Origin of the sequence: Asanoa sp. NPDC050611 (genome assembly GCF_040654855.1) — a bacterium.
Taxonomy (GTDB): domain Bacteria; phylum Actinomycetota; class Actinomycetes; order Mycobacteriales; family Micromonosporaceae; genus Asanoa.
Genome location: NZ_JBFAIU010000021.1, coordinates 1 through 40,752, shown reverse-complemented (window position 1 = coordinate 40,752; position 40,752 = coordinate 1). Strand labels below are relative to the sequence as shown.

The window sequence follows — 40,752 nt, the reverse complement described above, 5'->3', positions numbered from 1 at the left end:
GTCACCAACAAGGGCGGCAAGGTCACGGAGTTCTACGTGTACGCGGCCGGCGACCGGGTCATGGGCGAGGTCGAGAACATCACGCCGCCGCGCCGGGACGCGTTCGTCGCGCTCGTCCGCGACCTGCCCGGGCACTGGATCGCCGTCGAGACGGCGGACGTGCTCGACCTCGGCCCGCTGCCCGCGCCGCCGGACGCGGGGCTGCACAACGTGGTCAGCCTCGACGGCCGGCCGCTGGCGTACGCCCGCTCGCACGGCCAGGCGATGACCTGGTTCGCGCTCACACCCTGACCCGGACGCCGTTCGCGAACGCGCCGCTGTGCAGCTCCACGGTGTCCGGTGTGGCGCTCGCCGGGATCGCCCACGTGACCTGGGCGAGCCGTTGGTCGCCGGGCGCCACCGGCGCCGCGAACACGTCACGGCCGCCGTTGACCGCCCGCGTCGCCATCTCGTCGGTGTGCACCTCCTGGCCCCCGGCGGTGGCCAGGCGCTGCAGGTGCGGGTGCCAGTACTCCGCCGTCGCGCTGCGGTTGGTCAGGCCGACCACGGCGGTGCAGCGCTGGCCGCCACCCTCGGGCACGCAGGTGAACCGGTACGCCGTGAACTCGAACGCGTTCTCGCGCAGCGGCGTGCCGAGCGCGCCGGTCGACACCGGTCCGAGCCAGCCGGAACCGGGCCCACGCTGTGCCGTCGCCGTGGTGGCCGACGCCAGCCGGGGCAAGGCCAGCGCGACCGCCAGCACGCCGAGACCGGTCAGCAGGACCAGGGCCGTCACCACGGCGACGCCGGCGCGGCCACGGTCGGTCAGCGCCGTGACCCGGGCGGCGGCGCGGGGCCAGCCGTACCGGACGAGCACGACGGTCGTCGCCACCAGCAGCATGCCGAGCGCCGCCACCCACCAGTGCCGCCACCACGGCTCGGGTTCCGCGACGACCGCCGGACCGGCCGGTGTCCAGACCGTCGCCGCGCAGTCGACCGGCTCGCCGGCCCAGCCGACGTACGCGCACGCCCCGCCGGACAGCGGTGTGCCGCCATGGTCGGGCGTGAACGTCGCGGTCAGTGTCGTCGCCTCGTACGGGCCGAGCCGCACGGGCCAGACGATCTCGTTCGGCGACCCCGGGCCGGGCGAACCGCCCGGCCCGGGTGCCGGGCTCGTGGCCGTGACGCCGGCGCCGTCGGGCACACTCTGCCGCACCGACAGCTCCGTCGGCGCCGCCGTGAAGTTGCGGACGACGACGGAAAAGTCCGCGTCCCGGTTGTTTCCTGTGCTGGTCACCGCCACGTCCACCTGGCTGGCGTCGGGCTGTGCCGCCGCCGCGGGCGCTGCCGCCACGGGCAGTGCGGGTGCCAGGAGCGCGAGGGACAGGGCAGTACTAAGCATGGCCGATCTCCCCCCGTTTTCCACGGTAGGAAGACCGGCCGGCGGTCCGGCGCGAACCCCGGATCCGGGCCGCGATTGGCGGGCCCCGGTTACCCTCCGGCGAGCTGCTTGACGGCCGAGCGCTCGGCGCCGACAGCGCGGTAGCCGAGCCACTCGTTGATCGCCAGCATCGGCTTGTTGACCTCGTCGTTGCCGGTGTATCCCGTCGTGAACCCGGCGTCCCGCGCTGCCCGGAATGCGACCGATTTGGCGATCTTCGCCAGGCCGCGCCCGCGGTAGGCGCGCCGCGTGCCGGTGCCCGTCGACATGAACCGGCCGCCCTCGCGGTCGGCGGAGAGGAACGTCATGGTCGCCGGCTCGCCGTCGACCAGCACGACGAGGCTCAGGTCCTTGTCGAGGTTGGGGTCCTGCCAGACGTCGGCGAGCCACTCGTCGTATTCGATCTTGTCGAACGGGGTGTCGGACGGCTCGTCGACCATGGCCTCGGCGTCGACGCTGAACACGGCCTCGGGACCGACCTCGGCCATGCTCGCGGTGGTCACCCCGGCCGGCAGCTCGGGCGTCGGCGGGAGGTCGGCGAGCAGGAGCCGCTGGTAGCGCACCTCGAAGGTCAGCGTGAAACCCCGCTTCTCCAGGAACCGCAGGGTGTGCGGCTCGTCGACGGCGTGGACGACCAGCTTGCGGCCGCCCACCGAGCGCAGGTGGGCCTCGGCCGCGGCCAGCAGCGCGCTGCCGATCCCCCGCCCCCGGGCGTCGGGCCGCACGATCGTCGTCGCGCTGGCGGCGCCCGCCTCGGAGGTCCAGATGTTGAGGTCGGCGCGGGCGAAGCCGGCCAGCCCGTGCTCGTCGTCGACGGCGAACAGCGCGCCCTTGGCGTTGCGCGCGGCCAGCTCCCAGCCGTGCCGCAGACCCGCCACGGTGTTGACCTGCCACGGGAACACCTCGCGGCGGAGGTCGAGGAGCGGGGCCGCGTCGTCGAGGGTGCCCGGCCGTACGGTCGTCATGCGAAATGTCTAACAGGCGGCGCAACCGGATTTACGGATGGCACTATCGCCGGCATGGATGTCTCCGTCTCCCTCCGACCGGTCGACGCCGACAACTGGCGCGCGGTCGCCCGCCTCACGGTCACCGAGGCGCAACGCGACTGGGTCGCGGATCCGGCCTACTACCTGGCGCTCTGCCACTACAGCCGGGTCGGCTGGCGGCCCCTGGCCGTCACCGACGCCGACGGCACCGTGGTCGGCTTCCTGATGTGGGCGATCGACCCCGAGGACGGCGCCGCCTGGCTGGGCGGCATCACCATCGACACGGCGCGGCAGGGCAAGGGCTACGGCCGGGCGGCGGTGACCGCGGCCCTCGCCGAGATCGACGCGCCCAGCTTCGCCCTCTCCTACCAGCCGGACAACGCCGCGGCCCGCGCCCTCTACGCCAGCCTGGGCTTCGTCGAGACCGGCGAGCACGAGGACGACGAGGTGGTGGCGCGGCGCCGCTAGCTCTCGTCGGCGTCGTGGGCCAGCAGGGCGAGCTGGATGCGGTTGGTCAGGTCGAGCTTGGTCAGGGCGCTCGAGATGTGTGCCTTGACCGTGCCGACCGACATGAAGAGGCGCTCCGCGATGTCACCGTTCGACAGCCCTTGCGCGACCGCGCCGGCCACCGCCCGCTCGCGTTCGGAGAGGGCCGCCAGCCGCGCGCGGGCCCGCTCCCGGCGCGTGGTGTCGCCGCCGGTCGCCACGTGGTCGATCAGCTTGCGCGCGACGCTCGGCGAGAGCACCGGCTCCCCCGCCGCCGCCCGGCGGACCGCCTCGACGATCTGCTCGGGCGGGGTGTGCTTGAGCAGGAAGCCCGCCGCGCCGGCGCGCAACGCCTCGACCACGGTGGCGTCGGCGTCGAAGGTGGTCAGCACGATCACCGCGGACCGGGTCCCGGCGAGCGCCCGGGTCGCGGCGATCCCGTCGACGACCGGCATCCGCACGTCCATCAGCACCACGTCCGGCCGGGTCCGGGTCACCTGGTCGGGCACCGAGGCGCCGTCGACGGCCTCGCCGACCACCTCGATGTCGGGCGCGCCGCCGAGCATCAGCCGCAGCCCGGCCCGCACCAACGCGTCGTCGTCGACGAGCAGCACCCGCACCGGCTCCGTCATGCCGGCCACGGTAGCCGGGTGACCAGCCGGAAACATCCCAGCTCCGGTCCGTGCTCCAGCGTGCCGCCGTCGAGGGCCACCCGCTCCGCGAGCCCGGTCAGCCCGACGCCCGCGCCCGGCACCGCACTCGGCGCGGAGACGCCCGGCGCCAGCGGGTTGCTCACCACGGCCGTCACGCCTTCGCCCGGCGCACCGGTCACCCGCACCTCGACCCGGGCGCCGGGCGCGTGCTTGCGGGCGTTGGTCAGTCCTTCTTGGACGGTTCGGTAGACGGTGCGCTGTACGGCGGCGCGCAACGTGTCGGTGGGCTCGCACTCGACCGTGACGGCCACCCGCTGGCCCACCGCCTCCGCGTCGGCGACCAACCGGGTGATGTCGGCGATCCGCGGCTGCGGGCCGGCGGGCTCGCCGTCCTCGGCGTCGGTGCGCAGCACCTCGAGCACGTCGCCGAGTTCGACCAGCGCCCGCCGGGCGTTGCCGTGGATCACGTCGATGGCGGCGCCGACGTCGGCGGCGTCGAGCGGGCGACCCGCGCCCGCCTCGGCCTGCGCCGAGCGGTAGGCCAGCGCGCCGGCGTGCACCGAGATCAGCGAGATGCGGTGTGCGAGCGTGTCGTGCATCTCGCGGGCGATCCGCTCGCGCTCCGCCCGGCGCGCGTCGGCCAGCCGGTGCTCGTGGTCGCGGGCGGCCCACTCGGCGTCGCGGCGCAGGCCGACCACGACCTGCCGGCGCGACCGCACCGCCATCCCCCACACCAGCGGCACGACGAACATCAGGAACACGATCACCGCCATCGCCTGCCACGGCACGGTCGGCGGCGGGGTCGTGAAGCTGAACCACAGCGACGGCACGAGGAAGGCCAGCGCGACCGGCACGGAGACCTGCCAGCCGCGGTGCACGGCGACGGTCAGCACCGCCACCAGCGCCGCGCCGGTGGCGCTGTCGCCGATCATGTAGGCCACGAACACGAAGCCGGCGACCGCCAGCGGATGCCGCCGCCGCAGCCACAGCACGAGGCACGCCGCGAGGCTGATGAACGGGTCGACCGTGTGGAACCACCCCGGCACCTCGCCGACGTAGTAGGGCGTCTCCTCGCCGCTGAACACGATGAACCCGAGCGCCACCAGGAACAGCACCGCGTCGGCCGCCCAGTCCCGGGCGGTGCGCCGGCGTCGCGGCTCGTCGACCGACAGGCCGGCCAGCTGCCCGGGCAGCAGCCACGGCGGCGCGTGGAACGGGTGCGTGCGCAGGGCCATGCCGCGAGGGTACGGCGCCCGGCGATCGCCGCCCGACCAGGAATCCTGGCCGACCGGCCAACGGCGATAGCCCTTGGACAGTGGCGGGGCTTGCCCCCTGCCGTCACCCTGTGTCGATGGGGGAACTCGGACTGCACCCGCCCCGGCATCGCGTCGCACCCCGGGCGGTGGTCTGGTGGACGCTGCGCGGCGCGCTGGGCGGCGGGATACCCGTCCTCGCCGGCCTGATCGTCTTCCTGTTCGTCGACTCGTGGCGACCCTGGCTCGGCCCGGTGCTCATCGCGCTGGCCGTGCTGACCGTCGCGCACGCCGCCGTCGTGCCGTCGTGGCGCTACCGGGTGCACCGCTGGGAGGCGACGGACGACGCCGTCTACGCGCTGTCCGGCTGGTTCGTCCGCGAGTGGCGGGTCGCGCCGCTGTCCCGGGTGCAGACCGTCGACGCGACCCGTGGCCCGTTGCAGCGGGCGCTCGGCCTCGCCACCGTGACCGTGACGACCGCCTCCGCGAGCGGACCCGTGCAGCTTGTCGCGCTGCCCGACGCCGAGGCGACCGAGGTCGCGGCCCGGCTCACCGCGACCGTCGGCCGGACCGCGGGGGACGCGACGTGACGTGGCTGCGGCTCGACCGCAAGGTGATCGCGGTCGACCTGGTGCGGGCGGCGCTCTCGCTGGTGCCCACCGCGATCGCCGCCGGTGTCCTCGGCCTCGAACCCGGTGACGCCTGGCCGGCGCTCGTGGTGGCCGTGCTCGGCGTGACCCGAGCGGCGGCCGACGTGGCGCGCTGGGCCACCACCCGCTACCGGATCACCGACGAGCGGGTCGAGGTGCGCGGCGGCCTGTTCACCCGCAAGGAGCGGTGGATCGCCCGCGACCGGATCCGCAGCGTGGGCAGCGAGGCCCGGCTGACGCACCGGCTCTTCGGGCTGCGGGTGGTCACCGTCGGCGCCGGGTTGACCGGGGTCGCCGGCGCGACCGCGGCCCTGCGCATCGACGCGGTCTCGACGGCGACCGCCCGGCGGCTGCACGAGATCCTGGACCCGGCGACGGTGACCGCCGACGAGAACGGCGAGCTTCTCGCCCGTTTCCAGCCGAGCTGGGTCTTCTACAACATGTTCAGCGTCTGGGGCATCTTGAGCGGCGCCGGCCTGCTCTGGGGCGGCTACTGGCTCGGGCGGCTGTTCGGCTACGACGCGTACGACCACGCTCGCGAGCTGGCCGACGGCCGGCCGGTGGGGTGGATCGTCGCCCTCGCCGTGGCCGGCTTCACCGTGGTGGCCAGCGTCGGCATGGTCAGCGGCTTCGTGGCCACGCACTGGAACTTCCGGCTCATCCGCACCCCGGCCGGCAGCCTCCGCACGACACAGGGGCTGCTGCGCACGCACTCGGTCGACCGCGAGGAGCACCGCATCCGCGGCATGCAGATCAGCCAACCGCAGGCGTGGCGGTGGCTGGGCGTCGCCGACACCACCCTGATCACCACCGGCGTCAGCCTCTGGAGCGCGGCCGCCGGCGCCACGATCCTGCCCCGCGGGCCGCTCTCCCTCGCCCGGACGACCGCCTCGCGGATCCTGGGCAGCGACGTGCTGAGCGTGCCGCTGCGGCCCGCGCCGCCCGCCGCGCTGCGCCGCCGGCTGGTCAAGGCGGTCGTCTGGGCCGCGGTCACGACGGCGGCCGTCCTGCTCGTCGACGCCCGGTTCACCGACCGGCTCTCCGCCGCCTGGCTCTTCCCGAGCCTGCTGGTGGCCACGACGGCGGGCGCGGTCGTCGCGTACCGCAGCCTCGGCCACACCGTGCACGACGGCTATCTCGTGGTCCGGTCGGGCCTGCTGACCCGCTCGACCGCCGCACTGCGCCACGGTGCGGTGATCGGCTGGCGGGTGAAGCAGTCCTTCTTCCAGCGCCGGCTCGGGCTCGCCACCGTGACCGCCACGACCGCGGCCGGGCAGGGCGCGTACGTCGCGCACGACATCGCCGCGAGCGAGGTCGTCGCGCTAGTGCGCCCGGAGGCCGGCGGCGAGCAGGGCGAGCCCTTCGTCGATCGCCGGCGGGTCGAGGGTGGCGTAGCCGAAGATCAGTCCGGCAGGGCCGGGCGTGAGCCGGTAGGGGCCGACGCCGTTGACGTTGACGCCCCGGCCGAGCCCGGCGCGGATGACGGTGTCCTCCTGCAGGCCCGGCGGGAGCCAGGCGACGAGGTGCAGACCGGCGGCCACGCCGGCCGGGCGGAACTCCGGTAGGTGCCGGGCCAGGCCGGCCAGCACGGCGTCCCGCCGGCGCCGGTAGATCGGCCGCATCCGGCGCAGGTGCCGGTCGAACTCGCCGTGCGCGAGGAAGTCGGCGAACGCGAGCTGGTCGACCGCCGAGCCACCCCGGTCGGCGGCGACCTTCGCCGCCGCGAGGTCGTCGACCAGCGCCGCCGGCGCCACGAGCCAGCCGACCCGCAGGCCCGGGGCGAGGGTCTTGCTGGCCGTGCCCGCGTACACCACGTGATCCGGGTCGAGGCCCTGCAGCGCGCCGACCGGCGAGCGGTCGTAGCGGTACTCCGCGTCGTAGTCGTCCTCGACCACCACCGCGTCGTTGGCGCGGGCCCAGCGCAGCACGGCCGCCCGCGCCGGCGCCGGCAGCACGCCGCCGGTCGGCCACTGATGCGACGGCGTCAGCACCAGCGCGTCGGCCCGCACCTCGGCCAGCGCGGCCACGTCGATGCCGTCCGGGCCGACGGGCACGCCGACCACCTCGAGGCCGGCGGCGCGGGCGTGCAGCTGCGCGTCGTCGTCGGGCGACGGGTCCTCGACCGCCAGCCGCCGGGCACCGCGCGCGGCGAGCACCTGGACGAGCAGCGCGATGCCCTGTGCGAAGCCGTTGGTGACCACGGTCGTATCGGCGGTCGCCACGGTGCCGCGGACCCGGTTCAGGTATTCGGCGAGGGCGAGCCGCAGCTCCGGCACGCCGCGCCCGCTCGAGTACCCGAACCGGTCGTTGGGCGCCAGCGTCAGCACCCGGCGCAGCGAGCGCAGCCAGGCCGCGCGGGGGAAGTGCGCGACGTCGGCCCGGCCGTAGCCGAAGTCGATCCGGACGGGCGCCACGGGCTCGGCCGGCACGGTCGGAGCCGGCGCCGCCGGGCCGGCGGCGACCCGGGTGTAGCCACCGGGCCGGCTGCTCAGGTAGCCCTCGGCGACGAGCTGCTGGTACGCCTCGACGACGATGCCGCGGGAGACGCCGAGGTCGGTCGCGAGCGCGCGGGTCGGCGGCAGCGAGGCGCCGAGCGGCAGCCGACCGGAGCGAATGCCGTCCCGGATGGCGGTCTCGATCTGGCGGTGCAGGGCCTGGGGCGCGGCCCGGTCCAACCCGACCAGCAGGTCGGCGGCCGACGAGGAATTGGTCCAGGATTCCACCATGGAATCGGAGCTTATAGCTAGTACCGATTCTTGGCACCGTGTGTGCCATGACGACGACATCCCTCACCGGCCAGATCCTCACCCCCACCGACTTCGGCTACGACGACGCGCGCTCCGTCTGGAACGCGATGGTCGACCGCCGGCCCAGACTCATCGTCCGCTGCGGCACGGTCGCCGACGTGGTCAACGCCGTGCGCTACGCCCGCGAGCACGACCTCGAGATCGGCGTCCGCTGCGGTGGGCACAGCGTGCTCGGCCTCGCCGTGCCCGCCGACGGTCTGATGATCGACCTCACCCCGATGGGTGGCGTGACCGTCGACCCGCGCACCAGGCGGGCCCGGGTCCAGGGTGGCGCGCTGCTCGGCGCGCTCGACCGGGCCGCGCAGGCCCACGGCCTGGCCACCACGGCCGGCAACGTCTCGCACACCGGCGTCGGCGGGCTCACCCTCGGTGGCGGCATGGGCTGGCTGGCCCGGCAGTACGGGCTGAGCTGCGACAACGTGCTTTCGTACGAGGTGGTCACCGCGGCCGGCGAGGTGCTCACCGCGAGCCGGGCCGAGCACCCCGAGCTGTTCTGGGGCCTGCGCGGCGGCGGCGGCAACTTCGGCATCGTGACGTCCTTCGAGTTCCAACTCCACGAGACCGGCACCCGGGCACTGATCGCCGAGTACGCGTTCGACCCGGCCGACGCGGTGCCCGTGCTCGAGGGCTGGCGCGACCTGAGCGCGGCCGCACCCCGGCAGGCCACGTTCACCGCCACGGTCGGCACGGCGGGGACCGTGGACGTCGGTTTCGTCTGGATCGGCGACCCCGCGGCCGGCCGGCGGCTCACCACCGACTTCGCCGGGCTGGGCCGCGCCCGCCGCGGGTCGGTCCGCGAACTGTCCTATCTGGAGCTGCAGACGATGGAGGACACCACGGGCGGGCACCACTTCCGGCGTTACTGGAAGGGCCTCTACCTCGACCGCTTCCCGGCCGCGGCGGCAGCGGCGTTCGCGGCCCGGGGCGGCGGCGACGAGGCGCTGCGGCCGGGCGTTTCCCTGCAGGCGTACGGCGGCGCGATCCAGGACGTGCCGGACGACGAGGCGGCGTACGGGCAGCGGGGCACGCTCTTCGAGCTCGTCGCGGCGGCCCGGTGGAGCGACCCGGCCGAGGACGCCGACCGGATGGCCGCCGCCCGGGCCGCGGCCGAGCCGCTCACGGCGTACTCCTGCGGCCAGTACCTCAACGTGCTCAGCGACGAGGGTGCGGCCGGCGTCCGGCGCGCGTTCCCGGCCGCGAAGCTGGCGCGGCTGACCGAGCTGAAGCGGGCGTACGACCCGGCCAACGTCTTCCATCTGAACCAGAACATCGCCCCCAACTAGGGGACATCACACGCACCTACCTGTGTTTTCGGTATGACCGGCCAACGGATCGAAGGCGCTAAATTCCCCGAAACTCACGAGGTTTCTGGGGGAGGATGCTTTGTCCCGACTGAGACGGATGCTGCTGGGTGTGGTGACCGCGGCCGCGCTGGCGGCCGGCGGTGGCGCACTGGCCGGCCCGGCCAGCGCGTCGCCCGAGCCGGTCCCGAGCGGTCCCAACGAGGTGGTCGGCGGATCGCTGGCCACGCAGGGCGAGTTCCCGTGGATGGTGCGGCTGTCGATGGGCTGCGGCGGCGCGATGTACACGCCGAGCCTGGTGCTGACCGCCGCACACTGCGTCGGCGCCACCGGCACCAACACGTCGATCACGGCGACCTGGGGCGTCGTCGACCTGCAGGACCCCGCCCGGACCACCCGGACGTCCAACTACGTCTACCGGGCACCCGGCTACACCGGGGACGGGAAGGACTGGGCGCTGATCCGCCTGTCGAGCCCGATCAACAGCCCGCTGCTGAAGATCGCGACGGACACGTCGCTGCACAGCGGCTCGTTCACGGTGGCCGGTTGGGGCGCCACGGTGCAGGGCGGCGGCCAGTCGCGCTACCTGCGCAAGGCGACCGTGCCGTTCATCAGCGACAGCACCTGCGCGGCGCAGGGCGGCTCGTACTCCGGCCTGATCCCCAACGAGGAGATCTGCGCCGGCGTGCTGCCCGGCGGCGGCATCGACACCTGCCAGGGCGACTCCGGCGGCCCGATGTTCAAGCGGAACGCCAGCAACGAGTGGGTGCAGGTCGGCATCACCTCGTGGGGCATCGGCTGCGCGCAGCCGAACGCGCCCGGCGTCTACACCGAGGTGCGCTACTTCGCCGCCGACATCCTCGCGGCCGCGGTCTCCCTGGGCGGTGGCCCGCCGGGCGGCGGCGTCGCGGTGGCGAACCCCGGTGGGCGCTCCTCGACGGTCGGCACCGCGGTCTCGGCGACACACAGCGCCTCCGGCGGCACCGCGCCGTACACGTGGTCGGCGACCGGCCTCCCGCCGGGCCTGTCGATCTCGTCGTCGACCGGCACGGTCACCGGCACCCCGACGACCGCGGGCTCCTACGGCGTCACGGTCACCGCGACGGCGTCGGCCGGGGGCTCGGGCAGCACCTCGTACACCTGGACCGTCAGCGCGGTCGGTGGCTGCGGCGCCAACACCAACGGCACGGACCTGTCGATCCCGGATCTGTCCACGGTGGAGAGCACCATCACGGTGTCGGGCTGTGCCGGCAACGCGTCCAGCACGTCGACGGTCGAGGTGCACATCGTGCACACGTACCGCGGTGATCTGGTCGTCTCGCTCGTCGCACCGGACGGCTCCGTCTACACGCTGCTGAACCGCAGCGGTGGCAGCGCCGACAACGTCGACCAGACCTTCACGGTCAACCTGTCCGGCGAGGCTCGCAACGGTGCCTGGAAGCTGAGGGTGCGCGACGCGGCGTCGGCGGACACCGGCTACCTCAACTCGTGGACGCTGACGCTCTGACCCACCTATGATGGCCGGGTGACTGCCGGGTCGGCCCTTCTGACGGGCCTTTCTTCGAACGGTTACCCGGCCATCTCTTGACCGCCCCGCGGGCCCGCGGCCCGCCGGCGCCTCCTCTCCGCTGTTGCTCTTTCGAGAGTCCGAGAGGAGGTGAACATCTGACATGCCCGTTTCTGACGAATCCTGGTCCGCGTTCGCGGCGCGCTTCGAGGTCGGCTCGGTCGTACACGGCGACGTGGTGAGCGTCGTACCGTTCGGCGCGTTCATCCGCATCGACGAGGTCGACGGCTTCGCGCCCGCGCGCGAATGGCCGATCCCGCTGGAAGAGGGCACGGTCGTCCCGGTCCGCATCGCCGCCATCGACGCGGAATCGCGACGCTTCGCCGTGCACCCAGCCTGACCGACGGTCTCCGGGGGTGGCGCCGCCCCCGGATCCCGCCGGCGAATCGGTCAGTCCGTCCAGAGGGCGGACAACACCGCAGCGATGCCCTAAGTGATATCCGCGCAGGCTAAATCTCGAAGTAGTTGCCGCCAGACATGGATTCGACGAACGGGTGGTACGGTCTGCCGGCTGGCCACATCCCGACCGGCCGGCCGGGTCCCCGGGGAGGGTATGGATGGGACTGACCGTGGAGGAGAGCGGCCGCCTCGCGGCGCTGCTCGAAACTCACTCCGACAAGATCACCGCGAGCTGGACCGACACCGTCGCGGCGCCCCTGCGTGGCCGGCTGACCAGGGCTGAGCTGCTCAAACAGGTTAACGACCTGCACCGGTCGATCATCGACGCACTGCGTGGCGGCGGGTTCGAGATCAACGGTGACAACTCCGCCGCCCTGCGCGCCACGCTCGTCGACCTGTCGCGCAGCCGGGCCCGCCAGGGCTTCAGCGCCGCCGAGACGGCGGTCACGGTGTTCGGGCTCAAGAAGGCGCTCTTCGACGTGGTCGACGTGCGCAACGGCGACCCTCAGGTGCTCACGGACCTGATCGCGGCCGGCCTGATGATCGACGACCTCGGCCTGTTCACCTTCGAGACCTACGCCAAGACCCGCGAGGAGCTGATCGCCGACCAGGCCGAGCAGCTGCTCGAGCTGGCCACGCCGGTGGTCAAGCTCTGGGAGGGCGTGGTCGCGATCCCGCTGGTCGGCACCCTCGACTCGGCGCGCGCCCAGGTGGTCATGGAACGGCTGCTGGAGACGCTGGTCGACACCGGTTCGCCGTACGCCATCATCGACATCACCGGCGTGCCCGCGGTCGACACCCAGGTGGCGCAGCACATCCTCAAGACCGTGGTCGCCGCGCGGCTGATGGGCGCCGAGTGCATCATCTCGGGCATCCGGCCACAGATCGCCCAGACGATCGTCGCCCTCGGCATCGAGTTCGGTGACATCGCCACGAAGGCGACGCTGGCCGACGCGCTGCGCCACGCACTGCGGTTGATCGAGGCGACCCGCAAGGCGCGGAGCAACTGATGGAACGCGTCCCGGTCCTCAAGATCGGCGACCTCCTGCTCGTCTCGATCCAGGTCGACATGCAGGACCAGACGGCGCTGGCGCTCCAGGAGGACCTGGCCGACCGGATCGTCACGACCGGCTGCCACGGCGTCATCATCGACATCACGGCGCTGGACATCGTCGACTCGTTCGTCGGGCGGATGCTCTCCTCGATCGCCGCGATCTCGCGGGTGCTCGACGCCGAGACCGTGGTCGTCGGCATGCGCCCGGCGGTGGCGATCACCCTGGTCGAGCTCGGCCTGTCGCTCAACGGCATCCGCACCGCGCTCAACGTCGAGCGGGGCATGGAGCTGCTGGCGCAGTCCCGCGCCGGCGACTCGGACGACCTCGGCATCGACCTGGACGCCTCCGAGCGCGGCCCGGCGATGCCGTGACCACCGACGTCGGCCTCGGTGAGCCGCAGGTGCTGACGATCGCCACCGACGAGGACGTGGTCCGGGTGCGGCAACTCGTGCGTACCGTCGCGGTCGCGGCCGAGCTGTCGCTCGTCGACCAGACCAAGCTGGTCACGGCGGCGAGCGAGCTGGCGCGCAACACCCTGGTCTACGGCGGCGGTGGCGACGCGGAAGTGGCCGTGGTCGACAGCGGCCGGCGCTCGGGCGTCCGGATCGTCTTCGCCGACGACGGCCCCGGCATCGCCGACCTCGACCTGGCGCTGACCGACGGCTACACCACCGGCAACGGGTTGGGCCTCGGCCTGTCCGGCGCGCGCCGGCTGGTCGACGAGTTCGAGATCGACACCGCGGCGGGCCGGGGCACCCGGATCACCGTCACTAAATGGGCGCGTTAGCGGTGAGCCGCGAGAGCGGGCTCGTCGACGGTGGGCTGTGGTTCCGGGTGGAGGAGTCCAGCGCGGTCAGCGCCGTGCGCCGGGCGGCGCAGGAGGTGGGCGCCGAGGTCGGCCTCGACGAGAACCGGCTCGGCGGGCTCGCGATCGTCGCGACGGAGCTGGCCAGCAACCTGGTCAAGCACGCCGACGAGGGCCGGCTGCTGGTGCGCCCGGTCCGCTCCGCCGACGTCGCCGGCGTCGAGCTGGTCGCGATCGACGCCGGTCCTGGCATGAGCGACCTCACCCGGTTCGCCCGCGACGGCCACTCGACGGCCGGCACCCTCGGCATCGGCCTCGGCGCGATCGCCCGCCAGGCCGGCTGGCTCGACATGAGCTCGGTCGAGGGCCGCGGCACGGTCACCGTCGCGCAGGTCTGGCCAGGGCCGACGCCCACGGGTCCGGCGGCCGCCGCGATCAGCCGGCCGATGAGCGGCGAGGAGGCGTGCGGCGACGGATACGCCATGCGTACGGTCGACGGCAGCCGCCAGGTGCTGGTCTGCGACGGGCTCGGGCACGGCCCGCTGGCCGCCGCCGCGACCACGGCGGTGGTGCAGGCGTTCCGCGCCGCGCCCGCCGGTCCGCCGGCTGCCGTGATCGAGCACGTGCATCGCTCGGTGCGGCACACCCGGGGCGCGGCCGTCGCGGTCGCCCAGCTCGACGAGGGCCAGGTGCGCTACGCCGGGCTCGGCAACATCGCCGGCTTCCTGGTCGACGGGACGAGCCGGCGCGGCCTGGTCTCGCTGCCCGGCATCGCCGGCCACCAGCGCCGCGCGGTCCGCGAGTTCAGCTATCCCGCGGCGCCCGACGCCGTGCTGGCGATGCACTCCGACGGCGTGGTCGACCGGTGGCGGCTCGAGGACTACCCGGGGCTGCGGGACCGGTCGGCGCAGGTGATCGCCGCCACTTTGTTGCGTGACGCCGGTGTGCGGCGCGACGACGCGTGCGTACTGGTGGCCAGGGCGGGCCGATGACCGTACGCCTGCTGCACCTCGTGCTGCGTACCGAGTCCGACGTCTTCGTGGCGCGGCAACGGGCCCGCGAGGTGGCCGCGGCGGTCGGGCTGGAACGGCAGGACCAGGTGCGGCTGGCGACCGCGCTCAGCGAGGTCGGGCGCACCCTGTTCAACGAGCGGGTCGGGCCGCCCGCGACCGCTGCCGAAGTGTGGTTCGGCGTCGACGATGCGACACTGCAGATCGAGGTCGTCGCGATCGGTCCGAGCCAGGCGGAGCAGCTGCCGAGCCTCGGCCGGCTGGTCGACAGCCTGACGATCGACGACGGACCGACGACGACGGTGGTGCGGATGAGCCGGCGGATCCCCGCCACGGCCGGGCTGACGCCCGAGCGGCTCGACCGCATCAGCGCGGAGCTGTCCAGCTCCGCACCGCGCACGCCGCTCGACGAGATGGCCGAGCAGAACGAGCAGCTGCTCGCCGCCCTGGAGGAGACCCGGGCGCACCGCGACGAGCTGGCCCGGCTCAACGCCGAGCTCGAGGAGACCAACCGCGGCGTGATGGCGCTCTACAACCAGCTCTCCGACGAGCTGGAGGAGACCAACCGCGGCGTGGTGGCGCTCTACGCCGAGCTGGACGAGCGGTCCGCGCAGCTGCGGGCGGCGAGCGAGGCGAAGACCCGCTTCCTGGCCAACGTCAGCCACGAGCTGCGGGCGCCGGTCACGGCCGTGATCGGGCTGGCCCGGCTGCTCGACGATCCGGAGTCCGACCCGCTGACCGAGGACCAGGGGCGGCAGGTGACGCTGATCCGCGGTTCCGCCGCCGACCTGCTGCGGCTCGTCAACGACCTGCTCGACCTGGCCAAGGCGGAGTCGGGCACGATCCAGCCGGAATGGTCCGATGTGGACCTTCGAGGGCTGTTCAGCCAGCTGCGCGGCACCGTGCGGGCGATGGCGACCGGCGACGTCCAGCTGGTGGTCAGCGACCCGGCGCCGCCGGCGGAGATCCGCTCCGACGAGGTGCTGCTCGCCCAGGTGTTGCGCAACCTGCTGCACAACGGGCTCAAGTTCACCGCGGCGGGCGAGGTCCGGATGACCGCTTCCCGTGCTGGCGGGGACTGGCTGATCGAGGTCACCGACACCGGGGTCGGCATCGCGCCCGAGCTGCACGACCGGATCTTCGAGGAGTTCTACCAGGTGCCGGGGCGCTCACCGACCGGCGCGACCGGCACCGGCCTCGGGCTCCCGTACGCCCGCCGCCTGGTCACCCTGCTCGGCGGCGAGCTGACCGTGGCGAGCGAGCCCGGCGCGGGCAGCACGTTCACGGTCCGGCTGCCGGCGGCTGGTGTCGATGGAACATCCTGACCCCACCACGGTCCTGGTCGTCGACGACAGCGACGCGAAGCGTTACCTGCTCGTCCGCTGGCTGACCCGGGCGGGCTTCACCGTGGTCGAGGCCGACAGCGGGATGGCGGCGCTCGAGCGGGTCGCCGCCGGCGACATCGACCTGGTCGTGCTGGACGTGCGGCTGGGCGACCTGAGCGGCTTCGAGGTCGCGGAACGCATCAAGTCCCACCCGGCGCTGGCCGCGACGCCGGTCATCCACGTGTCGGCGCACGCGGTCGACGTGGCCGACCGGGCACAGGGGCTGACCCGCGGCGCCGACGCGTACCTGGCCGAGCCGATCGAGCCCGACGAGCTGGTGGCGACCGCGCACGCGGTGCTGCGCTACTACCGCGCCCGTCGGCACGCGGAGACGCTCGCGGCGGGGTTGACCCGGCTGGCCGAGACGACGGTCGCGGTCAACACGGCGCGCACGCTGTCGGCACTGCTGACCGCCGCGGCGGTCGGCGCGGCGGAGATCTTCGGCAGCGGTGCCGTGGTCGCGGCGGACACGGTCACCGCGGGCAGCTCCGCGGGCGACCGCCTGGTGGCCGCGGTCGCCGACCCGTCGGCGGATCCGGTGGTGCGGGAATGGCCGGCCGCGGCGGTGGTGGTCCCCGTCGGCGCGGTGGTCCGCACGGACCAGAGCGAGCAGTGGCCCCAGCTCGAGTGGCCGACCGGCGAGGTGGCGGTCGGGACGGCCCGGTTGCGGGACGACCGCCCGCCGGTGCACGTCGCGGTGCCGGCCGCGGTGCTGCGCGAGCAGGCGGACGTGCTGCGCCTGCTGGTCCAGTCCGTGGCGACCGCCGTCGAGGCACAGCGGACCTTCGACGAGGAGCACCGGATCGCGCTCACGCTGCAGCGCAGCCTGTTGCCGCAACGGATCCCGACCGTGGCGGGCTACGACCTCGCGGTCCGGTACGTGCCCGCGAGCGCGCAGACCGAGGTCGGTGGCGACTTCTACGAGCTGACGATGATCGACGGCCAGCTGCTGGCCGCGATCGGCGACGTCACGGGCCATTCCCTGTACGCCGCCACGGTGATGGCCGAGTTGCGGCACGCGGTCCGGGCGTACGCGGTCGAGGGCCACCCGCCCGCGACCCTGCTGGCCAAGACGGACCAGCTGCTGCGCGCGCTGCTGCCCGGCGAGCTGGCCACGATCTGTCTGCTCATGCTCGACCCGGCGACGGGCCGGATCCGCCTGGCCAACGCGGGCCACCCGCCACCCCTGCTGGTCGTCAACGGCACTGCGGCGTTCGTGGAGCACCGGGCCCCGTTGCTGGGCCTGGCCGCACCGCGCCCCGGCGACCTGGAGCTGTATCTCCCGCCGGGCGGGACCATGGTGCTCTACACGGACGGCCTGGTCGAACGCCGCTCCGAGAACATCGACGACGGCCTGGCCACGCTGGCCGTGTCGGCGGCACACGTCGAACCCGACCTGGAGGCCTACGCCGACCGCATCCTGACCGACCTGGCCACGGCCCACGTGGCCGACGACATCGCCGTGGTCGCCCTCCGCCGCACCGCCTGAAACGGGCGAGGCGCCCCCCGAACGGAGGCGCCTCGCGGGCGGGGTGGTTCAGCGCAGGCCGTTGCGGATCGCGACCTGGATCAGGAGGTTCGGGTCGTCGGTGATGATGCCGTCGACGCCGAGGTCGATGACCCGCTGCATGACGGCCGGGTCGTCCACCGTGTACGGCACGACCTTGAGGTGGTCGCGGCGCTGCAGGACCGGGACGTCCGGGCCGTGGTAGTAGGTCGGGTCCTGGCGCAGGTACCAGTCCGCGTCGACGACCGTGCCCTGCGTCGGGTCGTGCACCTGCCAGTTGGCGGAGACCGTCTCGGCGCCGGCCGCGCGGACCAGCTTCCCGAGGTCCCGGTACTTCCACCAGTCCAGGCCGCCCGTCCACGGGCTCTTGACCGACCTGTCGCCGTACACCGCCTGCAGTGAGCACTCGTCGGCCGGCGTGGCGCACTCGGCGGGGCCGTACTGCCAGACCAGCGCGACCGTCTCGATCTTCTTGTTCAGCTGCTTCGCCCGGATGATCGTCCGCCAGTCGAACGACTGGATCGTCACCCGGTCCTCGAACCGGGCCTTCTCGATCGCGTTGACCAGCTTGGCGGTGAACGGGCGGAACTCCTCGGTGTCGTTCGCCGTCGGGCTGATCTTGGTCTCGATGTTCATCCGGACGTCGGGGCGGTCGCTGCCCTTCACGAGCGCGAAGACCTCGTCGAGGGTCGGGATCCGGGCACCCGGCACGGGCGTCTGGTTCGGCAGCTCCGGCAGCGTCTTCGTGCCGCAGTCGATGGTCTTGATCTGCGCCAGCGTCAGGTCGTGCACGCGCTTGCCGACGTACGGGAACATCGGGTCCTTCGGCCGCACCGGCGCGGTGTCGATGCAGTGCGACCCGTTGATCGTGCGGTCGTGCAGGACGACCAGCTTGCCGTCCTTCGTCACGCCCGTGTCCAGCTCCAGCGTGGAGATGGCCCTGTTCGACAGCGCGCGAGCGAACGCCGGCAGTGTGTTCTCCGGCAGGTCGGCGCGGCCGCCACGGTGGGCCTGCACGTCGAACGGCGACGCGTACGGCTTCGGCAGCTTGAACCGCAGCTGGCCCAGCAGGGTGCGCAGCCGGTCCGGGTAGTCGGTGATCATGCCGTCGACGCCGTCGTTGATCAGCTTCGTCATCGTCGGCACGTCGTCGATCGTCCACGGCACGACCTTGATGCCGTTGCGGTGGGCGTGGTCGACCATCGCCTTCGTCACGTACGGCACGTAGTTGGCGTCGCTGACCGTGCCGTTCTGCGGGGTGCCGTGCACGGGCGAGAAGGTCGTGACGCCGAAGCTCCTGATCGCCTTGATCGGGTCGCCACCGAAGTCGTCGATGTCGATCCCGCCCAGCCACGGCGACGCACCAGGCTTGCCGGTCTGCAGGAAGTCGATGTTGGTCAGCGCGACGATCGGCAGGCGCGGCTCGACCTGGCGCATGCGCATCAGCGCGCCCCAGTCGAAGCTCTGGATCGTGACCTGCTTCAGCAGCCCGGCGTTGCGCACCTCACGGGCGGTCACCTGGACGAACTGCTCGCGCGGCGCGGTCTCGGTCGGCGCGCCGGCCTCGACCTTGGTCTCCACGTTGAGCTTGACGTCCCGCGCCTGGTAGCGGTTGACCAGCGCGAAGACCTCGCTGAGCAGCGGCATCCGCGCGCCCGGCACCGCGACCTGGCCCGGCTTGTCGGCCAGGGTCAGGCTGCCGCAGTCCAGGGTGCGCACCTGGGCCAGCGAGAGCGTGTTGATGTACTTGCCGATGTACGGGAACTCCGGGTCGCCGGGGACCGCCGGCGCGGTGTCCTTGCACTTCGAGCCGGTGGTCCGGCGGTCGTGGGTGACCACCGCGTGCCCGTCCTCGGTGATCTGCACGTCGAGCTCCAGCGTGGACACGCCGAGCTGGAGCGCGTTGCCGAACGACGCGAGCGTGTTCTCCACCCGCAGACCGAGGCCGCCGCGATGGGCCTGCAGGTCGAAGGTCTTGGCCGGCTTCGCGGCCGCGGGCGAGACGCCGGCGGTCAGGCCGGCCACCCCGCTCAGGGCGACGGTGGCGGCGAGTGCCGTCACGGCACGTCGTTGCCAGCGGGACATGATGAGTTCCTCCTGGGATCGGTGGTCCCGCCGATCCTGAAGACCCGTTACGGCCCGTAAGCATGCAGAAGATGAACAGATGGAAATGTCTAGCCGACGGCGCCGCGGATCAGCCGGCGCAGGTCCTCCATCGGGTCGTCCTGACCCGCCGACAGCAGGTTCTTCGTCGCGGCGACGGTGAGGCCGATCTCCGGGAACGCGTACGCGATGCTGCCGCCGTTGCCGCTCGCGCCGAAGAAGTCCTCCTGGAGCTGGTAGCCGAGCCCGCGCGGGGCCGGGAAGCCGATCGCCCAGTCGTCGCCGGTCATCGCCAACGTGGTCGCCTCCCGGAGCCGCTCCGGCGAGACGAGCCGCACCCCGTCGACCTCGCCGATCAGGGCCGCGAACATCCGCGCCGCGGCCCGCGCCGTGACGGTGCCGACCGCACCGACCTCGGCGTGCAGGATGGCGGGGTCGTTGCCGAGGTCGACATCCGGGCGTACGCCCGGCGGTGCGATCCGGTCGAAGTTGACCAGGAACTGGCTAGCGGCTTCGTTCGCCGCGGACAGGTTGCCGTCCTCCAGCACGGCGAGCCGAGCCAGGTCCCCCTCGGGCACGGCGAGGAACAGCTCGCCCGCGACGCCCAGCGGCGCCGCCACGTCGTCGGTCAGCACCTGCGACAACGTCCGCCCGGTCGCGCGGCGCACGGTCTCGCCGACGAGATAGCCGAAGGTCCAGGCGTGATAGCCGTACGCCGTCCCCGGTGTCCACAGTGGCGTGGCGTCCGCGAGCAGCGCGCACATGTGGTCCCAGTCGGCCAGGTCCGCCCGGGTGATGTCCGCCGGCAACGCCGGCACGCCGGCGCTGTGGGTCAGAGCGTGGCGCAGCGTGGTGTCGCCCTTGCCGTGCCGCGCGTACTCCGGCCAGACGTCCGCGATCCGCAGGTCGTAGTCGATCTCGCCGCGCTCGGCCAGCACGTGCACGGCGGTGGCGGTGAGCCCCTTGCCCGTCGAGAAGCTGAAGATCGGGGTGTCGGCGGTCAGCGGCCGCCCGGTGGCGTGGTCGGCGACGCCGGCGACCTCGTCGAGCAGCACCTCGCCGCCGAGGTAGGCGCAGACCTGCACGCCGCGCTCGCGGCCGCCGGCGATCAGGTCCGCCACCGTCGTGCGTACCTGTTCGCGCAGCTCATCGGTCTTGATCACAAGAACACGCTACGCGGAGCGGCAACCGGGTTATCGGCCGAGCAGCGCGGTCACGACCGGGTCCAGGCGGGCCAGCGTGCGGGTCGCCGGCTCACCCCGGGCCAGCGCGCTCTCCAGGACGCCGTGCAGGCCGTGCAGCAGGAACTGCCAGGCGGCGAGCCAACATTTCCGGCGCGCCCGCGGTTGGGCCCGCTCGGCCGTCGTCGTCAAGCCGTTCTGGAGCCCGGGCCGGCGCGGAATGGACTAGGTGGGGCTTTCCCTACCCCCGATAGGGCCGCCCACGGCAATGACCTCGACCCCTCGCGCGGGAGATCGTGAACGCACCACAGACGCGAAGGGGTACGAGCCATGCAGCGCACCGCCATCTCCCGCCGTTCCGTGCTCGCCGGCGCCGCCGGGCTCGCCGCGGGCGCGGCCGTCGGCGTCGGCCGGGCCGGCGCCACGCCGCGGGTGGCACCGGCGGCCGACCGGGTCACCGCGATCACCCATGTCACCGTCATCGACGCCACGGGCGCGCCGGCCAAGCGGGACATGACCGTGCTCCTGCGCGGCGGCCGGATCCTCGCGGTCGAGCCCAGCCGGCGGGTCGGTGCGCTGCCGGGCGCCCACGTCGTCGACGGGCGCGGCAGGTACCTGATCCCGGGCCTGGCCAACATGCACAATCACACGTTCGACGGCGACGCGATCGAGCTGCCGCTGCATCTCGTCAACGGTGTCACGACGGTCCGGGACATGAGCGCCAACGACGACGTCACGCGGTGGCGGCGGGAGATCGAGGCCGGCACCCGGCTCGGGCCGCGCTGGACCATCGGCAGCCCGATCGTCGACGGTTCGCCGTCGCTGTGGGAAGGGCTGGGGGCTCCCTACATCGCCGTCGGGACGGCGGCCGAGGGACGCGCCGCGGTCCGCGCCCAGAAGGACGCCGGTGCCGACTTCATCAAGGTCTACACACGACTGTCCCGCGCGTCGTTCTTCGCCATAGCCGACGAGGCCCGCCGGCAGCGGATCCCGTTCCTGGGCCACCTCTCCGACTTCGTGCAGATGACGGAGGCCAGCGACGCCGGGCTGGCCAGCATCGAACATCTCTTCCAGGTCTGGTACGACACGTCGAGCCGCGAGGACGAGCTGCGCCGCGCCATCACGTCGGTGCCGATCGCGGGCGGCGAGTACAACGGCTGGCTCAACAGGATGCACCCGTACGAGTACGCCGCCGCCCGCAGCTACGACCCGCACAAGGCGGCCGCGGTGTTCGCGAGGCTCGCCCGCAACGGCACCAGGGTCTGCCCGACGCTGGTGCTGCACACGTTCACCGACATGCCCGGCGACACCCCGATGACCGACCCGCGGTACGCGTACTTCCCGGCCGCCACGCGCGAGTTCTGGGCGTACGCCCTCGAACTGATCTACAGGAACGGCCGCACGCCCGAGCAGGATGCCCGCGGCCGCGAGATCTTCGAGCGGCGGCTGCGCCTGGTGCACGACCTGGACCGCGCCGGCGTGCCGCTGATGGCCGGCACAGACAACGGCACCGCGTACCTGATGCCGGGCTTCAGCCTCCACGACGAGCTGGCCCGGCTCTCCGAGGCCGGGCTGTCCAACCAGCGGGTGCTGCAGACGGCGACCGTCGAACCGGCCCGCTACCACGGGGTCCACGACCGCGGCACGATCGAGCGGGGCAACGTCGCCGACCTGGTCCTGCTCGACGCCGACCCGCTGCGCGACATCCGCAACACGACCCGCATCCACTCGGTCGTGGTCCGCGGCCAGGTGATCGACCCGGCCACCCGCGCGCGGATGCTCGCCGACGTCAAGAAGGCCGCCGCCGCGGCCCCGCCGCCCGCCGCTTCACCCACCGCCGCGCGCTGCGCCTGCTCACCATCCCCGGATCAGCCGGCCACCACGAACGTGTAGTACTGGTAGTCGGTCGTCTGGCCGTTCTCCTTGATGCCCCACACCGTCAGGTAGTGGTAACACGCGCAGCCCGGTGTCCAGGTGACGCTGGCGGTCCCGTCCGAATCCGCCGGGACCGTCTGTTCCGGCTCGCCTTCGAACCGGTAGCCGAAGCTCGTCACGCCCGGCACGAGCGTGGCAAAGGTGAACGTGCCCGGCACGCCCACGCCGCCGCCCGGCTCGTAACCCGACGGGTAGACGTCGGACGAGACGGATGGCGCCGAAGGCACGTAGAACCGGAACTCGTAGGGCGTCGACCGCCGGCCGTCGGCCGTGCGGGCGACGACGGACAGCACGTTGTCGCCCGCCCGGTCCGGTGCCAGCACCACCGATGCCGCGCGGTCCACCGCGGGCACCGTCCGCTCGGCGCCGTCGTTGAGCTTGTACGCGAAGTCGGCGACGTCCGCCAGCTGTGACGTGAAGGAGAACGTGTCCTCGACGCCGATGCCACCCCACGATCCCCATCCGTAGCCGTTCGCCGACACGTACGGGGTGTCGTCGAGCACATGGAACGCGTAGGTGGTCTGTTCCGACTCCACGCCCGCGGCGTCGACCGAGGTGACGACCAGCGTGTGCCCGAACGGTGTGGTCGGGGTGTAGCGCACGTCGGCCACACCGTCCGCCGAGGCGGCCACGGTCTGCCGTGGACCGTCGTCGAAGGCGTACCGGTAGGAGACGACGTCCGGCACCCGCGGGGTGAGGGTGAAGGTCCCCGCCAGGCCCGGCCGGCCGCTGGCGACGTCGCTCGGGTAGTCCGGGGATACCACCCGCGGGCCGCCGAAGACGACGAACCGGTAGAGGCGCTCCGGCGACTGCGTGCCGTCCGAGTCCCGACTGCGCACCCGCAACTCGTGCGGTCCGGCGGTCGTCGGCGTGAAGTACACCTCGTCGAACATCGTCGCCACCTGCTCCGGGCCGTCGTCGAAGCGGTAGACGAACTCGAAGTGGCCGAGCTGCGAGGAGAAATAGAACTGGCCCTGCTCGCCCGGTCCGCCGTTCGAGCCCGAGTCGGCGTAGACGCTGCTCCACACGCCGGGCAGCCGGTCGGCGACCTGGAACGAGTAGATTCCCGGCCCGGTCTCGGCGCCGTCGGCATCGACCGCCCAGACGTTGACCGACGCCCAGCCGATCGCGGCCGGAGTCCACCGGACGCTGGCCGCGCCGACCGGGACCGTGCCCTCCGTGCCGTCCGAGAAGGCGTAGCGGAACGCGACCACGCCGGGCGATCGCGGTGTGAAGGTGAACGTGCCCGGCACGCCCTCACCGCCCGCGGCTTGGGATTCCGGGTACTCGGCCGAGACGATCCGCGGTTCCGACGGCAACCACCACCTCGCGGTGCGGGTGCTCGCGACGCCGGCGGCAGTGCGGCTGGTGACGGTCAGGGTCCGGTCGCCGCCCCAGCGCGCGGTGATCTCGACCTCGGCGCGGCCTTCGGCGTCGGCGGCAACGGTCTGCTCGGGCTCGCCGTCGAGTTGGTAGCGGAACTCGACGGCAGTGCCGTTGAAGCTGCCGAAGGTGAACGTGGTCGGCTGGCCGACCTCCCAGAAGTAGCCGTCGATGGTCGGACGCTGGTCGACGGCGCGGATGTCGTAGGTGGTCTCCTCGGTCCGGTATCCGGCCGCGTCCGCCCCGAACACCTCCAGCCGGTCGATCGCGTCGCCGGGTGCGTAGGTGACGGTGGCCCGGCCGCGCCGGTCGGCCGCCACGAAGTGGCTACGGCCGTCGCCGTGGAGGCTCGACCAGTAGAAGCCGGCGATCCTGTCCGTGCCGGTGTAGGTGAAGTGGAACTCGCCGGGCCGGCCGACCGCGTCGTGCCACTGACCGTCCTCCGGGTAGTCGGTCGAGGTAACGGTGACCGTGCCCTGCGGCGCCTGCTTGTCGACGACGAACCGGCAGGTCTCGCTCCAGGCGCTGTGGTCGGTGTCGTCGAAGGCGCGCACCCGCCAGGCGTACGTGGCTCCGTCCACGAGCGTCTCGGGTAGCAGGTCGACACGCATGTCCGCGGGCGCGTACGAGCTGTCCTCCAGGACGGTGCGCGGCTCGGTCGAGCCGACCCGCCAGACCTCGAACCGGCCGGTCAACCGGTCGCCTCCGCCGGTCTCGTTCATGTCCGGGTCGGTGGCCGTCGCGCGCAACGAGACCCGGTCGTTCCGCACGAGCGTGAACGGCTTGTCGGTCGCGCACGCGGCGTTGTTCGTGGTCAGCCCGGTCGGCGTGAGCGGCGCGTTGTTGTAGTCGATCACGAGGCCGAACGAGGAGCGGTACGTCCGGAAGTTCGCCGGCTCGTCCTCGATGTTGGCCGGCAGCCGGAGCGACAGGGTCAGCGTGCGCCGGCCCTCGGCCACGGCCGCCTGCACGGCCTTGAGCGCGTCCCATTCGACGTGCGACGGCTTGCACGCGTCCGTCTCCAGGGTCGAGATCCTGGCCAGGTCACGCGGCGGCGCGGTCCAACTGGTCCCGGAGGTGACCGGCGTCGTGCGCCACAGGGTCACCGGGGGGCGGTTCGCGCAGTCCGCGGCCTCGGTCTCGCCGGTGAACAGGATCGCCTTGAGGATCCGGGCGCCCTGGAACCGGGACAGGTCGAAGGTGAAGTACGGGCGCGCCGTGTGCGTCACTCCGGCCTCGGTCCAAGTGCCCAGCGGCGCGTCGCCCGGCCCGTCGATGACGACGGTGTCGGGGTCGGCGGCGTCGATGACAGCCCAGGACGTCGATTGTTCGTACCTGCCGATGGCGGCGGCCGGCGCGGTCGTGGTGACCGCCAACGCCGTCGCGGTGAGCGCGATCGTGCCGATCGCGGCCAGGAATCTGCGCATTCGCGCCGAACCTCCCCGTGAACCTCGCATCGAGATATGCGAGCACGGGAATGTTAGGGCAGCGTTGATCATCAAACAACCGCCGGAACAGCGGGTTATCCGACGATCGGATGAGCCCAGGCTTGCAGCCCCGTGCCATCATCCTGGTGAACATTCATGGGGGTGGAATCGACAGGTGGGCGACTTCATCGACACCGCACTCGGGTTTCCGGCAGTGGTTTTCACCGTTCTGCTCGCGGTGGTCGTCTGCTACTGGATCCTGGTGCTGGTCGGCGGTTTCGACGCCGATGCCGACGGCTGGCTGGACGGTGCGCTCGACCGGCTCGGGCTCGGTGGCACGCCGGCGACCATCGTGTTGTCCATTGTGGTGGCCGTTGCCTGGTTCGCCAGTCTCGTCGGCAGCGTCCTGTTCGGCGCCCATCCCCTGCTCGAGATCCTGGTGCTGCTGGCCAGCCTCGCGGTCGGCTGGTTGGTCGCCAACCAGCTCCGCCGGCCGCTGCGCCGGTTCTTCCCGACGGCGCCCGAGGCGTCCCGCCACGACTTCGTCGGCCGCGAGTGCGTGATCCGCACCGGCCGCGTCGGCATCGACTTCGGCCAGGCCGAGGTGCACGCCGCCGACGGTTCCTCCGCCATCGTGCAGGTCCGCCAGACAGGCCCCGACACGTTCGCGGCCGGGACCCGTGCGGTCATCTACGACTACGACACCGCCGGTGAGTTCTTCTGGGTTGTGCCGGCCGACCTCTCGGATCGATCGAAGGACCGTTGATGGACGTCATCTCCCTTGGGTTCCTCGTGCTCGTCCTGGTGCTGCTGCTTGTGCTCCTGGGCGTGCTGCTGCTGGTCAGCCGGTTGTTCAAGAAGGTGGAGCAGGGCAAGGCGCTGATCATCTCGAAGACCCGCAAGGTCGACGTCACGTTCACCGGCGCCGTGGTGCTGCCGGTGTTCCACAAGTCCGAGATCATGGACATCTCGGTGAAGACCATCGACATCGAGCGGTTCGGCAACGACGGGCTGATCTGTCAGGACAACATCCGGGCCGACATCAAAATCACCTTCTTCGTACGCGTGAACAAGACCGCCGAAGACGTGGTGAAGGTGGCCCAGGCGATCGGCACCGCGCGCGCCAGCGACCAGTCGACGCTCCAGGAGCTGTTCAGCGCGAAGTTCTCCGAGGCGCTCAAGACGGTCGGCAAGCAGCTCGACTTCGTCGACCTCTACACCAAGCGCAACGAGTTCCGCGACCGGATCATCGCCGTCATCGGCACCGACCTCAATGGATACTCGCTCGAGGACGCGGCGATCGACGTGCTGGAGCAGACTCCGCTGGACCAGCTCGACCCGCGGAACATCCTCGACGCGCAGGGCATCCGGAAGATCACCGAGTTGACCGCCGCCGAGCACGTGCGCACGAATGAATACCGGCGCAACGAGGAGAAGGAGATCACCCGCCAGAACGTCGACGCGAAGGAGGCGATCCTCGAGCTGGAGCGTCGCCAGGCCGACGCGGAGATCAAGCAGCGGCGGGAGATCGACACCATCCGGGCCCGCGAGGAGGCCGAGACCGAGCTGGTCCGCGCCGAACAGCGGCTGCGCTACAACTCCGCGAACCTGCGCACCGACGAGCAGCTGGGCGTCCAACGGGAGAACCAGGCGCGGGAGATCGCGGTCGCCGAGAAGAACCGCGAACGCGTCATCGCGATCGAGACCGAGCGGATCGAGAAGGACCGCATGCTCGAGGTGATCGGCCGCGAGCGGGAGACCGAGCTGTCGACGATCGCCAAGAACAAGGAGGTCGAGGCCGAGAAGCGGGCGATCGCCGAGGTCATCCGCGAGCGGATCGCGGTCGAGAAGACCGTCGCCGAGCAGGAGGAGCACATCAAGCGCCTCCGGGTGGTCGAGGAGGCCGAGCGGCTGCGGCAGTCGACGGTGATCCAGGCCGAGGCTCAGGCCCAGGAGGGGCTGGTCCGCGACATCAAGGCCGCCGAGGCGGCGGAGACCGCGGCCAAGCACAAGGCGCGCGAGCAGCTCGTCCTCGCCGAGGCGCGGCAGCAGGCGGCCGAGCTGGACACCCGCGCGAAGATCCGGCTGGCCGAGGGCGCGCAGGCCGAGGCGGCCGCGGCCGGGCTCGCCGAGGTGCAGGTGCGCGAGCGGGACGCCGAGGCGATCGAGAAGGTCGGCCGGGCCGAGGCCGTGGTCGAGCGGGAGAAGGCGATCGCGGCGGCCGAGGGCATGCGCGAGAAGCTCAAGGGCGAGGCCGAGGGCCTGACCGAGAAGGCCGCGGCGATGGCCGCGCTCGACGACGCGACCCGCGAGCACGAGGAGTACCGGCTGCGGCTGGAGGCCGAGAAGGAGATCCGGCTCGCCGGCATCGACGTGCAGCGGCAGGTCGCCGAGGCGCAGGCGACGATCGTCGGCAAGGGCCTGGAGAAGGCCGACATCGACATCGTGGGCGGCGACAGCGTCTTCTTCGACCGGCTGCTCGGCGCGATCTCGGTCGGCAAGAGCGTCGACGGCTTCATGCAGCACTCGACGGTGGCCAGCTCGCTGGCGCAGCCGTGGCTCAACGGCGACTCCAGCTTCGCCGACGACCTCGGCAAGCTGCTGGGCAAGGTGAACACCGCCGACCTGACCAACCTCACGCTGTCGGCCTTCCTGCTCCAGCAGATCCGGGCGGGTGGCGACGACGCGGGCAAGCTGCGCGAGCTGCTGACGGCCGCGGAGAAGCTGGGCGTCGCGGACGCACCGCTCTCCGCGCTCGACGCCAAGCCCCACCCGGCCGCCCGTGGCTGACGTCCAAACACAGCCGACCAGCCTGGACGCCGGCACCTATGAGGTGCTGCGCGACCGGCTGGCGGCGCGCTCCGCCGAGCTGGCGCGCCGGGCGGAGGAGCTGAACGCCCGGCGGCTCGCCGAGTTCGGCAGCACCGAGCTGCGCCTGGTCGGCACCGACCGGGTCCGCACCGAGCACAACTGCGTGCCGCGCGACATCGTGCCGGCCGCGGGCGTGATGCTGTTCGGCTACAACGTGTTCCTCGGCCTCAAACCGGAGACCACGGTCGGCGACGTCTTCTCGCTGCACCGGTTCATGCGCGACGGCGACGCGTTCCGCTTCGACGACGTGGCGGCGGCCGAGGTGCCCGGGCTGCTCGACGACGAGACGTTCCAGCGCGACTTCGCCGAGCTCTACCGCTACTACAAGGAAACCCGGCTGGCCACGCTCCGCGAGGTCGACGGCAAGCTGCTCGCGGTCTTCCAGACCGGGCCACGGCCGGAGGACGTCCGGGTGCTCCGCTGGACGACCGCACCGAATGTCTCCTATGTGGACAATCGCGGCGAGCGCGACCACGTCTTCCCGCCCAGCCACGACTTCGAGTGGGTGGAGACGACCCGCGACGACCACGTGCTCGGCCGGCACCCGCACATCTCCATCGCCGGCGAGGTGTTCGTCGAGACGGTCGGCGGCGACCTCACCCTCAAGGTGGAGGACAACACCGAGTCCGGCGAGGGCATCTATTCCGAGCCGGTCGAGCAGCCGTTGCAGAGCCTGGCCGACGCCGACGTGCACTGGGCCCGGGTCGGTCCGCTGATCCTGCTGCGCATCCGCCCGTACAAGGAGAGCGCCTGGCGTCATCTGGTCTTCAACACCCGCACCAAGGGCGTGGTCCGGCTCGACGGCATCGGGCAGGCCTGCCAGCGGTTGCCCGAGGACCACGGCATCGTCTTCCCGGGCGGTTTCTACCTGACGACCGGCGTGGTGAAGACCTTCGAGACCGACACGGCCGACCTGGTGTTCGAGCGCGTGATCCGGTCACCCAACGGCGAGGACGTGCTCTACGTCTTCCACGCGCTGGCCGAGGGGCGCAGCCTGCTGCTGCCGTACAACCTGATCCGCAAGGAGGTGGCCACGCCGCTCTCCTGCCACGGCTACTCGCTGTTCGACGACGGCACTCTGGTGATCTTCCGCGCCACCTCCGACGAGCCGACCCGGGTCCACCCGATGCAGGTGTGGCAGACCCCGTTCCAGTCCGACGCGTACGCCGCGCGCCAGCCCGCCGGCACCGGTGCGCTGGCCCGGGTGGGCAACGCCGACCTCGTCCGCGGCATCTCGGACGCGCTGTCCGTCGCCCGGATGGTCGGCGAGATGAGCCCGTCGATCCCGGTGTACGAGGCGCTGATCGCCACCTGCGTCCGGGTCTTCGACCACTACCACTGGCTGGGCGAGGCGGAGCTGTGCGACCTGCGCACCCCGCTCGCCGAGGTGCGTGCGACCGCCGAGCAGGTGCTCGACGAGTACGAGAAGGTCGAGGCGCTCACCACCGCCGCGGCCACCGCGCTGGAGGCCGCGGCGGCCGACATCGCGTCGCTGGTCCGCCGGGTCAACGGCGAGGCACCCACCGGCACCGACGGCTGGATCCGCCAGCTCGCGGAACTGCGCCGGGCCCAGGGCCACCTGGAGACGCTGCGCGAGCTGCGCTACGTCGACGTGGCCCGGATCGACGCGCTGGCCACCGAGCTGTCCGGCCAGCTCGACGCCGCCGCCCGGCGCGCCGTGGCGTTCCTCGAGCGCGACGACGCGTTCGCCGGCTACCGCGACGAGGTCGACCGGCTCGCCACCGAGGGTGCGGAGGCTCCCACGGTCGCGGCGGTCGGGCCGGTCAACGAGAAGCTGATCGAGCAGGCCGACGCGCTGCGCCTCGTAACCGACGTGGTCGGCACGCTGGACATCGCCGACGCCACCGTGCGCACCACGATCCTGGAGCGGATCGGCGAGGTGCTCGGCGGGGTCAACCGGGCGCGGGCCACCCTCGACGCCCGCCGCCGCGACCTGGCCGCGATCGAGGGCCGGGCCGGCTTCGCGGCCGAGTTCGCGCTGCTCAACCAGGCGGTGACCGGCGCGCTGGCGGCCGCGGACACCCCGGAGGCGTGCGACGACCAGCTCGGCCGGCTGCTGCTGCAGGTGGAGAACCTCGAGTCGCGGTACGGCGAGTTCGACGACTTTCTCACCGAGCTGTCCACCAAGCGCACGGACGTCTACGAGGCGTTCTCGGCCCGCAAGCAGGCGCTGGTCGACGACCGCGCGCGGCGGGCCGACCGGCTCGTCGAGTCCGCGGACCGGATCCTCATCAGCGTCCGCCGCCGTGCGTCCACTATAGACACGCTGGACGACGTCAACACCTACTTCGCCGCGGACCCGATGGTGGCCAAGCTCCGCTCGGTCGCCGACGAGCTGCGGGCGCTCGGCGACGCGGTGCGCGCCGAGGAGCTGGACGGCCGGGTCAAGGCCGCGCGGCAGGAGGCCGGCCGGGCGTTGCGGGACCGGGTCGACCTGTTCCGCGACGGCGGCGAGACCATCCAGCTCGGCCGGCACCGGTTCGCCGTCAACACGCAGGCGATCGAGCTGGCCCTGGTGCCGCACGAGGGCGCGCTGGCGGTCGCCGTCACCGGCACCGACTACCGGGCGCCGGTCGACGACCCGGAGTTCGCCAGCACGCGCGAGTTCTGGGACCAGCCGCTGGTCTCGGAGTCCCCGGCCGTGAGTCGCGCCGAGTTCCTGGCCACCTCGATCCTCGCCACCGCCGACCTCGACGCGCTGCGCGCCGCCGCGGCCGGCGGCACGCTCGCCGACCTGGTGCGGCGGGCCGCCGAGGAGCGCATCGACGAGGGCTACGAGCGGGGCATCCACGACGCCGACGCCACCGCGATCCTGGACGCGCTGCTGCGCCTGCACGCCGCCGCCGGGCTGCTGCGCTATCCGCCCGTTGCCCGGTCGGCCGCCCAGCTCTTCTGGGCGTTCGGCTCCCCGAACCAGGCCTGGCAGCGGCGGGCCGCCTCGCTGGCCCGGGCGCGCGCGGTGTTCGGTGGCTCACCGGCGATCGACGAGCTGGAAGCCGAACTGGGCGCGGCCATCACGGCGTTCGGGCTGCTCGACCACCCGCTGGCCGGCGAATATCTGTTCGAGGAGCTGGCCGCGGGCAGCAACGGGTTCGTCACGAGCGCCGGTGCTCGGGCCCTGGTGACCGAGTTCCGCAAGCGGCTCGGCCGGCCCAAGGCGCGCGAGTTCGACGAGGACCTGCGCGCGCTCGGCGACGACCTGGCGGCCCGGCACCAGCTCGCCGAGGCCTGGCTGACCGCCTTCGCGAACGGGCACGACGACCTCGCCGAGGCGGTCGCGATCGAGCTGTGCGGGGCGGACCTGCCCCGCTACGACTCGTCGGCTTCGCTGACCGCGACGGTCGACGGGCTGCTCGCCACCCACCCACGGATCGCCGAACGCCGGCTGACCCTGCGGTTGGACGAGGCGCTGACGCGTACCCGGGAGTTCCGTGACCGCCGGGTCCCGGCCTTCCGCGACTACCAGCGCAAGCGCGCGGTCGTCACGGCCCGGGCCGGTTCACGGTTGCGGCTGGACGAGCACAAGCCGCGGGTGATGGCCGGGTTCGTGCGCAACCGGCTGCTGGACGAGGTCTACCTTCCCCTGATCGCCGACAACCTGGCGAGGCAGGTGGGCGCCGCGGGTGACGGCAAGCGGGTCGACCAGTCCGGCCTGCTCCTGCTGATCTCCCCGCCCGGCTACGGCAAGACCACGCTGATGGAGTACGTCGCGAGCCGGCTCGGGCTGGTGTTCGTCAAGGTGAACGGGCCGGCCCTGGGCACCGGCGTCACCTCGGTCGACCCGGCGTCGGCGCCCAACGCGACCGCGCGGCAGGAGGTCGAGAAGATCTCGTTCGCGCTGGAGATGGGCAGCAACGTGCTGCTCTACCTCGACGACATCCAGCACACGTCGCCCGAGCTGCTGCAGAAGTTCATCTCGCTCTGCGACGCGCAGCGCCGGATGGAGGGCGTCTGGGACGGCCGGACCCGGACGTACGACCTGCGCGGCAAGCGGTTCGCGGTGTGCATGGCCGGCAACCCCTACACCGAGTCCGGCAAGCGGTTCCGGGTGCCCGACATGCTGGCCAACCGGGCCGACGTGTGGAACCTCGGCGACGTCCTGTCCGGCCGCGAGGACCTGTTCGCGCTCAGCTACGTCGAGAACGCGCTGACCGCCAACCCGGTGCTGGCGCCACTGTCCACACGGGAGCGTGGCGACGTCGAGCTGCTCGTGCGGATGGCCCGGGGCGACAGCTCGGTGCTGCCCGACCAGCTGGCGCACCCGTACCCGGCGGTCGAGCTGGCCCAGATCCGGTCGGTGCTCACGAAGCTGCTGCGGGTGCAGGACGTGGTGCTCGCCGTCAACCGCGCCTACATCGCCTCCGCGGGGCAGGACGACGCCGCCCGCACCGAGCCGCCGTTCCTGCTGCAGGGCTCGTACCGCAACATGAACAAGCTCGCCGAACGGATCCTGCCGGTGATGAACGACGAGGAGCTGGAGACGGTCCTCGACGACCACTACCTGGGCGAGGCACAGACCCTGGCCGCGGCGGCGGAGGCCAACCTGCTCAAGCTGGCCGAGCTCCGGGGGCGCCTGTCGGCGGCGCAGGCGCAGCGGTGGGCGGCGGTGAAGGCCGCCTATCTGCGCCAGAAGGCGCTCGGCGGCGCCGACGACGACCCGATGGCCCGCGCGGTGGGCGCGGTCGGCCTGGTCGCGGACCGCATCGGCGCCATCGAGGCCGCGCTGCGGGACCGGCCCTAGCGCCAGACCTGTTCCGCGACCCGGCGGAAGTTGCCGCCCAGGATGCCGGTGATGGCCTCCGCCGGGTAGCCGCGGTCGATCAGCGCCTGCTCGACCCGGAGCAGGTCCTCCGGCGGCATGATCTTGATCGGGCCCCACCGGGCGTACATCTCGGGGAACAGTTCCGGGTTCTCGGCCATCTCGCGGTTGAGGTCTTCGAGGTCGAACGAGTAGTCGGAGGACACGCCGACGTGGTCGGGGCCGACCAGCTCCACCGCGTAGTCGATGTGGCGGACCATCGCCTCGACCGAGGCGTCGTTGGGGCCGAGGAAGATGCCGACGCCGGTGATGCCGACGACTCCCCCGGTCTCCGCGCACGCCCGGGCCTGGTCGTCGGTGATGTTGCGCTCGTGCTCCCACAGCGCCCGCATGCACGAGTGGCTGTAGACCATCGGCTTCTCGGTGACCTCGGCCAGGTCGAGGCCGGTGCGGATGCTGCAGTGCGAGCCGTCGACGACCATGCCGACCGCGTTCATCTCCCGGACCAGGTCCCGCCCGTACGCCGTGAGCCCCTCGTCGACCACGTCGGTGCACCCGGACCCGGCCGCGTTGCGCACGTTGTAGGTGGGCAGCAGCGTGCGTACGCCGAGGTCGTAGAACTCCTTGACCCGCTCGAGCCGGCCGCCCAGCGGCGCGGAGTCCTCCAGGTCGAAGGCCACGCCCACCTGGCCGGCCCGGGTCGCCGCGTCGATGTCGGCGACCCCGTCGACCAGGGTCAGCCGCTCGTCCGCGGTCACCCCCGCCCGCCAGGTGTGCAGCAGCTCGAAGACCAGCTCCGTGGGATGGGGCGAGAAGCCGACGTTGACCGAGACGTACGCGCCGCCGGCGCGGGCGTAGCGGGCCAGCTCGCCGATGTCCGCCGTGGGCACGAGCGGCAGGCAGCAGTGCTGTTCCCAGAGGAGCCGATGATCCATTACCGCACCCTACGCCGCCATCTTGAATCGGCGCAGGGCCAGCGGGGCGAACACCGCGGTCAGCAGGGCGCAGCCGACCAGCAGGTAAGCCAGGCTCGCCCCGGGCGGGTCGCCGGCCATCAGCGCCCGCGCGGCGGTGACGAGCTGGCTGACCGGGTTCACGTCGACGAACGCCTGCAGCCAGCCCGGCAGCGTGGCCGGCGTGGTGAAGATGTTGCTGAAGAACGACAGCGGATAGAGCACGGCCTGGGTCAGCGCGAGCACGGCGCCCGGCATCCGCAGCGAGAGCGCGAGCAGCGTCCAGGCCCACGACAGGCTGACCGCGAACAGCAGCACGAGCAGCACGGCGGCCACCACACCCGGCACGCCGCCGGCCGGGCGGAAGCCGAGCGCGAGGCCCAGCGCCACCACCACGACCGAGGCCAGCGCGTAGCGGACCACGTCGCCGATGAGGGCGCCGACGAGCACCGCGCCGGGGCGGATCGACAGGGTGCGGAACCGGTCGTACACCCCGGTCGCGATGTCGACGCTGAGCGCGGCGCCCGTCGTGCCGGTGGTCACCAGCAGCGTCATCACCAGGATCCCGGGGATCAGATAGCCGATGTACGCGTCGATCGAGCCGCCGATCGCACCGCCGAACAGGAGGCTGAAGATCAGCGTGAAGACGACCGGATGGACGGCCACGTCGAGCAGCTGCACCGGGGTGCGCCGGAATTTCTTCAGGGCCCGACCGCCGAAGGCGAGCGTGACGGCCCCCGTGCCTGGCCGGGTCATGCGGGCTGCTCCGCCCGCTGGTCGTTGGTGAGGGCCAGGAACACCTCGTCGAGGCTCGGCTGGCCCAGGGCGAACTCGGCCACCTCGATGCCGGCCCAGGACAGCTCGGCCAGCGCCGCCGCCGCGCCACCGGCCGCCTCCGCCCGGGCGGTGAGCACGGCGGGGTCGCTGCCTTCCGCGGCAGCGGCGCCCAGCACCCGGGACAGCACCTGACGGGCGGCGTCCCGGTCCTCGGCGTCGTGCAGCCGCACCCGCAGGATGCCGCCGCCGATGGACGCCTTGAGCTGGCCGGTGGTGCCCGCGGCGACGATCCGGCCGTGGTCGATGACCGCGATCCGGTCGGCGAGCTGGTCGGCCTCGTCGAGGTACTGCGTGGTGAGCAGCACGGTGGCGCCGTCCGCGACCAGCGACCGGACCAGGCTCCACACCTCGCTGCGGCTGCGCGGGTCGAGGCCGGTGGTCGGCTCGTCGAGGAACAGCAGGTCGGGCGCCACCACCAGGCCCGCGGCGAGGTCGAGCCGCCGGCGCATCCCGCCCGAGTAGGTCCGGACCAGGCGGTCGGCCGCGGCGGCGAGGTCGAACCGGTCGAGCAGCTCGGCGGCCCGCTCCGCGGTGGCTGCCCGGGCGAGGCCGTGCAGGCGGCCGAGCAGGGTCAGGTTCTCCCGGCCGGTCAGGGTCTCGTCGACCGACGCGTACTGGCCGGTCAGGCTGATCCGGTCCCGGACCGCTGTCGCCTCGGCGACCACGTCGTGGCCGAACACCCGGGCGCGGCCGGCGTCGGGGCGCAGCAGCGTGGCCAGCATCCGGATCGTGGTGGTCTTGCCGGCGCCGTTGGGGCCGAGGAAGCCGTAGACCGAGCCGGTCGGCACGGTCAGGTCGATGCCGTCCACCGCCCTGGTCGCGCCGAACGCCTTGACCAGCCCCTCCGCTTCGATTGCGTGCATCCGCATCTCCTTAGAGTTGAACTCTAGTGTTGCACTACAGTGACGTCATTCGTCAAGGTGTGCGCGCGGAATGCTGGGGAAGAAGAGAGGGGTCCACGCGGGATGGGAGGACGCCATGCAGGCCGCAGTTGGTGACCGGCTCGTCGTCGAGGGCGTCCATGTGGGCGATCCGCGGCGGACCGGCGAGATCGTCGAGGTACGCCACGAGGACGGCAGCCCGCCGTACCTGGTCCGGTGGCCGGACGGCAGCGAAGGGCTGGTGTTCCCGGGCACCGAGGCGCACGTGGAGCGCCCGGCGCGGTAACAGGTCAGCCGATGACCGCCGGTCGGGGCGCGTCGGGGGCCGGCGCGCCCCGGTCGAGCCGGCGCCACGTGCGCCGGAAGACCAGCGGCGTCAAGGTCACCAGAAGATAGATCGACGCCGAGAGCACGAGCGCCGGCGTACGGCCGAGCGCGTCCAGGGTCAGGCCGCCGAGCAGGCCACCGAGCGGGATGCCGGCCCAGGCCAGCGATCCGGTGAAGCCGAAGACCCGGGCGTGCAGCTCGGGCGGCACGCGTTCGAACATCGCGCTGGTGATGATCGGGTTGATCGACGCCGACATCGCGCCCACCCAGACCGCGATGCCCAGCACGACCAACAGGTTGGTGGTCGAGGCCAGCCCGAACAGCAGCGGCGAGCCGGCCAGCAGCAGCGAGACCGCGAACGTCGGGTAGCGCGGCAGGCGCGGGCCGAGCCAGGCGAACACCAGCGAGCCGAGCACCGCGCCGAACCCGAACGCGCCCGCGATCGTGCCGAGCACCAGCGGGTCACCGACCGTCTGCTTGATCCAGATCGGCACGTACACCGCCATCGTCGCCTGGTCGATCAGGTTGGTGAACAGGAGCAGCCCGGAGATGGCCAGCAGCAGCCGCTCGGTGCGCACGTAGCGGAGCCCCACCCGCAGCGACGCGAAGTAACCGTCCTCCGTGGACGGACGGGCCGCCGCCGGCACCGCGATCGCGATCAGCACCGCGGCGAACAGCGCGGCGGCGGCGTCCAGCAGGAGCACGTCGGCCGGCCCAAGCAGGGTGATCAGCCCACCGGCGGCCGGCGTGCCGAGCAGGAACGACAGCCGCTCGACGGTCGCGTAGAGCGAGGTCACCCGCTCCAGCGGCGCGCCCGTGGCGGCGGCGAGGTCGGGCACCATCAGCCGCTTCGAGGCGTCGGTGAGGCTCTGCACGGCGCCGAGCGCGGCGACGATGCCGAGCAGCGCGCCGAACGGCAGCCCGGCGAGATGGCTGGTGGCCGGCGCCGCGGCGAGCACAAGGGCGCAGGCCACGCCGCCGGCGACCGCGCACCGCTTCCGGCCGATCCGGTCGATCACCGGCGCTCCGGCGACCCGCACCAGCACGTAGCACCCGGTCTGCGCGAACGCGACGAGGCCCACGCGGCTCGGCGACCCACCGGACTCGATCACCAGCCACGGCAGCGCGATCATCGTCATCTTGTTGCCGGCCAGCGACGCACCCTCCGCGACGAGGAACGCCACCAGCGGTCCCCGCCGCACCCGGTCCATGGCTCCTGAGCAAACCGGCAAAGATCGAAGTCCGCAACCCTGCGCCTATCCGGCGGGCACCTCCACGCGGTCCGCGGCCTGGTCGTCCGCGGCCGGCCGGGCCGGGCGGCGGATGACCAGCAGCGCCACCACCACAGCGGCGACCGCGCCGACCACCCCGGCCCACGACGCGATCGACATCGCACCGACGAACGCGTCACGGGCGGCCCGCGCCAGACCGGTGTCGCCGGTCGCCGCGGCCACCGCGAGCGCCTCGCCCACCGAGTGCCGCGTGCCGGCCGGCGCCGTCTCCGGCATCCGCGCCGCGAACGCGGAGGTCAGCACCGTGCCCAGGACCGCGACGCTGAGCGCCTGACCGACCTGTTGCACGGTGTCGTTGACGGCCGAGCCGACGCCCGCGCGATCCTTCGGCAACGCGGCGAGCAGCGTGCCGACGGCGGCAGGTCCGGCTGTGCCACTGCCGGCGCCGGTCAGCATCAGCGCCACCACGAGGCGGCCGTAGCCGTCACCCGGCGACGTGCCGGCCAGCAGCGCGAACCCGACGCCGAGCAGCACCAGGCCGGTCGCGATCGCCGCCCGGGCGCCGAACCGCTTGTCGAGCACCACGCCGACGCCGTTGAACACCATGACCGTGGCGATCATCGGCGCCAGCGCCAGGCCGGCCTTCAGCGGCGAGAAGCCGAGGACGAACTGGAGGTACTGCGTCAGCGCGAGCAGGATGCCGCCGCTCGCGAAGGCGAGCAGCACGATCGACAGGCTGGCGCCGCTGAAGTTCCGGTCGCGGAACAGGCCCAGCGGCAGCATCGGCTCGGGGACGCGGCGCTCCCAGAGTCCGAACGCGACGATGCCGACGGCGGCCACCACGAGCGCGACGACGACCTGGCCGGCGCCCCAGCCGACCCGCGAGGCCTCGATGATCCCCCAGACCAGCGCGCCCAGCCCGACCATGGACAGCAGCGCGCCGACCAGGTCGGGCCGGCGGGCCGGCCCGCGGGACTCCGGGATGATGAGCAGTGCCGCGACGATGCCGAGGGCCGCGACCGGCACATTGAGCAGGAAGACCGAGCCCCACCAGAAGTGCTCGAGCAGCAGGCCGCCGACCGTGGGCCCGCCCAGCGCGCCGACCATGAGCACGGAGCTCCACACCGCGACCGCCTTCTTGCGCTCGTCGTCGTCGAAGACGGTGGCGAGGATCGAGAGCGTGCCGGGCATCAGGAAGGCCCCGCCGACGCCCATCGCCGCGCGCGCGGCGATCAGCTGACCGGGTGACTGCGCGAAGGTCGCGGCCAGCGAGGCCAGCCCGAAGATCACGAGCCCGATCACCAGACCGCGGCGGCGGCCGTGCCGGTCGGAGAGGCTGCCGGCGGTGAGCAACAGGCCGGCGAACACCAGGATGTACGCGTCGATCATCCACTGGATGTCGGAGGGTGTGGCGCCGAGATCGTCGACCAGGGTCGGGATCGCGACGTTGAGCACGGTGTTGTCGATGACGAGGACCAGCAGGGCGAGACAGAGCACGCCGAGGATCCACCAGCGGCGGGGGTCTCGTCGAGGGGTGTCCATGTGTGTACCTCCTCGTACACTGTGCGACTCTCTCGCACAGTGTACGACTGACTCGTACGGTGTGCGAGCCCGGCTACCATGAGCGAATGCCAGACCCGTTCGCCACCTCGGTGTGGAGCCGTCCGCCCCGGTCCGGCGGCGGCTCGCCGGCGCTGAGCCGGGACCAGATCGTCAAGGCCGCCCTGGAGCTGCTCGACACCGAGGGCATCGACGGGCTGAGCATGCGACGGCTGGGCGCGAAGCTCGGCTCGGGCGCGACCTCGGTCTACTGGCACGTGGCCAACAAGGACGAGTTGCTCGACCTGGCCATCGACGCGGTGATGGGCGAGGTGCCGCTCCCGGCCGCCGACGCGGACTGGCGCACGGCCGCGGCGGCCATGGTGCGCGGCATGCGGGACGTGCTGGTCCGCCATGCGTGGATCGCGAGCCTGTTCGGCGTGCGGCTGAACGTGGGCCCGAACTCGCTGTCTCTCGGCGAGGCGACGATCACGCTCCTGGAGCGGGCGGGCTTCCCGCCGGACGAGGCGGCGTACGCGGCAGCGCTGCTCAGCTCCCACGCGATCGGCGCGGCGGTCACCACGGCGGCCTGGCACACGGCGGTGGCCCGGTCGGGCCTCAGCGAGGCCGAGCTGGGCCGGTCGGTGTCCGAGTTCCAGCAACAGCAGCGTGACAGCTACCCACACCTCGCCCCGGCACCGGTCGACATCCCCGCCTTCCAGCGCGACGCCTTCGAGTACGGCCTCGACCGCCTGCTCGACGGCCTGGCCGCCCGGCTGGCCTGAGAAGTCCCTTTCCGCGCTTCCCGCGGATGCATTAGTTGACTCTGACTATTCAGTCATGGATAGTTGGGGCTGACTAATGGAGGCGACGATGGCAGCGGCGAAGCGGAAGGTCGGCAACCTGCTGGCCCTGGCGGTGCTCTCCTACCTGACGGTGGGGCCGAAGCACCCCTACGAGCTGTCCCGGTTGCTGCGCGAGCACCACGACGACCGCAGCTTCCGGTTCAACCACGGCTCGCTCTACATGGTGATCCAGCAGCTCGCCAAGGCCGGGTTCGCGGCCGAGGTCGAGACCACCCGGGAGGGGCAGCGACCCGAGCGCACCGTCTACGCGATCACCGACGCGGGCCGCGCCGAGTTGCGCGACTGGCTGCGCGCGTTGGTCGGCGAGCCCGACTACGAATACCCGCACTTCGTCGCGGCGCTGTCGCTGATCGCGGCGCTTCCGCCCGACGAGGCGGTCACGCTGCTCCGGCAGCGCGGGCTGCGCCTCGCCGAGCAACGCGCGGAGATCCGGGCGCTGGTCGACAGCGCGGCCGGGGTGCACCCGCTGTTCCTCGTCGAGGAGGAATACCGCGTCGCGCTGCTCGATGCCGAGATCGCCTTCGTCGAGCGGTTCATCGGTCAGATCACGGATCCGGAGACGGGCTGGGGTCCGCAGTGGGCCGCCTTCCACTCCGGCTCAGGGGACAAGGGGGACGAGTCATGATCCGCACCGCACTGGTCATCGGCGGCGGCATCGCCGGCCCGGCGACCGCCATGGCCCTGCAGAAGGCCGGCATCGACGCCACCATCTACGAGGCGTCCACCGCACCGCGCTCCGGCGCGTTCCTGACGCTGGCACCCAACGGCGTCGACGCGCTGCGGGTGCTCGACGCCGACGAGGCCGCGCTGGCGGCCGCGTTCCCGACGCCGGGCATCACCCTGCGCAGCACCACGGGCAAGGTGCTCGGGGTGAGCAGCACGGGCGGCGCGCGCAGCTTCACGCTGCGGCGGGCCGAGCTCTACCGGGCGCTGCATGACGAGGCGGTGGCCCGCGGCATCCCGGTGGTGACCGGCAAGCGGCTGGTCGGCTACGCCGAAGACGCGACGGGGGTACGCGCCGAGTTCGCCGACGGCAGCACCGCGGCGGCCGACGTGCTGGTCGGTGCCGACGGCATCCACTCGGCGGTCCGCCGCACGATGGACCCGACGGCGCCCGCGCGGCGAGCCCCCCAGCAATGGGGCGGCCCGCGCC

Annotated in this window: 33 protein-coding genes and 2 pseudogenes; 21 read left to right on the top strand and 14 right to left on the bottom strand. The window is 72.6% G+C overall.

Features of this window, described 5'->3' with window-relative positions:
- Positions 1-291, top strand: a pseudogene (locus AB0H87_RS05875) (hypothetical protein); the annotation flags it as partial.
- Here the strand turns inward: AB0H87_RS05875 and AB0H87_RS05870 are convergent.
- Positions 281-1,381 carry a hypothetical protein gene (locus AB0H87_RS05870; RefSeq protein WP_360140292.1) on the bottom strand — a complete coding sequence of 367 codons (1,101 nt, stop codon included), beginning with the start codon at positions 1,379-1,381 and terminating at the stop codon, positions 281-283. The pseudogene AB0H87_RS05875 and the gene AB0H87_RS05870 overlap by 11 nt on opposite strands.
- Before the next feature lie 89 nt (positions 1,382-1,470).
- Positions 1,471-2,385 (bottom strand): GNAT family N-acetyltransferase, encoded by a 915-nt coding sequence (locus AB0H87_RS05865; RefSeq protein WP_360140289.1) that lies wholly within the window; start codon positions 2,383-2,385, stop codon positions 1,471-1,473.
- 54 nt (positions 2,386-2,439) lie between these two features.
- Here AB0H87_RS05865 and AB0H87_RS05860 point away from each other — a divergent pair, with 54 nt between their 5' ends.
- Positions 2,440-2,874 carry a GNAT family N-acetyltransferase gene (locus AB0H87_RS05860; protein WP_360140286.1) on the top strand — a complete coding sequence of 145 codons (435 nt, stop codon included), beginning with the start codon at positions 2,440-2,442 and terminating at the stop codon, positions 2,872-2,874.
- Here AB0H87_RS05860 and AB0H87_RS05855 read toward each other — a convergent pair.
- Together AB0H87_RS05855 and AB0H87_RS05850 are read right to left on the bottom strand one after the other, a co-directional pair.
- Positions 2,871-3,524, bottom strand: a complete 654-nt coding sequence (locus tag AB0H87_RS05855; RefSeq protein WP_360140283.1) for a response regulator transcription factor — start codon at positions 3,522-3,524, stop codon at positions 2,871-2,873. The genes AB0H87_RS05860 and AB0H87_RS05855 overlap by 4 nt on opposite strands.
- On the bottom strand, positions 3,521-4,780 hold the full coding sequence (locus AB0H87_RS05850) for a histidine kinase (RefSeq protein ID WP_360140280.1): 1,260 nt from the start codon (positions 4,778-4,780) through the stop codon (positions 3,521-3,523). The genes AB0H87_RS05855 and AB0H87_RS05850 overlap by 4 nt, the downstream gene beginning before the upstream one ends.
- A 116-nt stretch (positions 4,781-4,896) precedes the next feature.
- Here AB0H87_RS05850 and AB0H87_RS05845 point away from each other — a divergent pair, with 116 nt between their 5' ends.
- Entirely contained in the window at positions 4,897-5,388 is a 492-nt protein-coding gene (locus AB0H87_RS05845; protein WP_360140277.1) for a PH domain-containing protein, read from the top strand.
- Positions 5,385-6,740: pseudogene (locus AB0H87_RS05840) on the top strand (PH domain-containing protein); the annotation flags it as partial. The gene AB0H87_RS05845 and the pseudogene AB0H87_RS05840, both read left to right, overlap by 4 nt.
- Positions 6,741-6,770: 30 nt before the next feature.
- Here AB0H87_RS05840 and AB0H87_RS05835 read toward each other — a convergent pair.
- Complete coding sequence (locus AB0H87_RS05835; RefSeq protein ID WP_360140274.1) at positions 6,771-8,174, bottom strand: PLP-dependent aminotransferase family protein; 1,404 nt, start codon at positions 8,172-8,174, stop codon at positions 6,771-6,773.
- 47 nt (positions 8,175-8,221) lie between these two features.
- On the opposite strand from AB0H87_RS05835, the gene AB0H87_RS05830 reads away from it, so the two are divergent.
- The 9 genes from AB0H87_RS05830 to AB0H87_RS05790 all read left to right on the top strand — a co-directional run bounded on the left by AB0H87_RS05830 (position 8,222) and on the right by AB0H87_RS05790 (position 17,266).
- Positions 8,222-9,538, top strand: coding sequence for an FAD-binding oxidoreductase (locus AB0H87_RS05830; RefSeq protein ID WP_360140271.1), 1,317 nt, complete (start codon positions 8,222-8,224; stop codon positions 9,536-9,538).
- A 100-nt stretch (positions 9,539-9,638) separates the two neighbouring features.
- On the top strand, positions 9,639-11,063 hold the full coding sequence (locus AB0H87_RS05825; protein WP_360140268.1) for a trypsin-like serine protease: 1,425 nt from the start codon (positions 9,639-9,641) through the stop codon (positions 11,061-11,063).
- Between the two features lie 163 nt (positions 11,064-11,226).
- The gene (locus AB0H87_RS05820) at positions 11,227-11,463 is read left to right on the top strand and encodes a S1 RNA-binding domain-containing protein (RefSeq protein WP_360140265.1); all 237 of its coding nucleotides are present in this window, start codon (positions 11,227-11,229) and stop codon (positions 11,461-11,463) included.
- A gap of 217 nt (positions 11,464-11,680) precedes the next feature.
- Positions 11,681-12,532 (top strand): STAS domain-containing protein, encoded by an 852-nt coding sequence (locus AB0H87_RS05815; RefSeq protein ID WP_360140262.1) that lies wholly within the window; start codon positions 11,681-11,683, stop codon positions 12,530-12,532.
- Entirely contained in the window at positions 12,532-12,948 is a 417-nt protein-coding gene (locus AB0H87_RS05810) for an STAS domain-containing protein (RefSeq protein ID WP_360140259.1), read from the top strand. The genes AB0H87_RS05815 and AB0H87_RS05810 overlap by 1 nt, the downstream gene beginning before the upstream one ends.
- The gene (locus AB0H87_RS05805; RefSeq protein ID WP_360140256.1) at positions 12,945-13,364 is read left to right on the top strand and encodes an anti-sigma regulatory factor; all 420 of its coding nucleotides are present in this window, start codon (positions 12,945-12,947) and stop codon (positions 13,362-13,364) included. Before AB0H87_RS05810 ends, AB0H87_RS05805 begins: the two co-directional genes overlap by 4 nt.
- Complete coding sequence (locus AB0H87_RS05800; protein WP_360140253.1) at positions 13,352-14,374, top strand: SpoIIE family protein phosphatase; 1,023 nt, start codon at positions 13,352-13,354, stop codon at positions 14,372-14,374. Before AB0H87_RS05805 ends, AB0H87_RS05800 begins: the two co-directional genes overlap by 13 nt.
- Positions 14,371-15,717 carry an ATP-binding protein gene (locus tag AB0H87_RS05795; RefSeq protein WP_360140250.1) on the top strand — a complete coding sequence of 449 codons (1,347 nt, stop codon included), beginning with the start codon at positions 14,371-14,373 and terminating at the stop codon, positions 15,715-15,717. The genes AB0H87_RS05800 and AB0H87_RS05795 overlap by 4 nt, the downstream gene beginning before the upstream one ends.
- Entirely contained in the window at positions 15,704-17,266 is a 1,563-nt protein-coding gene (locus tag AB0H87_RS05790) for a SpoIIE family protein phosphatase (RefSeq protein ID WP_360140247.1), read from the top strand. The genes AB0H87_RS05795 and AB0H87_RS05790 overlap by 14 nt, the downstream gene beginning before the upstream one ends.
- Before the next feature lie 48 nt (positions 17,267-17,314).
- Here the strand turns inward: AB0H87_RS05790 and AB0H87_RS05785 are convergent, their stop codons facing one another.
- The 3 genes from AB0H87_RS05785 to AB0H87_RS05775 all read right to left on the bottom strand — a co-directional run bounded on the left by AB0H87_RS05785 (position 17,315) and on the right by AB0H87_RS05775 (position 20,760).
- A complete protein-coding gene (locus AB0H87_RS05785; protein WP_360140244.1) occupies positions 17,315-19,345 on the bottom strand; it encodes a glycerophosphodiester phosphodiesterase family protein in 2,031 nt (676 codons plus the stop codon).
- A 113-nt stretch (positions 19,346-19,458) separates the two neighbouring features.
- Complete coding sequence (locus AB0H87_RS05780; protein WP_360140241.1) at positions 19,459-20,550, bottom strand: serine hydrolase domain-containing protein; 1,092 nt, start codon at positions 20,548-20,550, stop codon at positions 19,459-19,461.
- A gap of 30 nt (positions 20,551-20,580) precedes the next feature.
- Entirely contained in the window at positions 20,581-20,760 is a 180-nt protein-coding gene (locus tag AB0H87_RS05775; protein ID WP_360140238.1) for a hypothetical protein, read from the bottom strand.
- Between the two features lie 138 nt (positions 20,761-20,898).
- Here AB0H87_RS05775 and AB0H87_RS05770 point away from each other — a divergent pair, with 138 nt between their 5' ends.
- Positions 20,899-22,461 (top strand): amidohydrolase family protein, encoded by a 1,563-nt coding sequence (locus AB0H87_RS05770; RefSeq protein ID WP_360140235.1) that lies wholly within the window; start codon positions 20,899-20,901, stop codon positions 22,459-22,461.
- Here AB0H87_RS05770 and AB0H87_RS05765 read toward each other — a convergent pair.
- Positions 22,437-25,313: a hypothetical protein gene (locus tag AB0H87_RS05765; protein ID WP_360140232.1), complete on the bottom strand. Its 2,877-nt coding sequence runs from the start codon at positions 25,311-25,313 to the stop codon at positions 22,437-22,439. The two genes, AB0H87_RS05770 and AB0H87_RS05765, sit on opposite strands and share 25 nt — an antisense overlap.
- A 175-nt stretch (positions 25,314-25,488) precedes the next feature.
- Here AB0H87_RS05765 and AB0H87_RS05760 point away from each other — a divergent pair, with 175 nt between their 5' ends.
- Genes AB0H87_RS05760 through AB0H87_RS05750 form a run of 3 tightly spaced genes read left to right on the top strand, consistent with a single transcriptional unit; the run spans position 25,489 to position 32,946 of the window.
- Positions 25,489-26,079 (top strand): hypothetical protein, encoded by a 591-nt coding sequence (locus AB0H87_RS05760; protein WP_360140229.1) that lies wholly within the window; start codon positions 25,489-25,491, stop codon positions 26,077-26,079.
- Positions 26,079-28,103 (top strand): flotillin family protein, encoded by a 2,025-nt coding sequence (locus tag AB0H87_RS05755; RefSeq protein ID WP_360140226.1) that lies wholly within the window; start codon positions 26,079-26,081, stop codon positions 28,101-28,103. Before AB0H87_RS05760 ends, AB0H87_RS05755 begins: the two co-directional genes overlap by 1 nt.
- Positions 28,096-32,946: a DNA repair ATPase gene (locus tag AB0H87_RS05750; protein WP_360140223.1), complete on the top strand. Its 4,851-nt coding sequence runs from the start codon at positions 28,096-28,098 to the stop codon at positions 32,944-32,946. The genes AB0H87_RS05755 and AB0H87_RS05750 overlap by 8 nt, the downstream gene beginning before the upstream one ends.
- Here the strand turns inward: AB0H87_RS05750 and AB0H87_RS05745 are convergent.
- The 3 genes from AB0H87_RS05745 to AB0H87_RS05735 are packed head-to-tail and all read right to left on the bottom strand — an operon-like array spanning position 32,943 to position 35,623.
- Positions 32,943-33,899: a membrane dipeptidase gene (locus tag AB0H87_RS05745; protein ID WP_360140220.1), complete on the bottom strand. Its 957-nt coding sequence runs from the start codon at positions 33,897-33,899 to the stop codon at positions 32,943-32,945. The genes AB0H87_RS05750 and AB0H87_RS05745 overlap by 4 nt on opposite strands.
- Before the next feature lie 9 nt (positions 33,900-33,908).
- Positions 33,909-34,673 carry an ABC transporter permease gene (locus AB0H87_RS05740; protein WP_360140217.1) on the bottom strand — a complete coding sequence of 255 codons (765 nt, stop codon included), beginning with the start codon at positions 34,671-34,673 and terminating at the stop codon, positions 33,909-33,911.
- On the bottom strand, positions 34,670-35,623 hold the full coding sequence (locus tag AB0H87_RS05735) for an ATP-binding cassette domain-containing protein (RefSeq protein ID WP_360140214.1): 954 nt from the start codon (positions 35,621-35,623) through the stop codon (positions 34,670-34,672). The genes AB0H87_RS05740 and AB0H87_RS05735 overlap by 4 nt, the downstream gene beginning before the upstream one ends.
- A gap of 109 nt (positions 35,624-35,732) precedes the next feature.
- On the opposite strand from AB0H87_RS05735, the gene AB0H87_RS05730 reads away from it, so the two are divergent.
- Positions 35,733-35,921 (top strand): DUF1918 domain-containing protein, encoded by a 189-nt coding sequence (locus tag AB0H87_RS05730; RefSeq protein WP_360140211.1) that lies wholly within the window; start codon positions 35,733-35,735, stop codon positions 35,919-35,921.
- Between the two features lie 4 nt (positions 35,922-35,925).
- On the opposite strand, the gene AB0H87_RS05725 is transcribed toward AB0H87_RS05730, so the two are convergent.
- A complete protein-coding gene (locus AB0H87_RS05725; protein ID WP_360140208.1) occupies positions 35,926-37,173 on the bottom strand; it encodes an MFS transporter in 1,248 nt (415 codons plus the stop codon).
- A 45-nt stretch (positions 37,174-37,218) separates the two neighbouring features.
- The gene (locus tag AB0H87_RS05720; RefSeq protein ID WP_360140205.1) at positions 37,219-38,736 is read right to left on the bottom strand and encodes an MFS transporter; all 1,518 of its coding nucleotides are present in this window, start codon (positions 38,734-38,736) and stop codon (positions 37,219-37,221) included.
- Positions 38,737-38,822: 86 nt separating this feature from the next.
- On the opposite strand from AB0H87_RS05720, the gene AB0H87_RS05715 reads away from it, so the two are divergent.
- The 3 genes from AB0H87_RS05715 to AB0H87_RS05705 form a co-directional block, all read left to right on the top strand.
- On the top strand, positions 38,823-39,518 hold the full coding sequence (locus AB0H87_RS05715; RefSeq protein ID WP_360140202.1) for a TetR/AcrR family transcriptional regulator C-terminal domain-containing protein: 696 nt from the start codon (positions 38,823-38,825) through the stop codon (positions 39,516-39,518).
- 88 nt (positions 39,519-39,606) lie between these two features.
- Positions 39,607-40,224, top strand: a complete 618-nt coding sequence (locus AB0H87_RS05710) for a PadR family transcriptional regulator (protein ID WP_360140199.1) — start codon at positions 39,607-39,609, stop codon at positions 40,222-40,224.
- A partial coding sequence (locus AB0H87_RS05705; RefSeq protein WP_360140196.1) for an FAD-dependent monooxygenase occupies positions 40,221-40,752 on the top strand: 532 nt, incomplete at its 3' end. The genes AB0H87_RS05710 and AB0H87_RS05705, both read left to right, overlap by 4 nt.

Coding starts and splice junctions, on each gene's coding strand:
- AB0H87_RS05820 (WP_360140265.1), top strand. CDS start 11,227: ATGCCCGTTTCTGACGAATCCTGGTCCGCGTTCGCGGCGCGCTTCGAG.
- AB0H87_RS05815 (WP_360140262.1), top strand. CDS start 11,681: ATGGGACTGACCGTGGAGGAGAGCGGCCGCCTCGCGGCGCTGCTCGAA.
- AB0H87_RS05870 (WP_360140292.1), bottom strand. CDS start 1,381: ATGCTTAGTACTGCCCTGTCCCTCGCGCTCCTGGCACCCGCACTGCCC.
- AB0H87_RS05800 (WP_360140253.1), top strand. CDS start 13,352: ATGGGCGCGTTAGCGGTGAGCCGCGAGAGCGGGCTCGTCGACGGTGGG.
- AB0H87_RS05730 (WP_360140211.1), top strand. CDS start 35,733: ATGCAGGCCGCAGTTGGTGACCGGCTCGTCGTCGAGGGCGTCCATGTG.
- AB0H87_RS05765 (WP_360140232.1), bottom strand. CDS start 25,313: ATGCGCAGATTCCTGGCCGCGATCGGCACGATCGCGCTCACCGCGACG.
- AB0H87_RS05735 (WP_360140214.1), bottom strand. CDS start 35,623: ATGCGGATGCACGCAATCGAAGCGGAGGGGCTGGTCAAGGCGTTCGGC.
- AB0H87_RS05770 (WP_360140235.1), top strand. CDS start 20,899: ATGCAGCGCACCGCCATCTCCCGCCGTTCCGTGCTCGCCGGCGCCGCC.
- AB0H87_RS05830 (WP_360140271.1), top strand. CDS start 8,222: ATGACGACGACATCCCTCACCGGCCAGATCCTCACCCCCACCGACTTC.
- AB0H87_RS05745 (WP_360140220.1), bottom strand. CDS start 33,899: ATGGATCATCGGCTCCTCTGGGAACAGCACTGCTGCCTGCCGCTCGTG.
- AB0H87_RS05860 (WP_360140286.1), top strand. CDS start 2,440: ATGGATGTCTCCGTCTCCCTCCGACCGGTCGACGCCGACAACTGGCGC.
- AB0H87_RS05720 (WP_360140205.1), bottom strand. CDS start 38,736: ATGGACACCCCTCGACGAGACCCCCGCCGCTGGTGGATCCTCGGCGTG.
- AB0H87_RS05740 (WP_360140217.1), bottom strand. CDS start 34,673: ATGACCCGGCCAGGCACGGGGGCCGTCACGCTCGCCTTCGGCGGTCGG.
- AB0H87_RS05865 (WP_360140289.1), bottom strand. CDS start 2,385: ATGACGACCGTACGGCCGGGCACCCTCGACGACGCGGCCCCGCTCCTC.
- AB0H87_RS05790 (WP_360140247.1), top strand. CDS start 15,704: ATGGAACATCCTGACCCCACCACGGTCCTGGTCGTCGACGACAGCGAC.
- AB0H87_RS05710 (WP_360140199.1), top strand. CDS start 39,607: ATGGCAGCGGCGAAGCGGAAGGTCGGCAACCTGCTGGCCCTGGCGGTG.
- AB0H87_RS05795 (WP_360140250.1), top strand. CDS start 14,371: ATGACCGTACGCCTGCTGCACCTCGTGCTGCGTACCGAGTCCGACGTC.
- AB0H87_RS05755 (WP_360140226.1), top strand. CDS start 26,079: ATGGACGTCATCTCCCTTGGGTTCCTCGTGCTCGTCCTGGTGCTGCTG.
- AB0H87_RS05850 (WP_360140280.1), bottom strand. CDS start 4,780: ATGGCCCTGCGCACGCACCCGTTCCACGCGCCGCCGTGGCTGCTGCCC.
- AB0H87_RS05725 (WP_360140208.1), bottom strand. CDS start 37,173: ATGGACCGGGTGCGGCGGGGACCGCTGGTGGCGTTCCTCGTCGCGGAG.
- AB0H87_RS05845 (WP_360140277.1), top strand. CDS start 4,897: ATGGGGGAACTCGGACTGCACCCGCCCCGGCATCGCGTCGCACCCCGG.
- AB0H87_RS05715 (WP_360140202.1), top strand. CDS start 38,823: ATGCCAGACCCGTTCGCCACCTCGGTGTGGAGCCGTCCGCCCCGGTCC.
- AB0H87_RS05835 (WP_360140274.1), bottom strand. CDS start 8,174: ATGGTGGAATCCTGGACCAATTCCTCGTCGGCCGCCGACCTGCTGGTC.
- AB0H87_RS05810 (WP_360140259.1), top strand. CDS start 12,532: ATGGAACGCGTCCCGGTCCTCAAGATCGGCGACCTCCTGCTCGTCTCG.
- AB0H87_RS05855 (WP_360140283.1), bottom strand. CDS start 3,524: ATGACGGAGCCGGTGCGGGTGCTGCTCGTCGACGACGACGCGTTGGTG.